This is a genomic window from Streptomyces sp. NPDC079020, from assembly GCF_044542225.1.
In the GTDB taxonomy this organism is placed as follows: Bacteria; Actinomycetota; Actinomycetes; order Streptomycetales; family Streptomycetaceae; genus Streptomyces.
In genome coordinates, this window is record NZ_JBITUB010000026.1 from 1 (window position 1) to 56,079 (window position 56,079).

A 56,079-nucleotide genomic window follows, 5' to 3' on the forward strand; every position below is an offset into this window, starting at 1 on the left:
GCGCCGATGGTACTGCAGGGGGGACCCTGTGGGAGAGTAGGACGCCGCCGAACAATTTTTCCGGGAAAGCCCCGTGCCTTGTGGCACGGGGCTTTTCTGCGTTCTGAACGTCTAGGGTCGAACCATGCGCTACGAACTGGTCATCTTCGACAACGATGGTGTGCTCGTCGACAGTGAGCCGATCTCCAACACCATCCTCGCCGGCTACCTCACCGAACTCGGTCACCCCACCTCGTACGAGGAGTCCCTCCGTGACTACATGGGGGCCGCCGTGCACCGGGTGCACGATCTGGTCACGGAGCGGACGGGCGAGAAGCTGCCCGCCGACTTCGACGAGACACTGCACGCGCGGATCTTCGCCGCGTTCCGGCGGGAGCTGGTGGCGGTGGACGGGGTGCAGGAACTGCTGGGGACGCTCGTCGCCGACGGGGTGGACTACTGCGTCGCCTCCTCCAGCAGCCACGAACGGATCAGGGTCGGGCACCGGGCGGCCGGGCTGGACCAGTGGTTCGAGGAGGAGTGGATCTTCAGCTCGGAGGACGTCGGGCGGGGGAAGCCGGCGCCGGACCTGTTCCTGTACGCCGCCGAGCGCATGGGGGTCGCCCCGGAACGGTGCGTCGTCATCGAGGACAGCCCGCTCGGTGTGGAGGCCGCCAGGGCTGCCGGGATGGATGTGTACGGGTTTACGTCGATGATGCCGGCGGACCGGCTGAACGGCGTGACCGGCTACTTCTCCGACATGGCGCAGCTGCCGGAATTGCTTGCCTGATCCATCTACCCATGGGTAGTTCCTGGCTCTACGCTCCCGCCATGACAGATGCGCGGTTGCGGCACGGTCGGGCTTCCTTGGCGTTGAGCTTCCTTGTGCAAGGGGTGACCTTTGCGCTGCTCGTGACGCGTATCCCCGCCATCCAGGACCAGTACGGGATATCCGACGGGCTGCTGCCCGTCTTCCTCGCCGCTGTGCCGATCCTGGCGGGGGTCGGCAGCGTGGCGACCGAGAAGGTGGTCGCGCGGGTGCGGCCCGGGACCGTACTCAGGTGGGCGCAGCCCGTCGTGCTGCTGGCCCTGCTCGGGGTGGGCGGCGGCGGGCAGGTGTGGCACGTGGCTCTCGCGCTGGGAGTGTTCGGGCTGGCCGTCGGGGCGCTGGACGCCTCGATGAACATGATGGGCGTCAGCCTTCAGCGGGCGTACGGGCGCAGCATCATGCTCGGGTTCCATGCCGTGTACAGCCTCGGCGGGATCGCGGGGGCCTCGATGGCCTGGGCGGGGGCGCACTGGGATCTGTCGTTGCTCGTGTCCTATCTGCCCGCCGTGGTGCTGCTGCTGCCCGCCGCGCTGATCGGCAGCCGGTGGTACACCGAGGGCAAGGGGCCGGAGGCGCAGGGTGCCGGTGGAGCCGGGGCGAACCCCGCGTCCGTCCCGTTCAAGCTGCTGCTGCCGCTGTGTCTCGTGATGAGCTTCGCTTACATCGGGGACTCGACCGTCTCCAACTGGAGTGCCAAGTACCTCCAGGACGTGCTGGGCAGTTCGGAGCAGATGTCGACGGTTCCGTACAACGTCTACATGGTGACGACGCTGCTGGGGCGGGCCGTCGGGGACTTCGGGGTGCGGCGGCTCGGGGCGGTGGCCGTGGTGCGGGGCGGGACCGTGCTGGCGGCGGCCGGCTTCGGGGTGGTGGCCGTGGCGCCGGGGGCCTGGGCGGGGATGCTCGGGTTCACGATGCTCGGGCTCGGGCTCTGTGTGATCGTGCCGCAGACCTTCGCGGCGGCCGGGCGGATGTTCCCCGGGGCCAGCGATGTGGCCATCGCCCGGCTGAACATCTTCAACTACGTGGGATTCCTCGTCGGTTCGCCCCTGGTCGGGGCGCTCGGGGACGCGTGGAGCTACCGGGGCGCGATGCTCGTACCGATGGTGATGGTGCTGGCGACCCTCGTGTATGCCCGGTCGTTCGGTGCGGAGCCTGCCCGATACGGTGGCGGGCATGAGCGGCCGCGCACAGCTGATGTGGGATGACGCAGTAACGGGATACGACTTCGGGGACAGCCATCCGATGGACCCTGTCCGGCTCGCCCTGACGATGGGGCTGGTCCGGGCGTTCGGGCTCGACGGGGCCGTGGACGTACGGGCGGCGAAGGCCACCGGGGACTCCACGCTGCGGCTGGTCCACCGCGCGGACTACGTGGCGGCGGTGCGGGCCGCGTCCGCGGATCCCCGGTCGGCCGACCAGGCGTACGGGCTCGGCACCGTGGACGATCCGGCCTTCTCCGGCATGCACGAGGCGTCCGCGCTCATCGCCGGGCTGTCGGTGGGGGCGGCGGAGGCCGTGTGGCGGGGGGAGACCGCGCACGCGGTGAACTTCACCGGGGGACTGCACCACGCGATGCCCGGCGGCGCCGCGGGGTTCTGTATCTACAACGACCCGGCGCTCGCCATCGCCCGGCTGCTGGAGCTGGGTGCGGAGCGGGTCGCGTACGTCGATGTGGACGTCCACCACGGCGACGGTGTGCAGGCCGCGTTCTGGGAGGACCCGCGGGTGCTGACCGTGTCGGTGCACGAGCACCCGCGCACGCTGTTTCCGCAGACCGGGTGGCCGGAGGAGACCGGTTCGGGGGCGGGCGAGGGCGGTGCGGTCAATGTGGCGCTGCCCGCCGGGACGGGGGACGCGGGGTGGCTGCGGGCCTTCCACGCGGTGGTTCCCGAGCTGATCGCGGACTTCCGGCCGCAGGTGCTGGTGACCCAGCACGGGGCCGACACGCACTTCGAGGATCCGCTGGCGCATCTCGCGGTGTCGCTGGACGCGCAGCGGGCGGTCATGGCGTCCTGCCACGATCTCGCCCATGAGTATGTGGAGGGCGGGCGCTGGGTGGCGCTGGGCGGTGGCGGGTACGCGGTCGTGGATGTGGTGCCGCGGTCCTGGACCCATCTGGTGGGGATCGCCGCACATGCGCCGGTGGACCCGGAGTCGGTGATTCCGGCGTCGTGGCGGGACGAGGTCTACGCCCGGACCCGGCAGTTGGGGCCGGCCCGGATGACGGATGGGCGGACGCCGTCCTGGCAGCCGTGGGACGCGGGGTACGACCCGGCGGACCGGCTGGACCAGGCGGTGCTGGCGACCCGGCGGGCGGCGTTCCCACTGCGGGGTCTGCTGGCCTGAGACCTGGTCGGTGGGTGGCCGGGTCATCGGTGCGTGGCCGGGCTGGGCGCGCGTGCGGAACGGTTACGCCAACTGTGGGGCTTCACGCGGGTTTCCGTCCCCCGGCCGGGCGCCGTGCGGGAGCATCGAGAGAGTGTTGAGCACCGGAGCGCTGCGCGCTCATTTGCTGGCGGCCCGGCTGGCCGGGCCCGTGGCCACCTCGCGGGAGAACAGTCTGCGGAGCTATCGGCTCTTCGCGGCGAGAGATCCGAGGGTGACGCTCGGTCTCGATCCGGAGTGGGCCTGGGGAGAGCGGGATCTGTTACGGCTGATGGCCGACAGGTGCGGGGTCTCGGACGATCCCGCACATGTTTCCGGTCAGGATGTGATCGACCCCGAACGTACGCTGGCAGGGCTGGCCGCGTTCGCCGAGCGGCTCGCGCGTGCGGTGGCCCGGGGGCTACCGGTGCTGTTCGGGACCGGCCATCCGCACCGGCTGCTCGGGTTCTACGCCGAGCTGGCAGACGCCTTGTCGGCGGCCGGGTGCCCCGTCCTCACTCCCGCGCAGGGGCGATGTGTCGACATAACGACCCGGTTCGGCGTACGCACGTACCACCTCGACTACGTACGACGCGTCGCCCTGGTGCGCGAACCCGGAGTGCGGACGCCCGGTGGTGAGACCGGCGTGCACAGCCACTCGCCGCTGCCGGTTCGGGTCGCGCTGGCGGCCGCGGTGGAGCGGCTCGGAGTGCTTCCGGGGCTGGTGATCGGGGACCACGGCTGGGTCTGCGGCGCAGGTCAGCTGGGCATCGAGGCCATCGGGCTGGCCGATACGGACGATCCCGCGCTGTTCGTCGGGGAGGCCGAGGGGCGGGTGTCCGTCGTGGTTCCGGTTGATGACGCGGTGCAGGCGGATTACTACCGCCCGCTTACTCGCTATGTACTCAATCGGGCGTGTCTGTCACAGTAGGCGGCCGATCGCCTCTCCTCTTCCCCACTCGCATCACCCGCCCCTAATCTGGGCAGTGAGCGCACAACGACGAAGAGTCACCGGAGGGGAAGCCGGTGCGCGTCGCGTGCGGAAGGTACAGGTGGGTCATGGCTGCTGGCAGCGAGAGGCCTCTCAACGAGGTCAAGTTTCTGACTGTGGCGGAAGTCGCCTCGGTCATGCGAGTGTCGAAGATGACCGTGTACCGCTTGGTGCACAGCGGTCATCTGCCGGCGATCCGGGTGGGAAGGTCGTTCCGGGTGCCGGAGCAAGCGGTTCACGAGTATCTCCGCGAGTCCTTTGTGGGGGTGGAGTCGGCCTGACATTGCCCTCGGATTACGCCCCTCACCCGGTGGCGGGTAGGCTAGGCCGACGTAGGTCGTGTGGGCCCAGACGCCCCGCACCAGTGAAGAAGAAGTGAGCGAGGGTAGTCGTGGGCTCTGTTATCAAGAAGCGGCGCAAGCGGATGGCCAAGAAGAAGCACCGCAAGCTGCTCAAGCGCACGCGCGTTCAGCGTCGCAACAAGAAGTAAGCGAACGCAGTTCGTGAATCCGCAGCCCTTCCGCCGTCCTGGCGGGAGGGCTGCGGTGCTTTTTCGGCAAGCCCGCGGCAAAGCCCGTCATGGGGTCGTCACGGGGCAACATCCACCGGTTACGGTGACGGCCAGGGGATTCCCCGCTTCGTGGGGTCCCGCGTTCACGACCGACGGAAGGCGCTGATCTTGGGCAAGGTCGTGCTCGTCACAGGAGCGGCCCGGCAGCTGGGGGGCCGCTTCGTGCGGCGCGTCCAGCGGGAGCCCGGGGTGGACCGGGTGATCGCCGTCGACGCGGTCGCACCCGGGCACCGGCTGGGCGACGCGGACTTCGTACGCGCGGACATCCGGCAGCCCGCGATCGCCCGGGTCCTCGCCCAGCACTCCGTCGACACGGTGGTCCATCTGGACGTCTCCGGCAAGTCGCTCGGCGCGGGCGGCCGGACGGCGATCAAGGAGAACAACGTCATCGGCACCATGCAGCTGCTCGGTGCCTGCCAGAAGTCGCCGACCGTCCAACGGCTCGTGATCAAGTCCAGTACGAGTGTCTACGGCTCCGCGCCCCGGGACCCGGCGGTGTTCACCGAGACCACCCCGCCCAAGTCGCTGCCCAGCGGCGGCTTCGCCAAGGACGCGGTGGAGGTCGAGGGGTACGTACGGGGCTTCGCCCGCCGCCGGCCGGACGTCGCCGTGTGCGTACTGCGGTTCGCGAACATCCTGGGACCCGAGCCGGACTCGCCGCTCGCCGACTATCTCTCGCTGCCGGTCCTGCCCACGGTGTTCGGATACGACCCGCGGCTCCAGTTCGTGCACGAGGACGATGTCATCGACGTGCTGGGGATCGCCTCGCGCGAGCCCCGGCGCTCCACGCTGAACAGCGGGACGTTCAACATCGCGGGTGACGGGGTGCTGCTGCTCTCGCAGTGCTCCCGACGGCTGGGGCGGCCGACCGTGCCGGTGCTGCTGCCCGCCGTCACCTGGGTCGGCTCGGCCCTCCGTACGATCGGCATGACCGACTTCTCACCGGAACAGATCCGGCTGCTCACGCATGGCAGGGTGGTCTCCACCGTGCAGATGCGCGAGACGCTGGGTTTCCGGCCGCGGTTCAGCACGGCGGAGACCTTCGCGGAGTTCGTGCGCGGCCGGGGGCCGGGGCTGCTGCCGCCCGAGGTCGTGGGCAGGGTGGTGGACCGGCTGGCGGCGCTGCCGCTCCCGGGCGGGGCCGGTGCCGGACCGTCGGGTGACGGGGCCGGTGCGGTACAGACGACTCATGGCGCCAGGTAGAGGAGCGCACCGACGATGGCGGATGCCAAGGTCATTCCGTTCGAGGACGACCGTTCGCGGTCCGGCGGCGCCTCGCGTCCGGCGCGGCGCCGGACCGGGACGGGCAGCGGTGGACGGGGCGAGGGCCCCGCGGCGCCCGTGAGCGCGCTGCCGGGCGGCCAGGTGCCCCCGGAGGGGCCCGAGCCGCCCCGGGAGTCCCAGGAGTCACAGGGAGCCCAGGGAGCCCAGGGCGGCCTGGAGCGGGGCGGCTGGGACCGGCGGATCGCGGGTGGGCTCGCCTTCCTGCGGCGGCGGGTCACCGGGGACTACGAGGTCGACGAGTTCGGTTACGACAAGGAACTCACCGACCAGGTCCTGATGTCGATGCTCCGGCCGGTCGCGGACAAGTACTTCCGGGTCGAGGTGAAGGGCATCGAGAACATCCCGTCCGAGGGCGGGGCGCTCATCGTGGCCAACCACTCCGGGACGCTGCCGCTGGACGGGCTGATGCTCCAGGTCGCGGTGCACGACAACCATCCGGCCGAACGGCATCTGCGGTTGCTGGCCGCCGATCTGGTGTTCCATCTGCCGGTCGTCAACGAGCTCGCGCGCAAGGCCGGTCACACGCTGGCCTGCGCGGAGGACGCGCAACGGCTGCTGGAGCGCGGCGAGATCGTCGGAGTGATGCCGGAGGGTTTCAAGGGCATCGGCAAGCCGTTCGGCGAGCGGTACAAGCTGCAGCGCTTCGGGCGCGGCGGTTTCGTCTCGACGGCACTGCGGGCGGGGGCCCCGATCGTGCCGTGCTCGATCGTGGGCGCGGAGGAGATCTATCCGATGATCGGCAACGCGAAGACGCTGGCGCGGCTGCTGGGGATTCCGTACTTCCCGATCACGCCGACGTTCCCGTGGCTGGGGCCGTTGGGGGCGGTGCCGTTGCCGACGAAGTGGACGATCCAGTTCGGGGAGCCGATTCCCACGGACGGCTATCCGCCGGATGCGGCGGAGGATCCGATGCTGATGTTCAACCTGACGGACCAGGTGCGGGAGCAGATCCAGCACACGCTGTACAAGCTGCTGGTGCAGCGGCGGTCGGTCTTCTTCTGAGCCCACGGCCGGGAGCGCTTCGGGGAGGGGGCCGGCCGCTCGATCCGAGCGGCCGGCCCCCTCCCGTACCGCCTACGGCTTCAGGTGCTCGCCGTCGATCCCCAGGCCGGGAAGCAGACCGGGGAGCAGGGGCGGGAGGGTGACGTCCGGTGCGGGAGGGGGGCTGACCTGCCCGTCCGGCGACGGGGTGGCATCGTCCGTCGGGAGGCCGTCCAGCAACCCGTCCGCACCGCCGAGCAGCCCTTCGGCCGGGGCGCTGTCGGAGCCGGAGGGCGCGGGTGACGTGCTGTCACCCGCGCTGCCCTCGGAGGCCTCGGGCGACGAGGGCGCGGGCTGCCGGGACCGCGCGGTGTCGCCGGACTGTCCGGGGGAGCCGGAGCGCACGCTGTCGCCGCTCCCGCCCGCCGGGCGGGGGAGCAGGGACTGGAGCGGGGCGACTTCCTGGTCCATGGCTTCGAAGACCGAGTTGACCTTGTCGCCGACATCGGTCAGCTGCACGGGAAGCCGGTCGCGAAGGGTGCTCCAGCTCTCGCGGTGCGAGCGGGAGAAGGAGTCCAGGGTCTGGATCGGGCCGATGGCGCCGTCGCGCTGATACGCGGAGTGGAGAAGCCGGTGGCCCTCCCCGGCGTCGTGCGACATGCCGTTGAGCGCGCGTCTGACCTCCCCGAGCGATTCGTGGTCCATCTCGCCGGCACGGGCCCGCTCCATCAGGCGGCGTGCCTCGCTCAGCCTGGTCGACGCCTGGTCGAGGTAGACCTCGCCGCGGTCCGCGTCGCCGCTGGCCATGCCGCGGTTGATGTCCTCGATGCCGCGCTTGAGCCCGTAGAGCGAATCACCGGGCAGGGCGTCGGAGCTGGCGGCGGCCACTCCGCCGAAGGCGCCCGCGGCCACACCGACGGTGAGCCCACCCGCGGTGAGGCCCTTCGCCCAGCGTGAGCGGGGGCGCAGTTTCCGCAGTGGGGAGGCCCGGTGGGCCCCCTTGCTCCGTTGTTCGGGTACCGGAGGGCCCGTGGACGCGCCCCCCTCGGCGAACATGGTCTCCATGGCGGCGACGAGCTGGGCTCGCTGCACCTCTTTGACCTCGGGATCCAACTGCGGCTTCGGTAGTTCACCGAGGCCGTTCGCCAGGGCCAACAGCTTTCCGTGGTCGGCCTGTTCGGCCGGTTCCTCGGGCTGTACGGCCGCCGCACCCTGGTGCGTCTGCTCCTCCAGGGCCTGGGCGAAGGCGTTCGCCCGCCGGTGTGCCGAAACGTTTGCGATCACTGGCGGCACCTCCTCTCGTCATGCACGGTCGACTCCCCTGGGGGTCCGGAAGGTTGCACACCTTGAACGTTTCCACACGATTGAGTGAGTGGGAACAGACATGGGGTGACGACAGGGGGCCTGCAACCGGCACAACGAGCTGCGCGGCAGTTGGGTTACGCACGAAGGATGATCGGACCAGTGTGTGACGGAATGGTCACCGAAAGCGTTTTCCGCGACCGTTTCTCTTCGGCCGACGGTGGGTTCATCGGCCGAAGGTGGGTTCGTCGGCCGACGTTCATCGGCGGCTGCGCGTCGGCAGGTGTGCGTCGGCGGGTGTGCGTCGGCGGGTGCGTCGGCGGGAGCCGCCGGAGCCGGAGCCCCGGCGGCGGGTCAGCGGGCGTCGTCCGGCAGGAGCCTGGCGAGCGTGCGGACGGCACGGTACTGAAGGGTCTTGATCGCACCTTCGTTCTTGCCCATCACCCGGGCGGTCTCGGCGACCGAGAGGCCCTGCAGGAACCGCAGGGTGACGCACTCCTGCTGTTGTGGGTTGAGTCGGCGCACGGCCTGCAGCAGTGCGGCGTTGGAGAGGGACTCCAGGACGGAGTCCTCGGGGCTGCGCTCGACCTCGTTGGCGTCGAGCATTTCGCCGGTGGTCACTTCCAGTCGGAAACGACTGGATTTGAAGTGGTCGGCGACCAGGTTTCGAGCGATGGTGACCAGCCAGGCGCCGAAGTCTCGCCCCTGCCAGGTGAACGTGGAGATACGGCGCAGCGCGCGGAGGAAGGTCTCACTGGTGAGGTCCTCCGCCGTCGCCTTGCCGCCCACGCGGTAGTAGATGTACCGGTACACGGTGTCGCTGTACTGGTCGTATAGGCGGCCGAAGGCATCCGCCTCACCGGCCTGTGCGCGCTCGACGAGATCCATCATGCGCGCGCTGTCGCTGTCGGCGGTCGGCCGACGAACGGCTGACGTGGTCGTAGCGCCGCGGTTGCTGCGTCTTCCGACCGCCGCACTGCGTTCGGCCAGGGCGTAGCAAGGGCCGGCAGGTGCAGGGGTGGCAAAGGCGGGGACGGCGTACGCGGTGGGGACGAAGCCGCGCAAGCGGTCAATGACCGTTGCACGCAGCGTAGCCAGGCCCGAGGCGTCAACCCCGACGTGTGGGTACACGGGACTCCCAGAGGCAGAGCTTCCATCACGAGCAGTTCGAATACCGTCACCTGTCGTAGCGGGTGACAGCTTCGGTATGCGTCTGAGGAGAATAACGCTTCGTACAGGCGGCGCTACACCGAGTTGCTCAAATCATCGGTTACGTCGTTTCTCTTACCGCTAAGTGACGTATCAAGTAGCACATCGTGACCGTTTATTGATCGGATTACTTCGTGATCTGCCTATGGGCGCGACGGGTTGTGGTCGGTCGCCGGTAATCCGACTGGCCGGAGGGGCGGTTGCGGTGCGTGGCCGGCGGTTTCCGATCGGACCCGCCGCCCCGGGCGTGGCCCCGGCCGGGACCCGGCCCGGGGGTGCGCACAGGTCGGCGGCGGCGGGTCGTCGGCGGGGTCAGCGGCGGCGGCGGTGCAGCGCGACCGCGGCGGCGGTGCCGCCGGCCAGGGCGCCGACACCGGCCGCGGCCGGGATGCCGACCTTGGCGGCCTTGCGGCCTGTGCGGTAGTCGCGCAGCCGCCAGTCCAGGGCGCGGGCGTGCTTGCGGAGCTTGGTGTCCGGGTTGATCGCGTAGGGGTGGCCGACCAGGGAGAGCATCGGGATGTCGTTGTGGGAGTCGCTGTAGGCCGCGCAGCGCGCCAGGTCGAGGCCCTCGGCCGCGGCCAGCGCGCGTACGGCTTCGGCCTTGGCGGGACCGTGCAGCGGTTCGCCGACCAGGCGGCCGGTGTAGACGCCGTCGACGGATTCGGCGACGGTGCCCAGCGCGCCGGTCAGGCCGAGGCGGCGGGCGATGATCGTGGCGGTCTCCACCGGGGCGGCCGTGACGAGCCAGACCTTCTGGCCGGCGTCGAGGTGGGCCTGGGCGAGCGCGCGGGTGCCGGGCCAGATGCGGTCGGCCATGTACTCGTCGTAGATCTCCTCGCCGATGGACATCAGCTCGGAGACGCGGTGGCCCTTGACGATGGACAGGGCGCTGTCGCGGGCGTCCTGCATGTGCTCCGGGTCCTCGACGCCGGCCAGCCGGAACCACGCCTGCTGCCAGGCGAACCGGGTGAGCTCGCGGCGCTGGAAGAACTTCCGTTTGTACAGACCGCGGCCGAAGTGGAAGATCGCGGCGCCCTGCATCACGGTGTTGTCGAGGTCGAAGAAGGCGGCGGCGCGGTCGTCCCCGGCCACCGGGAAGGCGGGTTCCCCGGCTTCGGGAGCCCCGGCTTCGGGCGCTTCCGTAAGAAGAGGGGAGTCGTCGGGCGCGAGCGAGGCCCTGCGTGCGGCTTCGGCTGCTGCTTCGCCTGCCAGCACGCTCCGTGCAGTCGCGGAACGCCTACGGGGTGTGAGCCATCCAAGAGCGGCCATGCCGTGAGCATAACCAGTCCGCCCCTACCTGCCCGACCTGCCGGGATGCGGACGCGTGAACTCTTCGGGGCCGAATCGCCGAACGGGAGATTCCGGGCGTACGGGAATGTGCCGCCACGGGGCGGGGGCGGTCCGGCGCGGGAGCAGAATGTGTGTATGAGTGCCTTGCTGCGTCGTACGAAGAAGAAGCCCGCCGACCGGGTGGTCACCATGGTGGGGAAGCCCGGCTGTCACCTCTGCGAGGACGCGAGGGCGGTGGTGGACGCGGTCTGCGCGGAGACCGGCGCGTCGTGGGTGGAGAAGGACATCACCCAGGACGAAGCGCTGTACAAGGAGTACTGGGAGCAGATCCCGGTGGTGCTGATCGACGGCGAGCAGCACACGTTCTGGCGGGTGGATCCGGAACGGCTGCGCAGCGCGCTGGGCGCCTGAGGCCGACCGGCGCGGCGAAACCGGGCTAACATCATGGGCGTTTTGAGTGGTCTCGGGGGCGTAGACGTGAGGAGTGTGTACCGCTTTGCCCCCTTCGAGCCCGCAACGGGTTGATGCGGTCCATGGTTCCGGGAACGCGCAGGCAATGTGCGTGACCCCGGTCACTTTGACCGGACAAAACGGACACCATCTTTGTGCACGCGTTCACAAAGACATAGCCTGCATTCGACGGGGCGGTCTTGGGACATACGGCCGCCTGCAGCCCCGCTCATCCCGCAGGAGCACCGTGGCAACTGGCCGAACTCACCGACCGGCGACCCGTAGCCGAGGAATTCCCGAGGCCACCGTCGCCCGACTTCCGCTGTACCTGCGCGCACTGACCGCGCTGTCCGAACGATCCGTTCCCACGGTCTCCTCCGAGGAACTCGCCACGGCGGCGGGGGTCAACTCCGCCAAGCTGCGCAAGGACTTCAGCTACCTGGGGTCCTACGGCACCCGCGGTGTCGGGTACGACGTCGAGTATCTCGTCTACCAGATCTCCCGTGAACTCGGGCTCACCCAGGACTGGCCGGTCGCCATCGTCGGCATCGGTAACCTCGGCGCGGCGCTCGCCAATTACGGCGGCTTCGCCTCCCGCGGTTTCCGGGTCGCGGCCCTGATCGACGCCGACCCCGCCATGGCCGGAACGCCGGTCGCGGGCATCGCCGTCCAGCACACGGACGACCTGGACCGGATCATCAGCGACAACGGTGTGTCCATCGGCGTGATCACCACCCCGCCGGGCGCCGCGCAGCAGGTCTGCGACCGGCTCGTGGCCGCGGGTGTGACCTCCATCCTGAACTTCGCGCCGACCGTGCTCTCGGTTCCCGAGGGGGTCGACGTGCGCAAGGTGGACCTGTCCATCGAGCTCCAGATCCTCGCCTTCCACGAGCAGCGCAAGGCCGGTGAGGACATCGCCGCCGCCGAGGGCGACGACGAGTCCGCGCCGCCGATGCGCGCCACCCCTGTGAGCCGGAAGGGACCCGACGGGGACATGCCCGCCGTGATGCCGGCATGAGCCTTCTCGTCGTCGGTCTGAGTCACCGCAGCGCCCCCGTCTCCGTACTGGAGCGGGCCTCGCTCGCTGCCGGGACCCAGGCCAAGCTGCTGCAGGACACCCTCGCCGCGGAGCCCGCGACCGAGGCCACCGTGCTGGCCACCTGCAACCGCATCGAGCTGTACGCCGACGTGGACAAGTTCCACGCGGGCGTCGCCGAGCTGTCCACCCTGCTCGCCCAGCACAGCGGGGTCGGGCTCGACGAGCTCACTCCGTATCTCTATGTGCACTACGAGGACAGGGCCGTCCACCACCTCTTCTCGGTGGCCTGCGGACTGGACTCGATGGTCGTCGGCGAGGGCCAGATCCTCGGCCAGATCAAGGACGCGCTCGCGCTGGGCCAGGAGACCCACACCGCCGGCCGGCTGCTGAACGACCTGTTCCAGCAGGCTCTGCGGGTCGGGAAGCGGGCCCACAGCGAGACCGGGATCGACCGGGCCGGGCAGTCGCTCGTCACCTTCGGGCTCCAGCAGCTCGCGGGCGGCGCCGACCCCGCCGTCTGGGCCGGGGGCAAGCGTGCCCTGGTCATCGGCGCGGGCTCGATGTCCTCGCTGGCCGCCGCCACCCTCGCCCGCACCGGCGTCTCCGAGATCGTCGTCGCCAACCGGACCCGGGCCCGCGCCGACCGCCTCGTCGAGATCCTGCACCAGGCGGAGGGCACCGGAGTGCGCGCCCAGGCCGTCGAGATGACCGCGGTCGCGGACGAATTGACACGTGCAGACGTCGTGGTGTCCTGCACCGGGGCCACCGGGCTCGTCCTGACCGCCGAGGCCGTCGCCGGAGCGCTCGGCATCACCTTCGACGCCGCCGTCGAGGCGCCCGCGGCCACCGTCACCGCCGTGCCGGCCGACCTCGACCAGCACGCCGCGTGGGTGGAGAACGGTTCCGCCACATCGGCCGCCTCCGCCGCCGTGACGACCGTGCGGGCCACCGTGCCCGCCCAGTCCACCGGCCCCGTGCGGCTGGCCCTGCTCGATCTCGCCATGCCGCGCGACATCGACGGTGCGGCCCACCGCATCGACGGGGTGCGCCTCGTGGACATCGAGTCGCTCGCCGAGGCGTCCGCGGACGCCCCGATGGCCGCGGACGTGGACCAGGTGCGCACCATCGTCGCCGACGAGGTCGCCGCGTTCGGCGCCGCTCAGCGCGCCGCCCATGTCGCTCCGACCGTGGTCGCCCTGCGCACCATGGCCGCCGATGTGGTCGCCGGTGAGATCGCCCGCCTGGACGGACGTCTCCCCGACCTGAACGAGAAGCAGCGCGCCGAGATCACGCAGACCGTGCGGCGCGTCGTCGACAAACTCCTGCACGCGCCCACCGTGCGGGTCAAGCAGCTCGCCAGTGAGCCCGGCGGCGCCGGGTACGCCGATGCGCTGCGGGAACTCTTCGACCTCGACCCGCAGACGGTGGCCGCCGTCTCCCGGGCAGACCTGAACGACCCGAATAGAGGGCGGTCATGACCGACAACTCATCCCCGGCCGCGCGGAAGCCCGCGCCCCTGCGCCTGGGCACCCGGCGCAGCAAGCTCGCCATGGCGCAGTCCGGCCTGGTGGCCGACGCGGTCAGCGAGGTGACCGGGCGCGCCGTCGAGCTCGTCGAGATCACCACGTACGGGGACATCTCCCGCGAGCACCTGGCGCAGATCGGCGGGACCGGTGTGTTCGTCGCCGCGCTGCGCGAGGCACTGCTGCGCGGAGAGGTGGACTTCGCGGTCCACTCGCTCAAGGACCTGCCGACCGCGCAGCCCGAGGGCCTCGTGCTGGCCGCCGTACCTCAGCGCGAGGACCCGCGCGACGTCCTGGTGGCGCGCGACGGACTGACCTTGGCGCAACTGCCGTCCGGTGCCCGCATCGGCACCGGTTCGCCGCGCCGCATGGCGCAGCTCAACGCGTACGCCCGGTCCCACGGCCTCGACATCGAGACCGTGCCGATCCGGGGCAACGTCGATACGCGGATCGGATTCGTCCGGAGCGGAGAGCTGGACGCGGTGGTTCTCGCCGCCGCCGGGCTCAGCCGCCTCGGCCGGACCGGTGAGGTGACCGACTTCCTTGCGGTCGGCACCGTTCTGCCCGCTCCCGGCCAGGGAGCACTGGCGATCGAATGCGCTGAGACCAGCGCGGACCTCGCCGCCGCGCTCGCCGAGCTCGACGACCCGTACACCCGGGCCGCCGTGACCGCCGAGCGTGCCCTGCTCGCCGCCCTGGAGGCCGGCTGCTCCGCACCCGTGGGTGCGCTGGCCGACCTCCAGGTCGACGGGCAGACTGTCAACGAACTGCGCCTGCGCGGTGTCGTCGGTACCACCGACGGCTCCTCGATGGTGCAGCTGTCCACCACCGGTCCCGTCCCCACGTCGCACGACGACGCGGCGGCCCTCGGTCGCGAGCTCGCGGCCGAGATGCTTGCCAAGGGTGCGGCCGGTCTTATGGGGGAGCGAGCACTTTGAGCCCCACCGGCCCCGCCGCATCCGACTTTCCGGTCCTGTCCGCACAAGGGCACGTCACCTTCCTCGGCGCCGGTCCCGGCGACCCGGGTCTGCTGACGCTGCGCGCCGTCGAGGCGCTTGCGAGCGCGGACGTCCTTGTCGCAGAACCGGAGGTTCTCGACGTTGTTCGCTGCCATGCGCGGGCAGGCGTAAGCACCCCTGAGCTGACGGTTGTTGACGTGGCGTCAACAACTGCCGTACCCGTTCTCAGGGATGCGGCCAATCTTGTCATGGAGGCCGCGAAGGGTGGCAGGCGGGTCGTCCGTGCTGTCACCGGCGACCCCGGCCTCGACGGCAACGCGGGCACGGAGATGCTCGCGTGCGCCGCCGCGGGGGTGCCTTTCGAGGTCGTTCCCGGTGTCGCGAACGTCGTGGGCGTGCCCGCGTACGCCGGAGTGCCGCTGCGTGATGCGCAGGGCGCCGACGTGCGCTTCGTGGATGCCCGTACCGCCTCGGACCGCTGCTGGAGCGAGGTCGGCGCGAGCGATGCGACGGCCGTCGTGGCGACCACGCTGGACTCGGTCGCGGCCGCCGCCGGTGAGCTGGTGTCCGCGGGCCGCAAGCCCGACACCCCGCTGACCGTCACGGTCGCGGGCACGACCACCCGCCAGCGCACCTGGACGGCGACCCTCGGGACGATCGCCCAGGTCCTGAAGCAGGCCAAGGTCCTCCCGTCGCCGGACGGGCACCAGCCCGTCATAGCCGTGGTCGGGGAGCGGAGCTCCGCCGCCCAGCGCGACCAGCTCGCGTGGTTCGAGTCCAAGCCGCTGTTCGGCTGGAAAGTGCTCGTGCCGCGTACGAAGGAGCAGGCGGCATCCCTCTCCGACCAGCTGCGTTCGTACGGCGCCGTGCCGTACGAGGTCCCGACGATCGCCGTCGAGCCGCCGCGTACGCCCCAGCAGATGGAGCGCGCGGTCAAGGGCCTGGTCACGGGCCGCTACGAGTGGATCGCCTTCACCAGCGTGAACGCCGTGAAGGCCGTCCGGGAGAAGTTCGAGGAGTACGGGCTCGACGCCCGTGCCTTCGCCGGGATCAAGGTCGCGGCAGTCGGCGAGCAGACCGCCGCCGCGCTGATCGACTTCGGTGTGAAGCCCGACCTGGTGCCGTCCGGCGAGCAGTCCGCCGCCGGTCTGCTGGAGGACTGGCCGCCCTACGACCCGGTCTTCGACCCGATCGACCGTGTCTTCCTGCCGCGCGCCGACATCGCCACCGAGACACTGGTGGCCGGTCTCATCGAGCTGGGCTGGGAGGTCGACGACGTCACCGCGTACCGCACGGTCCGCGCCTCGCCGCCGCCCGCCGACACGCGTGAGGCCATCAAGGGCGGCGGCTTCGACGCGGTGCTCTTCACCTCGTCCTCGACGCTGCGCAACCTGGTCGGCATCGCGGGCAAGCCGCACAACCTGACCGTCATCGCGTGCATCGGCCCGGCCACGGCCAAGACCGCCGAGGAGCACGGCCTGCGGGTCGACGTCCTGTCGCCGGAGCCATCGGTGCACAAGCTCGCCGAGGCGCTGGCCGCCTTCGGCGCGCAGCGCCGGGACGCGGCGAAGGAGGCCGGTGACCCGGTGACCCGGCCGAGCGAGCGGCGCCCGGGTGCGCGCCGCCGCCGCTCGACGACCTGACCGGTCCGGACACGGACGACGGGCCCTGCTGCTTCGGCGGCCGGGCCCGTCCGTCGTTCCCCCCGGGCGCGGGCTTTTTCCGGCACGGGTGTCGGTAAGACACTGATGTGTACGGGTCTATCGTCGAAGGATGACTGTGTACGGAAACTTCCCCGGCTCCCGCCCCCGGCGGCTGCGGACGACCCCGGCGATGCGGCGGATGGTCGCCGAGACACGGCTCGACCCGGCGAACCTGATCCTCCCGGCGTTCGTCCGCGAGGGCCTCGACGCCCCGGTCGCCATCTCGGCCATGCCCGGTGTGTACCAGCACACCCTGGACACCCTGCGGAAGGCCGCCGTCGAGGCGGTGTCGGCCGGGGTCTCGGGGATCATGCTCTTCGGCGTCCCGGAGGACAGCCGCAAGGACGCCCGGGGCACGGTGGGCACGGACCCGGAGGGCATCCTCCAGCTCGGTCTGCGCGCCGTACGGGAGGAGGTCGGTGACGATCTCGTCGTCATGTCCGACCTCTGCCTGGACGAGTACACCGACCACGGCCACTGCGGCGTCCTGACCGCCGACGGCCGCGTCGACAACGACGCCACCCTGGAGCGGTACGCCGAGATGGCCCAGGTCCAGGCCGACGCGGGCGCCCATGTGGTGGGCCCCAGCGGCATGATGGACGGCCAGGTCGGTGTCATCCGGGACGCGCTGGACCAGACGGGCCACGAGGACGTCTCGATCCTCGCGTACACCGCGAAGTACTCCTCCGCCTTCTACGGCCCCTTCCGCGAGGCCGTCGGCTCCTCGCTCAAGGGCGACCGCAAGACGTACCAGCAGGACCCGGCGAACGCCCGTGAGTCGCTGCGCGAGCTGGCGCTCGACCTCGAAGAGGGCGCCGACATGGTCATGGTCAAGCCGGCCGGCCCGTACCTGGACATCCTCGCCAAGGTCGCCGACTCGGTGGACGTGCCGGTCGCCGCGTACCAGATCAGCGGTGAGTACGCGATGATCGAGGCGGCGGCGGAGAAGGGCTGGATCGACCGGGACGCGGCCATCCTGGAGAGCCTGACGGGCATCCGGCGGGCCGGGGCGCGGATGATCCTGACGTACTGGGCGACCGAGGTCGCGCAGCGGCTGGGGCGCGGCGGCTCCTGAGGCGTGTACGCGAAGAGTCCCGCCCCGCGCCCGTGACGTACTCCGGGAGCGGGGCGGGACTTTTCACGTACGAGGCGTACGAGGCGTACGTGGCGTACGCCGTGCACTTCGCGTACGGGGACCGGCCGGTGGGGCCTACTTCCCGGCGACGTAGGAGGTCCAGATCCGGAGCGGGAAGACGTTGCCGCGATTCGTCTCGTCTCCGCTCATGCCCTGCATTCCCAGCAGTTGAGGGGTGCCGGGCTTGTTGCGGAACACCGTGACAGCCGTGGTCAGCCCCTCGGTGTGGCCGATGAACCAGGCCGACTTCATCCGGTCGTCCTCGCTGGTCGCGCCCGCCAGCAGGCCGTCGAGAGCCGTGGCACTGGAGAACGCGCCGAAATCCCTCTCCCGCGTCAGCCTCGTCCAGGCCACCGTTCCCAGGACGTTCTTCACGTTGTTCGCCACCGCGGCGTCCATCGCGCGCCGCGGTTCGGGCTTCTCGAAGCCCTCGATCGTCTCGCCGTCCCGGGTCATCCTGGTCACCGAGTAGGGATCGGCCCGCATGCCCTCATTGCTGAAGGCGGTGTACGCGTCCGCCATCCTGACCGCGCTGGGTGTGGACGTGCCGAGGGGGAAGGACTTGTCCAGGCGCGCCAGGCTCTGTTCGCGCAGGCCGGCCGCGATGGCCAGCTCCTTCACCTTCTTGAGCCCGATGTGCTTGCCGAGCTGGACGAAGGTGGCGTTGGCCGAGGTGATCAGCGCCTCGCTCAGCGTCGTCGGCGCCGTAACCGCCACCGACCCGGGGACGGTACCCGCCGGGGGGGCGGTACCCGGCGGGAGGACGGGCACCACGCCCGTGCTGCCCTTGATCAGCCGGCCGTGACTGTCGTAGCCGCTCTCCAGGGTGATGCCGTCGCCGTGCTGAAGGGCCGCGGCCAGCACGAAGGGCTTGAAGGCCGAGCCGACGGGGACGCCCGCGGTGTCGGCGTTGTTGGCGAAGCGGGTGACCGCGTCGGCCCCGCCGTACACCGCGGCCACGGCCCCGTCGGGCCGCACGGATGCCGCGCCGACCTCGACGTACTTGTCCTCGGGGCGCTTCTTGGGGGCGAGGTCGCGCTCGCGCACGCTCCGCACGGCCCGCTCCAGCTGCTGCACCCTGTCCCTCTCGAAGGTGGTGTGCACCTTGTAGCCGCCGCGGGCGAGGTCCTTGTCGGTGAGGCCGGAGCGCTTCTTGATGTACTTGTTGGCGATGTCGACGAGGTAGCCGGTCTGGCCGCCGAGACTGGTCGGCTTGGCAGCCGTCCGCGGTTCGGGGAACATCCGGTACTGCGCGCGCTCGGCCTTCGTCATCATGCCGACCTCCACCTGACGGTCCAGGATCCACTCCCAGCGGTCCACGGCGCGCTCGTGGTTGCCCTTGCCGCCGGCGGGGTCGTACTCCTCCGCCCCCTTGAGCAGTGCGGCGAGCAGTGCCGCCTGGCTGGGGTCGAGGTCCTTCGCGGGGATCCCGTAGTACGCCTGCGCGGCAGCCTGGACGCCGTTGGCGCCGCGGCCGAACCACGAGGTGTTCAGATACCCCTGGAGGATCTCCTCCTTGCTCTTCTCGTTGTTCAGCTTCAGCGAGATGAAGAACTCCTGGAACTTCCGTGAGGCGGACTGCTCCTGGCTGAGGTAGGTGTTCTTCACGTACTGCTGGGTGATGGTGGAGCCGCCCTGGGTCTCGCCGCCCTTGACCATGCTGACGACCGCGCGGGCGATCCCCGTCGCCGAGACCCCCGGGTCGTCGTAGAAGGTCTCGTTCTCGGCGGCGATGACCGCCCGTTCCACCGAGTCGGGTATGTCGGCGAGCGTGACGTTCTGCCGGTTGACCTCACCCACGCTCACCAACTGGCTGCCGTCCGACCAGTAGTAGACGCTGCCCTGCCTGCGCGCCTCGGCGTTCTCGTCCGGGATGTCGACGGACGCGTACACGCCGGTGAACAGCCCGGCCAGCGCGCCGACTCCGAGCAGGAACCCGCCCAGCACCTGCCGCCACGAAGGTACCCAGCGGCGCCAGTTGGTTCTCCCGCGACGGGGGTAGTCGACACGGAGCCCGCGAAGACGTTTCGGGCGGCTGCGGCGTCGGGCCATGCTCCAGCTCCTCGTTCACTGTCCCGCGCCGGTGGCGCGGGCTTGTGAGAGGAGATGTTCCGGATAGCGATCAGGTTGTCTCGGCGCCCTTTCCTGCACATGTCGCGAACACGCGGGAAGGCCCTTCGGGCTCAGGCGCGGCCCGCCTCCTTCAGGGCGGACCTCGCGCAGGCCTGTACGAGAGGGTCCTCGTCCGACCGCGCGGCGGCGGCCAGCGCCTCGGTGATCCCGGGGTCGTGGGTGGCGTAGGGGCCCAGTGCCATGGCCGCGTACTGGCGCACCAGGTCCTCCTCGGGGTCGAGCAGCGCTGCCAGCAGGGCCCTGCCCGCGCGGTGCCGCAGCCCGGGATCGGCCGGGGGCCACAGGCGCAGGACCGTGGCGGACTCGATGCGGGCGAGGTCGTACTCGCCCGCGTCGGCGACCACCGAGACGAGGAACGGCTGCGCGGACGCGTCGCCGTCCAGCGCGGCGATGATCTCGCGCTTCCTGTCGCTGTCGGCCGGCAGGGCGCGGTACTCGGCGATGAGGCGCTGGGCCGGGTCCGAGGTGTCGGGTCGGGTCATGGCACGGGGCACCTTCCGGGAAGTGGGGCGTCGGGTGGGGGTGCGGCGGGCCGCCGGGCGCCGGCGGACGCGGTGGGGGCGAGCGGGGTGGCGCGTCGGCACCACCCCCGGCCTCCGAGGGGTCAGTCCCACCAGAAGGACCACGCCTCCTTGTTGAGCAGCGCCTTCTCCGCGTAGACGTCCAGGTCGTCCGACCGGCCCTGGTCGAGGTTGTCCGGGCAGAACGCGTAGTGCTCCTCGGCCAGTGCGCGTGCCTCCGCCGGGGTCGTGGGCGGCCGTGCGACGGAGACGACCAAGGTGTCGAACCCCAGCTCGACGACCCGGATGTCGAACCGGTCCTCCCAGGAGCGGAGCACCGCGCAGAGCCTGGCCACGTCGTTCTCGTGGTTCATCGGGCCGGTCCAGCCGATGGCCGCCGGTATGTCGGCGCTGCGGCGGGCGGGGACCAGGGCGATGCGCGGCCCGGACGGCCCGTCGTCGCCCGCGTCGATGATCTGGGCCGCGATCTCCTTCGCCAGCACGTCCGGTTCGTCCGGCCCGGCGGTCTCGGGGCGGGGGGTCAGGGTCAGGTGACCGGGGCTGTCCTCGAACTCCTCGGTGTTGTACGTCCGGTAGTCGTTGAGGACCTCCTCGGCGTCGTGGTCACCGGGGTACGACGTCCCGTCCGGGTCGAGGTCCCACTCCTCGGGCCACTGCTCCCGCCGCCCGCCGTCGATCAGTACCGGGAGCAGCCCCAGCGGCTTCCCGGCGGTCCGCATCGCGGCCCATGTGCCGTGGGGCGCCGGGTCGTTCGCGTACCAGAGGAGCGGTTCGGACCAGGTGCCGTCCAGGGTGTCGTCCACCAGGGAGCCGGGCGGGAGGTCCAGGCCGGAGGAGGCCAGGGACGGCAGAGGGTTCGGAAGCGATGCCATGAACGTGACTCTAAGCGGCGCCACTGACAGCGCCCGGGGGCCTTCCGTGCGGGCCCCGGGTACGCGGGAAGACCCGCGACCGGCGGGAGTCCGGGGCCCGTTCAGGCCTTCTCGGCGGGCGCGGCGAACGCGACGGCCTCGCGGACGCTCGCGTGCGGGTCGTCCGACAGGCGGTGGAGAAGGTCCGCGACGCCCGGGGTCGACCAGCCGGCGACCGCGTCGACCAGGGCCGCCCGGACATCGGGGTGCGGGTGGTCGGCCAGGTGGGCCAGTCGGTCCAGCGGGCCGCGTCGGCGCATGTGGAACCAGTAGAGCGCCGGCACGAGTTGCGCCGGATCGCCGGGGTCGCCCGCCGCGGCGATCCGGCGGAGGAGCACCGCGGGGGCGGGGGCCGGGCCGTCCAGGGGGTGCGGGCGGCGCTGTCGCAGGCGTTGGGAGCCGTACTCGCCGCGCACCCGGCAGCCGAAGCAGGTGCAGGGGGCCTTGCCGTTCGAGCCGGGGAAGTAGCGCCAGCCGGTGACCTGTTTGACCGGACGCAGCCGGTGCACCTCGCGGTTGGTGACCGTACGGGGGACGAAGACCTCCCAGCCGCGCGGGTCCTCCAGGGCGGCCGTGCGGCGGACCGCCTCGGCGGCGGTGGTGGTCGCGGGGGCGCGGCCGAAGTGGCCCAGGGTGACGGGTTCGTCGTCCGGCAGGCGGATGTGGACGGCGACGAGACCGCCGGGCCCGCTGCGCCGGGACAGTTCGCGCAGCCACTGGTGGGTGAGGGTGTACGAGGGGAGGACCGGGAAGCAGTAGAGGCCCCGTGATCCGGCGCGGCCGTGGCTGACGGCCCGTATCCCGGAGCGGCGGATGCGTGCCGCGTTCGCCGCAGGTGTCAGGTGCACGAACATTGCCATGCGGCCGATGCTACGGGACAGCCCTCAGGCCCTGTCCGTGACCGCCCCGCCGGGAGCTTCGCCGTCCCGGGTCCTCCGGTAGCTCACCCAACCGGCACCCAGGGCGGCCGCTCCGGCGAGGAAGAGGGCGACCGTGAGCCAGACCTTCGTATGGAGCGGTGAGGTGGACTCGTACGCCCAGCCGTCGCCCGCGAAGATCGTGTTGCCCTCGCCCACTCTTGCGCCGGTGATCCTTCCGGACTCCGTGCGGCCGTCCGCGAACGCCCACCTCCCGTAGCAGTGGGGGGCGGGCAGTTGTGCGCCTCCCTCCACGCACCGCGTGACGCTCCGGACGGTGGCGGACTCGCCGGTCATCAGCTTCCGGGCGCCGTCACCGGCCCACACAACCATGAGGAGGGGCAGAAGGGCGGCCAGGAGAAGCGGGCCGGCGATCGCGGTCGTCGTTCTCACCCGCGACGTCCAGGGGGGCCGGAGATGCTTTTCGGCCGTCCTGCGCATGACCCACCGCCCCTTCCCCCGGTGCCGGTCCCGTTCCGGCCGCGGCCCCCTCCCCGATGGTAAGGCTGCCCAGTCATCGGGGCGTTGCTCTTCGGGGAGGGCCGGCCGGTGTTCCGGCGGTCGGGGTTACCAGCTGAGCGCGTCGGACATCTCGCGCTGCCAGTAGGTGACCTTCAGGGTGCTGTCCACGTACACGCTCTTGCTCAGCGGGACGACGGCCGGGGAGCCGGTGTTGTCGGAGATGCCGCCCTTGCCCGCGAAGCTGACGGACAGGTCCTTGGTCGAGTAGCCGCCGGTGCCGCTGCCGTCGGCGGAGGACGTCGTGACACCGACGTACGCGGACTCGCCCGGGGTGAGGGTGACCACGGCCTGCGGCTTGCTCTCCTCGTAGACCGGCGGGACGGACTGGGCCTCGCCGAAGCGGAGGGCCGGGTAGTAGTACGCGTGGCAGTTCTTGCTGCCGGTGTTGGTGACCGTGAGCAGCATGTGGTTGACGGGGCGGCTCACGGGGGTGAGCGTGAGCTTGGTGTTGGAGTCGTTGCAGGCGGTGTCGGTCGGCCGGGAGTTGCCGGCCGGGGTCTTGGTGCCGGGCACCTTGGCGGCGGCGGGGGCGTCGCCGGTTCCGTTGCCGGTGCTGCCGCCCTTGCTGGTGCTCGTCGCGGTGTCGCCGCCGCTGTCCTCGCTGCCGTCCTTCGCGGGGTCCTGCTGGTCGGTGCCGGTGCCGGTGCCGGTGCCGGTGCCGGCGGAGGCCGCGGAAGGCGTGGAGGCGGTGGATCCGGCCGCGCTGTCCTCGCCGTTGCAGGCGGTGAGCGAGAGGGCCGCCAGGAGGGCGGTGGCGGCGAGGGCGGTGGTGCGGACGCGGTTGCTGCGCATGGTGTTTCTCCCCGTGGAGTAGTGCGGTGCGAAGTGGTGTGAAGGCTGACCCGGCGGGTCAGTGATGGCGGATCAGGAGGGTCACGACCGTCGTGGCCGCGATCACCACACAGATCGCCAGGACATCGATGGGTTCGATGCGGGAACGGAATGACACGGCTGCTTCCCGGTGAGTGCTGGGCTGCTCTGCGGTGTGTCCACAGATTGCGGGGCGAACCATTCCGGCCGCAACGCCGCTCAGCCCATTGGGAATGCTGGAACGCCTGCGCGTACGGTGACCTGGGCAGATTCCACGTCCCTGGAACGGTGTTCCGGGACGGACCAGGAGGGGGAACGCCGAAGTGGCGACGCCGGAGGCTGTGGAGTTCGCGGCTCTGCTGAAGGAACTGAAGGAGCGCTCGGGGCGTAGCTACGGAGTTCTCGCCGGAAGACTTCACGTCAGTACGTCCACGCTCCACCGGTACTGCAACGGGGACGCCGTGCCGAACGAGTACGCCCCGGTGGAGCGGCTCGCACGGCTCTGCGGGGCCACGGGCGACGAACTGGTGGAGCTGCACCGGCGCTGGATCGTGGCCGAGGCGGCGCGGCGGCGGGGCGCGGCGAAGCCGGAGGCCGGGGCCAGGTCCGCGCCGGAGACCTTGGCGCGTGCGGTGGAGGGGGAACAGCAGGCGTCTCCGGGCGGGCCGGTGGCCGTGCCTGAGCCGCCGTCAGCGTCGGACTCGGGGGCGCGGTCCGGCGTGCCCACCGGCGGACCGGCCGATGAACCCACCGATGAACCCGCCGGCGTACCGGCCGCCGCACCCACCGGCGCCGTATCCGACGCCGGACCCGCCGACGTACTCGTCGGTGGACCCGCGGACCGGGCCGCGCCGCGCCGCGCCGGGCGGTTCGCCTCGCGGCGGCTGCGCGTCCTGCTCACCGCGACCGCCGTCGTCGCGCTCGCCGTCTCCGGCGCGCTGGTGGCGACCGCCCTGTCGGGCAGGGAGCCCGACGACGGCCGTGACCACGCCGCGAGCAAGGCCCGCTCCACCGCCGAAGCCGGCCCCTCCACGCCCGTACCCGGACCGAGCGCGTCCGCGACGACCGGTACGCCGACACCTTCGGGCACACCGGACAAGGGCGGCCCCTCGGCCACACCGTCGGCTTCGGCCCGGCGCTCCGCCCCGCCCGGTGTGCCGGGGGGCAGCGGTGTACCCGTGACCGCGACCATCAGCTCGTACAACTGGGAGGCGCCCTGCGGCCAGTACTACCTCCTCGACCAGAAGCCCGACGACGTACCGCCGCCGCCCCCGCCGCAGGACACCCGGGGCTGGGCGCGGGCGCTCGACGGGGTGGACGGCGGCGACATGATGCTCGAACTCACCCTCCAGGGCACCTCGAAGGAGGCGGTCGTCCTTCAGGGGCTGCACGTGCGGGTACTGGCCCGCGACGCGCCGCTGCCCTGGGCCGCCTACTCGATGGGTGACGGGTGCGGGAGCGGCATCACACCGCAGAGCTTCGACATCGACCTGGACGACGGCCGGCCGCGCTCGAAGCCGGTCGCCGGGATGCAGGGCGACACCGTCGTCCCCGCGAAGGACTTCCCATACCGGGTCAGCTCCACCGACGTGGAGGTGTTCAACCTCGACGCGCACGTGGAGGGCCACGATGTGACCTGGTACCTGGAGCTGGAGTGGAGCAGCGGGGGCCGGAGCGGGACGCTGCGCATCGACGACCGGGGCAGGCCGTTCCGTACGAGCAGCATCAAGACCCGGCCCGAGTACCGCTACTGGCACGACAGGGCGCAGTGGGTGCAGCACGAGGACTGACGCCGGAACGCGAGTGGCGCGGCACGTCCCGCGTGCCGCGCCACCCGCGTACCGGATCCGCCGGTGCTCAGAGGCGCTCGGGCGTCCGGATGCCGAGGAGCTTCATGCCCTGGTGCAGCGTGCGGGCGGTCAGCTCGACGAGGAAGAGCCGGTTCTCGACGACCTCCGGCGCGTTGTCCTCACTGAGCACCTGGCACTGGTCGTAGAACGTCGTGAGGTGCGACGCCAGCTGGTACAGATACGCGGCCAGCTTGTGCGGCTCGTACCCGGCGGCGACCTCGGCCAGCACCTCGCCGAACTGGTCCAGATGCAGGCCCAGCGCACGCTCGGCCGGGGCCAGCTCCAGCTCCGGGTGCGCGACCGGCCGCGCGTCCCCGGCCTTGCGCAGGATCGACCGGATACGGGCGTACGCGTACTGGAGGTACACCGACGTGTCGCCGTGCAGCGACACCATCTGGTCCAGGTCGAACTTGTAGTCCCGCACGGCGGACGTGGACAGGTCCGCGTACTTCACGGCGCCGACGCCGACATACCGGCCGTTCTCGACGATCTCCTCCTCGGAGAGGCCCACCTTCCCGGCCTTCTCGCGGACCACCGAGGTCGCCCGCGCGACGGCCTCGTCGAGCAGGTCCTCCAGCCGGACCGTGACGCCCTCACGGGTCTTGAACGGCTTGCCGTCCTTGCCGAGCACCGTGCCGAACGCCAGCTGGTGCGCGGTGACGTCCTCGTTCAGCCAGCCGGCCCGGCGGGCCGTCTCGAAGACCATCTTGAAGTGCAGGGACTGCCGGGCGTCCACGACGTACAGCAGGGTGCTCGCCTTGAGGTTCCGCACCCGGTCGCGGATCGCGGAGAGGTCGGTGGCCGCGTAGCCGTAGCCGCCGTTCGTCTTCTTGACGATGAGCGGGACCTTGTTGCCGTCCGGGCCCTTCACATCGTCGAAGAACACGCACAGGGCACCCTCGGAGCGGACGGCGACGCCCGTCTCCTCCAGGATCCGGCAGGTCTCCTCCAGCATGTCGTTGTAGCCGGACTCGCCGACGATGTCGGGGTCGCGGATCTCCATGTCCAGCTTGTTGAAGACGGAGTAGAAGTAGATCTTCGACTCGTCGACGAACCGCTGCCACATCGCCAGCGTCTCCGGCTCGCCCGCCTGGAGCGCGACGACCCGGTCCCGGGAGCGTGCCTTGAACTCCTCGTCGGAGTCGAAGAGCGCCCGAGAGGCCTTGTAGAGCCGGTTGAGGGAGGACATCGCGGCTTCACCCGCACTGCCGTCGGCGCCCTCGCCCGTCTCGTGGCTCAGCTCGTCCGGGTGCTCGATCAGATACTGGATGAGCATGCCGAACTGGGTGCCCCAGTCGCCGATGTGGTGGCGCCGGACCACGCTCTCGCCGGTGAACTCCAGGATCTGGACCATCGCGTCGCCGATGACCGCCGACCGCAGGTGACCGACGTGCATCTCCTTGGCCACGTTCGGCTGGGCGTAGTCGATGACCGTCGTACCGGCCGTCGGGCTGAAGGGCACTCCGAGGCGGCCCTCGGCGTCCGCGGCCCGTGCGGCGAGCGTCTCGACGATCGCCCGGTCGGTGAGCGTCACGTTCAGGAAGCCGGGGCCCGAGACCTCGATGTCCTTGATCAGACCGCTCTCCGGGAGGGCGGCGGTGACCTGGGAGGCCAGCTCGCGCGGGTTGCCCTTGAGCTTCTTGGCGAGGGCGAGGATGCCGTTGGCCTGGAAGTCCGCCCGGTCGCTTCGGCGCAGCAGCGGGTCCGCGGTGCCTGCCTCCGGCAGAGCTGCCGTCAGGGCGTCCGCCAGCTGCTGCTGGAGCGTGGAAGCGAGGGAAGTGACCGAGGCCATGAGCTGGCTGCCGTTTCCGTAGGGGTACAGGGGATCGCCCAAGTATCCCACGCGGTGCAAAGCCGTTTTCGCGCTGTGGGTGGTACCTGGGAGAATGGACGGTGCCCACCGATGGGACCTATCCGAGAGAAGGACGTGCAGACCGTGGCCGAGAGTCAGAGCAGCACCGAGACCGACTGGGTCTCCCGCTTCGCGGACGATGTCATCGCCGAATCGGAGCGTCGTGCGCCTGGCAAACCGGTCGTCGTCGCCTCCGGCCTCTCCCCGTCCGGCCCGATCCACCTCGGCAACCTCCGCGAGGTCATGACCCCGCACCTGGTCGCGGACGAGGTCCGCCGCCGCGGGTACACCGTCCGGCACCTGATCTCCTGGGACGACTACGACCGCTACCGCAAGGTTCCGGGCGGGGTCCCCGGCGTCGACGAGTCCTGGGCCGAGCACATCGGCAAGCCGCTGACCTCGGTGCCCGCCCCGGCCGGATCGGCGTACGCCAACTGGGCCGAGCACTTCAGGGCCGCGATGACGGACGCGCTGGACGAGCTGGGCGTCGAGTACGACGGAATCAGCCAGACGGAGCAGTACACCGCCGGTACGTACCGTGAGCAGATCCTGCACGCGATGAGGCACCGCGCCGACATCGACGCCGTGCTGGACCGCTACCGGACGAAGAAGGATCCCGCCGCGGGTCCCGCGGGCAAGGGCGGCAAGAAGCCCCAGCAGCAGAAGAAGGTCGACGAGGCCGAGCTGGAGGCCGCCGAGGGCTCCGGCGCCGCCGACGAGGACGACGGCAGCGGCAACACGGCCGGCTACTTCCCGTACAAGCCCTACTGCGGCAACTGCGAGAAGGACCTCACCGTCGTCACCTCGTACGACGACGACAGCACCGAGCTGAACTACACCTGCTCGGCGTGCGGCTTCGCCGAGACGGTCCGCCTCAACGAGTTCAACCGCGGCAAGCTGGTCTGGAAGGTCGACTGGCCGATGCGCTGGGCGTACGAGGGCGTGATCTTCGAGCCCAGCGGCGTGGACCACTCCTCGCCCGGCTCGTCGTTCGTCGTCGGCGGCCAGATCGTGCGCGAGGTCTTCGACGGGGTCCAGCCCATCGGGCCGATGTACGCCTTCGTCGGCATCTCCGGCATGGCGAAGATGTCCTCCAGCAAGGGCGGTGTGCCCACCCCGGCCGACGCCCTGAAGATCATGGAGGCGCCGCTGCTGCGCTGGCTGTACGCCCGCCGCAGGCCCAACCAGTCCTTCAAGATCGCCTTCGACCAGGAGATCCAGCGGCTCTACGACGAGTGGGACTCGCTGGGCCGCAAGGTCGCCGACGGCTCGGTGCTGCCCGCCGACGCCGCCGCGTACGCCCGCGCCATCGGCACAGCCGCCGGTGAGCTGCCGAGCACCCCGCGCCCCCTGCCGTACCGGACCCTCGCCTCGGTCGCCGACATCACCGCCGGTGCCCAGGACCAGACGCTGCGCATCCTCAGCGAGCTGGACCCGGAGAACCCGCTGACCTCCCTGGACGAGGCCCGCCCGCGCCTGGACCGCGCCGAGAACTGGATCACCACCCAGGTCCCGGCCGAGGCCCGCACGATCGTGCGCGACGAGCCGGACAAGGAGCTGCTCGGTTCGCTGGACGAGCAGGGGCGCGAGTCGCTGCGGCTGCTCCTGGAAGGGCTGGACTCGCACTGGTCGCTGGACGGGCTGACGACGCTTGTCTACGGGGTGCCGAAGATGATGGCCGGACTGGAGCCGGACGCCAAGCCGACGCCCGAGCTGAAGGTGGCCCAGCGGTCGTTCTTCGCCCTGCTGTACCAGCTGCTGGTCAGCCGGGACACGGGGCCGCGGCTGCCCACGCTGCTCCTGGCCGTCGGAGCGGACCGGGTGCGCAGGCTGCTGGGCGCGTAGGCCGCCGGGCGCGTGGGGCGTTCCCGTCCCTCCGCGCCGGCTGCCGTAGGACGGCGAAGGGCCGTCACCCCGATTCCTCCGGGGTGACGGCCCTTCGCCGTGTGCGTGCGCCGGTCCGTCCGTGCGCGCGGCCGGTGCGCGCCGGGTCCCGCTACGCGATGTGGTCCGCTTCCATCTCGCTGTCGAACCGCTTCTTGAACTCCGGCATCAGACGGCGGAGCAGCGCCTCGCTGTCCGGATGGTGCACGTTGTGCCCGTCGCTGAGGTGGATATCCAGAATCTCCAGGCTCGGGTAGTTCTGGTTCTGGTGGGTGTACGCCGCGTAGACCTCGTACGCGATGCCGGTGAACTCGGCCTCGGCCGCGGCCAGCTCGGCGGACGGGGGAACCTCGGGCCCGGCCGTGCCGGTCGGGTCCGCGTCGGACTCCTGCGGCCCTTCCTCCGGCCGCTCCCGCTGCTGCTCCCGCTCCCGCTGCCGCGGCGCCGGAAGTCCGGGCTGCTGGTGCTGGGGGTACTGCTGCTGCGGTTCCGCGCGGGTGTGGGGGACCGCGCCGATCGTGCCCACGTTGCCGAGCGGCCGGGTCCGGCCGGGGCCCGACGGGATCTTGACCGGCGTGGGCTCCAGGCCCTCGACGTACGTCGGGTTGTACGCGCTCTCGTGCGCGTTGTCCGGGACCTGCGGGGCGGCGAACCAGGGGCTGTCGTGGGCGCCGGGTCCCTGCTGCGGGAGGTGCTGCTGGTGCTGCGGGTGTTGCTGGGGGTGCTGCTGCTGTTGGGGGTGCTGGACGCCGTACGGCTCCTGCCCGTGGCCCTGCTGCTCCGGGCCGTCGTCGTACCCCTGGTCGTAGCCCTGTTCGTGCTCCTGCTGCGGTGCGTAGGGCAGCTCGGCCTTCGGCTGTGCGGCCCCGACCGGCGGCAGCAGGGCGGGTTCGATGCCCGCGGCGGCGAGCCCGGCGGGGGCGGTCTCGGCGAGCGGGACGCCGTACTTGGCCAGGCGCAGCGGCATCATGGACTCGATGGGGGCCTTGCGGCGCCAGTTGCGGCCGAAGCGGGCCTGGAGCCGGGCCTGGTAGATCAGCCGGTCCTGTTCCAGCTTGATGACCTGCTCGTAGCTGCGCAGCTCCCACAGCTTCATCCGCCGCCACAGCTTGAACGTGGGTACGGGGGAGAGCAGCCAGCGGGTGAGACGCACGCCCTCCATGTGCTTGTCGGCCGTGATGTCCGCGATCCGGCCCACCGCGTGGCGGGCGGCCTCGACGGAGACGACGAACAGGACCGGGATCACCGCGTGCATCCCGGTGCCGAGCGGGTCGGGCCAGGCGGCCGCGCCGTTGAACGCGATCGTCGCGGCCGTCAGCAGCCAGGCGGTCTGGCGCAGCAGCGGGAACGGGATACGCATCCACGTCAGCAGCAGGTCCAGCGCGAGCAGGACACAGATGCCCGCGTCGATGCCGATGGGGAAGACCAGGGAGAAGTCCCCGAAGCCCTTCTGTTCCGCGAGTTCGCGCACGGCGGCGTAGGAGCCCGCGAACCCGATCGCGGCGATGAGCACCGCTCCGGCGACGACGACCCCGATGAGTATCCGGTGCGTGCGTGTCAGCTGCATCGCGGCCACCCGCGATCCCCTCCCCGTTACCTGTCCCCGCGTCGTTCCCGCGCCGGCATTTCGACGTCCGGCGCGGGCACAGCCTGGCACATGTGTGCGGGTCGCGTTGCGCGGGGAGGGGCGAAGCCCGGTCCCCGACGGGGGGCCGGGCTTCGGGCCGGGCTTCGGAAAACCGCCTCCGGACAGGGCGGTTCGGGCTTCCGGCGTGCTGCCTGCCGGGCCGTCGGATCACCTCGCGCCGGGCCGGACCGGGCCCGGGTCAGGACTTGCGGGTGGTCTTCGCGGCCGGCTTGGCGCTCGTCTTGGGGTTGGACTTGTCGCCGGTTTTGCTGCCCGGCCTGGCGCTGTCGGGCTTGTCGTCGGACGTGTCCTCGGTGGGCTTCGCCGGGGACGTGCCGGTGGCGGGGGGCGTGCCGATGCCGTTGGCCTTGGCGATGGCGGCGACGGCCTCCTTCGCCGCCTTCTCGGCGCCCTTCCGGATGTCCGCGGCGGAGGGGGTCTTGGCGCCCGCGTAGCCCGCGCCGTTGTAGGTGAGGGTGACGACGACGTTGCCCGAACGCGCCACGACCGTCGCGTACTCGAAGTCCTCCTTCGTCTTGGCCAGGTCGTACGTGACCGCGGTGGCCAGCTCGCCGATGCCGGTGACGGGGGCTGCCGCGACCTTCTCGGCGCCCTCGGTCGCCTTGGCCTTGGCGATCTGCTTGGTGTACTCCTCCCCGGCGCGCTTCGCGCCGCTGCCCAGGGACTGGTCCGAGTCGAAGCGGGTGAAGGCGACGTCGAGCCAGCGGTACTGCGAACCCTTGACGCCCTTGTCGTCCAGGCCGTTCCAGGAGCAGCTGCCGCGGGCGGTGAGGTCGTTGGACCCGCCCGCCGTGCCGCCCTTCTTCTTGGCCGAGGGCACCAGGTCGCGGATCGTCTTCTTGGCGATCGAGGTGCACGGGTCGGGCAGCTCGTCGAACTTCGCCGGTTCGACGGCCTTCTCCGTCTTCTTCGTGCTCGGGGAGGCGGACGAGGAGGAACCCGAGCCCTTCTTGTCGTCGGAGTCCGACGAGCAGCCTGCGGCGACGAGCATCACCGGAACGGCGGCGCAGGCGAGTATGCGGGACAGTCGCGGGGCTGATCGGTGCATGGTTCCTTCACTCGGATGGCACGAAGGTCTCGGTCGTGCGGTGTGCGGTCGGGCGGTTCGGAAGCTTGGGCGGAGTGGTCGGTTCGGACGAGCGCGGGCTGGGCGGCCGGTCGGGTGGACCGGCAAGGCGGGGCGGCCGGGGTGGTGCTGCCGGAGAGCCACGGTACGACGGACGGCGCCCCGGTGCCGCCTCGGCCGCGTCCACCGCCGGGCCGGTGCCCGCCCTTCCGGCGGCGGTCGCGCCGGGGGTTATTCGCTGAGCCGCTCGGCCAGCTTCCGGGCCAGTGCCTGGGCCTTCTCCTGGAGTTCCCTGCTGTCGGGCGCCTCTGTGACGAGGGCCGGCTGCTCGGTGTACTCGACGGTCACGATGACATTCGATGTGCGGAATACCACGCTGACGGTGCGGGAGTGTGCGGTAGTACCTTCCCGACTGGGGCGATCGTCCAGAAATGCGGCGTCCCCGAGGCCGTCGAGGACACGCGGCCGGAGGTCGTCGCCGCTGCCGCTGCCGGTCTCCGGGGCGGCGTCGGAGGCCTCGGGTCCGGTGGGGGACGCGGTGGCGGTCGCGCCGACGGGGGTGGCCGCCTTCGTGCTCGCTCCCGCGCCCTTCCCGCCGTCCTCGCGAGGGGTGGCGGAGGGCGACAGGCCGGCCGCGGTCTCCTTCCTCGCGTACACGTCGCGGGCCCGGTCGTCGTCGCTCACCGCGCGGTCGTACGACACCACGCGCTCGAAGTCGATGGCCAGGTTCCGGGACGCGTCCGGTGTCTCGGCCTTCCAGGTGCAGCCGACCTTGCGGTCGGTGTCGTACGTGACGGACGCCGTGCCCTCGAAGACCTTCTCCCGCTGGTCCGCGGAGAGTTCGGCGGTGCCGGGCAGCAGGTCCTTCAGCGTGTTGGCCGGCACGGCACGGCAAGGCGCGGGCAGCGTCCGGTACTTGCCGGGTGGCGCGGCCGTGACCGTCGGGCCGCCGGGCTTGCTGTCGGCATCGGATGCGTCGGCGCCCGCATCGGCGCTGCAGCCGACGGCGAGCGCTGCGAGCAGCGCGACGCCGGGTACGTACGCCATGTGTCGCACGGTCCCAGGCTCCCTTCGGAACGGAAAACGGGTTGCCGCGCGAAGGCGGCCGATGGACACAATGTGTATCGCACGCGCCGCTGTGAATGCCGGTCGGCCGACTCATTTGCCGATCTTGGCACCGGTTTTGCGCTTTCAGTCTTTTCGGGGGAATCGAGGAGTTATGTCGTACGTAGAGGTGCCGGGAGCGAAGGTTCCCATCCGCATGTGGGCCGACCCGGCGTCGGTCGAGGACGTCGCGATGCGGCAGCTGCAGAACGTGTCCACGCTGCCCTGGATCAAGGGCCTCGCCGTCATGCCGGACGTCCACTTCGGCAAGGGCGCGACCGTCGGTTCGGTCATCGCGATGCATGGCGCGGTCTGCCCCGCCGCGGTGGGCGTGGACATCGGCTGCGGCATGTCCGCGGTGAAGACGTCCCTGACCGCCAACGACCTGCCGGGCGATCTGTCCCGGCTGCGCTCGAAGATCGAGCAGGCCATTCCGGTGGGCCGGGGGATGCACGACGGCATGGTGGACCCGGGGAAGCTGCACGGGTTCGCGATGTCGGGGTGGGACGACTTCTGGGGGCGGTTCAATGGGATCGCCGATGCGGTCAAATTCCGCCAGGAGCGCGCCACGAAGCAGATGGGAACGCTTGGATCAGGCAATCACTTCATCGAATTCTGCCTCGACGAGTCGGGTTCGGTCTGGCTGATGCTGCACTCCGGGTCCCGGAACATCGGCAAGGAGCTGGCCGACTTCCACATCGGCCAGGCGCAGCGGCTCCCGCACAACCAGGATCTCGTCGACCGTGACCTGGCCGTCTTCATCGCGGACACCCCGCAGATGGCGGCGTACCGCAACGATCTCTTCTGGGCGCAGGAGTACGCGAAGTACAACCGCGCGATCATGATGAAGCTCTTCCAGGACGTCGTGCGCAGGGAGTTCAAGAAGGCGAAGGTCACCTTCGAGCCGGAGATCAGCTGCCACCACAACTACGTCGCCGAGGAGCGGTACGACGGAATGGATCTGCTCGTCACCCGCAAGGGAGCGATCCGCGCGGGCTCGGGCGAGTACGGGATCATCCCCGGCTCGATGGGCACCGGTTCGTACATCGTGAAGGGGCTGGGGAACGAGCGGTCGTTCAACTCGGCCTCGCACGGCGCGGGGCGGCGGATGAGCCGCAACGCGGCGAAGCGGCGCTTCTCCACACAGGACCTGGAGGAGCAGACGCGGGGTGTGGAGTGCCGCAAGGACTCCGGCGTCGTGGACGAGATCCCGGCCGCGTACAAGCCGATCGAGCAGGTCATCGATCAGCAGCGGGACCTCGTCGCGGTCGTCGCGAAGCTGAAGCAGGTCGTCTGCGTCAAGGGGTGAGGGCGCTTCGCCCGCCGCTGCCCCGTCCGGGGGCGTGGCGGTGCGGAGCGTTCACCCGGACGGGTCCGGCGCTCAGAGGGTCCGGTGGACCTTGGAGTTGGAGGCCTGGGCGCGGGGGCGGACCACCAGGAGGTCGATGTTGACGTGGCTGGGGCGGGTGACCGCCCAGGTGATCGTGTCGGCCACGTCGTCGGCGGTGAGCGGGGCGTCGACGCCCGCGTACACCTTGGCCGCCTTCTCGGTGTCGCCGCGGAAGCGGGTGGTGGCGAACTCCTCGGTCCTGACCATGCCGGGGGCGACCTCGATGACCCGGACCGGGGTGCCGACGATCTCCAGGCGGAGGGTCTCGGCCAGGACGTGCTCGCCGTGCTTGGCCGCCACGTAGCCGCCGCCCCCCTCGTACGTGGACAGGCCCGCGGTCGAGGAGAGGATCACGATCGTGCCGTCGCCGCTCGCGGTGAGGGCGGGCAGCAGGGCCTGGGTGACATTGAGGGTGCCGATGACGTTCGTCTCGTACATCCGGCGCCAGTCCGCCGGGTCGCTGGACGCGACCGGGTCGGCGCCGAGCGCTCCGCCCGCGTTGTTGACGAGGACGGCCAGACCGCGGAACGCGGTGGCGAACTCGTCCACGGCCGCGCGGTCGGTGACGTCCAGCGCGTAGGCGGTCGCCTGGTGACCGGCCTCGGTGATCTCGGCGGCGAGCGCCTCGATGCGGTCCCGGCGGCGGGCGGTCAGTACGACGCGGTAGCCGGCGGCGGCCAGCTGCCGGGCGGTCGCGGCGCCGATGCCGCTGCTCGCGCCGGTGATGACGGCGATGGGGGTGGCGGCCATGGCGATCTCCTCGGACAGCTGATCGGTACGGGCCAAGGATAGGCAGGCCGCCCCGGCGGGGTTCCGGCGGCCGAGCGGGAGCCGCGGGGGCCCGGTGGCGGTGGGTTCAGCGGGCGCGCGGGGCGTACATGATCAGCGCCATGCCCGCCAGACAGACCAGTGCGCCGATGACGTCCCAGCGGTCGGGGCGGTAGCCGTCGGCGACCATGCCCCAGGCGATCGAGCCCGCGACGAAGACCCCGCCGTACGCGGCGAGGATGCGGCCGAACTCGCCGTCCGGCTGGAGGGTGGCCACGAATCCGTACGCGCCCAGCGCGATGACTCCGGCGCCGATCCAGATCCATCCCCGGTGCTCCCGTACCCCCTGCCAGACGAGCCAGGCGCCGCCGATCTCGAAGAGCGCGGCGACGGCGAAGAGGGCGACCGAGCGGGCGACGAGCATGCGACCAGCGTTTCATGAGCTGCGCTGTGCGGGTTAGCGCGGGCGCGTCGGACCGGTCATTAAATAGGGGTAGTTCGGTGCTATCGGTATGTTCCGGGCATGGTAGTGACGCGTAGAGCTCTGCTGATGCTGTCCGCCGCGGTCGTGGCGACGGCGGCGAACACCGTGATGCCGGGGACGGGGACGGGGACGGGGACGGGCGGCACGGCCGCCGCCGCACCGGCTGCCCAGGCCCGGGCCCAGGCTCCGGCCCCGGGCACGGTGGTGGGCGCGGGTGCGAGGGTCGGGCCGCTGGCGGATGTGTCCCACCACGGGCATGTCACGCTGTGGGAGGAGCGGATCGGGGTCCGTGTCCGGAGCGGGAACCGGGGGCCGGCCGATCTGACGGGGGTGACCGTACGGCTGCGCTTCTCCGAGCCGTTCGCCGCCCCGCAGGAGCTGCCGCCCGGCTGTCTGTGGGGTGGCGCACGGGTGGTGCTGTGCGGGACGGGGGCGCTGACGGCGGACGGGAAGGCGCGGAGCACCGCCCTGGACCTGCGGCTCGCGGGCCGGCCGGCCGAGGTCGTCGTACGCGTCGACACGGTGTGGAACGGCGGCGCGGGGGACGGGAATCCGCGGAACAACGTCCACGAGGTGCTGGCCCCGTCCACCGGGGACCCGTACGTCTTCTGAGAAGCCCTGCCCGGGGACGGTTGCCCGGCGACGGGACCGGCGACCCGGGGGCGGGACCCGGCGACCCGGGGGCGGGCGCCCGGCGCCCTTACGCCGCCGCGCCGCCGAATTCGCGTACCGCGTCCGCGACGATCGTCTCCAGGTGCCCGTGGTGGGCGCCCCGCCAGTAGACGCGTGCGCACTCCGTGCACTGGGCGAACACGTCGTACGCCTGCTGGGTGCCGTGCTCCAGCCGGGCGCTGACGGACTCCTTGTCGGCCTCGGTCAGCGTCCCGTTGCACGCGGTGCACCGGGTCCACGGCGCGAGGACCGGGGCGAACCGGCCGAGCACGTCGCGGAGCTGGTCCTGGGGCCGGTCGCTGTAGATGTAGGCCCCGGCCCAGATCTCCCGCCGCCGCAGCAGCCCGCGGTCCCGGGAGAGGAGGACCCGCTGTTCCCGCGCGGACAGGGTGGCCAGCGCCGGGTCGCCGATGTCCTCACTCTCGTACGCCGTGTCGACGCCCAGGAGCCGCAGCCGCCGCGCGAGCGTGCCCAGATGGACATCGAGCAGGAAGCGGAGGGGGGCGCCCGGGATCTGCTGGGGGCGCTGGACGGCGCGCACCTCCACGTGTTCGCCCGCTCCCGGGATGTGCGAGGGGTCCACGGGGCTTCCGCCGACGAGCAGTTGTCCGGCCTCGGTGAGCGGGACGCCGAGGGACTCGACGACATGGCCGAGCGTCGAGACGCCGTCCGTGGTGACGGCGGTGCGCCCCTCACGGCGCTCGTGTGCGACGAAGAGCCGTAGCTCAGGGGCCACTTCGAGGGTGATCTCGGGTCCGTTCACGTCGCCAGGATGCCACTGGGCGGCGCGGGCATCCAGGGGTTTGTCGCCGGACGGTGGGGCGCGTGGACGGTCGGGGGAGGCGGACGGTTGTGTGCGCTCCGGTGCGGCCGCCGTACCTCCGGGGTTCGGGAGGAGGATCGGGGAGGGAGATCTTTCTTCGGCCAATGAATGGCTGATTTTGGCCGAATGCGTGTGCATGGACAGGAGGAGAGTGGATCCACCGCACAAACCAGCGGCCGGACCGGAACGAGGGGATCGCCGCATGCGTGGGGCGCCGGGCGAAGGAACCGTATTGACCACCCCGCCGGATCTGGCGGCCGAACCACTGGTCCTGGCGGTCACCCGGGTGGCGGTCGACGTGCTCCGGCCCGTCGCGGAACGGACCGCCGAGGAGGGGGTTCCCCGCTCGCACCTGGACGCTCTGGCCCGGTGCGGTGCCCACGGTCTCGTCAGCTACGAACCCGCACCCGGCAGCGGTGTGTCCAGGAACCGGGTGACCCGTGAGGTCCACGAGATCCTGTCCGCCGTCGACCCTTCCACCTGGTTCGTGTTCGTCCAGCACTACGCCCTGGTGAAAGCCCTGGTCAGGAGCGGCGAAACGGAGTCGGCGGCCCGGTGGCTGCCCGCGCTCCTCAAGGGCGGGAAGCTGGCCACGGCGGGCTTCGCCTATCTGCGGCATCCACGCCCGCCGGTGACCGCCGAACAGGCCGGCGGCGGGTGGCGGCTGCGGGGACGCGTGCCGTGGATGACCGGCTGGGGCCTGGCGGACATGGCGATCATCGGGGCCGTCACCCCGGACGACCGGGCCCTGTTCGTACGGGCCGACTGCGCGCCCGGCGGCGGACTCGTCCGGGTCCCGTCGCAGGAACTCTGGGCGATGCGGGGCACCCATACGGCGGCGGTGGAGCTACGGGATGTCCTCGTGCCCCCGCGGGACGTCATCTCCATCGGGCCCCGGGCCGACTGGTCCCGGGACTACGACCTGGAGAACGCGAACTGCCACCCCGCCGTCCTCGGCCACATCCGGGCGGCCGTCGACCTGCTCCTCGGGGCCGCGCCCCGCGCGGGTGCGACGTTCGAGGCGCTGGCCCACCGTCTCGCCGAGGAGGCCGCCCGGCTGCGCGCCGAGTCGTACGCCCTGCGCGACGAGTACGCCCCCGAGGAGGAGGTGGAGGCCCGGATCGAGAACCGCGCGGCCATCCTGGACCTGGGGGTGCGGGCGGCGACGGCGTGTGTGGCGGCGACGGGGGGCCGGGCCGTCCAGTTCGGCGACACGGCGGGCCGGCTCGCCCGGGAGGCACAGTTCCATCTGATCCAGGCGCAGACGTCGCAGCTGCGGGAGGCCGTGGCCCGGCGCACGCTCAAGAGCCTGTGACCGCCGCTCCGGATCGTCCCCGGCTGCCCGGTGGCCCGCACAAAACCTGTGGAACCGCTGCTCAGGGCCACACCAGGCAGTACGGCTGGTGTCCCGCGTCATGCAGTCGGTGGGAGAAGTCCTGCCACTCGTGGAGCAGCTGGTAGACGTTGAACGCGTCGCGCGGGCCGCCGCGGTCGGGGACCGTGGACCAGATGAAGGCCGCCGCGCCGACCGACTCCTCACCGACGCCGCGCAGCGGGTCGACGACCGTCATGGGGAGCTTGACCACCGCGTAGTCGGGGTGCAGGACGACCAGTTCGAGCGGGGGGACCTTGTACAGGGGTATGCCCTGGATGCCGGTGAGGACCATGGCCGCCACCGTCTCCGGCTTGATCTTGGTGAACATGCCGCCCATGCCCAGCTCGTCGCCGCCCAGCTCCTCCGGGCGCATCGAGATGGGCACGCGTGCGGCGGTGGCCCCGTCGGGCGCACCGAAGTACTTGTAGGTCACCCCCACCCGGCCACTGCTCCTGCTCCCGGGTCCCGAGACGTTCCCCGCCTGCCTGCCCTGTACGCGCTCAGCCTCACGCCGGTGCCGCCCTCGTCGGGCAGGCTCGGGCCCCAGGTCGTCGGTCCCCTCGCCCACTCCGCCACCGCGATGCATATCTCATCCACCCGACTACTTCTTAGGAGACACAGCCCCGCCGCGCAACCCGATCATCGTGTCAGTGACCTCCCCCGCGCGCGTGCGGTGAAACACCTGTCCGCAAGACCGTCCGTGCCTCTGACACCATGGCATGTGTGAGCCTTCCCCATGACGCCCCAGTTTCGCAGACGTGAGAGGGCCGACGCCCTTTCGTGATACGAGGAGAGCGCGCTCCCTGCTCACCGGTGGCCGAGATTTCCGGCCCGGCCCTCCGACACCCGAATCGCAGATCAGGACCAAAGTGGCGTATTCATACGAAGCCCCAGTTTCGCAGTCGCTGTTCGACCGTGCGTCCGTCGTGACGCCCGGCGGCGTGAACTCTCCCGTACGTGCCTTCCGGGCCGTGGGCGGTACGCCCCGGTTCATGGTGTCCGGCCGCGGTCCGTATCTGACCGACGCGGACGGCCGCGAGTATGTCGACCTCGTGTGCTCGTGGGGGCCGATGATCCTCGGCCACTCGCACCCCGAGGTGATCGCCGCGGTCCAGGAAGCGGTCGGCCGGGGAACCTCGTTCGGTACGCCCGGTGAGGGCGAGGTCGCGCTGGCCGAGGAGATCGTCTCCCGTATCGAGCCCGTCGAGCAGGTACGTCTCGTCTCGTCCGGCACCGAGGCGACCATGTCGGCGATCCGGCTGGCCCGCGGTTTCACCGGCCGGGCCAAGGTCGTGAAGTTCGCCGGGTGCTACCACGGACATGTCGACGCGCTGCTTGCCGCCGCCGGGTCCGGGGTCGCGACCTTCGGGCTGCCCGACACCCCCGGTGTCACGGGCGCCCAGGCCGGCGACACGATCGTGCTCCCGTACAACGACCTGGACGCCGTGCGGGCCGCGTTCGCCGCGCGGCCCGGCGAGATCGCCTGTGTGATCACCGAGGCGTCGCCCGGCAACATGGGCGTCGTCCCGCCGCTGGACGGCTTCAACGCCGGGCTCAAGGAGATCTGCGCCGCCAACGGTGCCCTCTACATCTCCGACGAGGTCATGACCGGATTCCGCACCTCCAGGGCGGGCTGGTACGGCATCGACGGCGTCCGGCCCGACCTGATGACGTTCGGCAAGGTCATGGGCGGCGGCTTCCCCGCCGCGGCCTTCGGCGGGCGCGCCGATGTGATGGCGCACCTCGCCCCGGCCGGTCCCGTCTACCAGGCGGGCACCCTCTCGGGGAACCCGATCGCCACCGCCGCCGGTCTCGCCCAGCTGCGCCTGCTCGACGACGCGGCGTACGCGAAGGTCGACGCGGTCTCCGCCGAGCTGCGGGGGCTGGTGAGCGAGGCGTTCACCAAGGAGGGCGTCGCCCACACGGTGTCCGCGGCGAGCAACATGTTCTCGGTGTTCTTCACCGACGAGCCCGTCCGCGACTACGAGGACGCGAAGAAGCAGGAAGCGTTCCGCTTCACCGCCTTCTTCCACTCGATGCTGGCCCAGGGTGTCTATCTGCCGCCGTCCGCCTTCGAGTCCTGGTTCGTCTCCACCGCCCACGACACGCAGGCCGTCGAGCGGATCGCCGCCGCCCTGCCCGCAGCGGCCCGTGCCGCATCGGAGGCCACCGCATGAGTGAGAACGCGAGCAGCGAGAAGGCGGGCCGCGCGGACGAGATCACCGTCGTGCACCTCATGCGCCACGGCGAGGTGCACAACCCGGAGGGCGTCCTGTACGGGCGGCGCCCCGGCTACCACCTCTCCGAGCTCGGCCGGCAGATGGCCGACCGGGTCGCCGAGCACCTGGAGAAGCGCGACATCACCCATGTCGTCGCGTCCCCGCTGGAGCGGGCCCAGGAGACGGCGGCCCCGGTCGCCACGTCGCACGGCCTGGAGACGGCCACGGACGAACGTCTCATCGAGGCCGCCAACGTCTTCGAGGGCAAGACCTTCGGGGTCGGCGACGGGGCCCTGCGCAAGCCGGACAACTGGAAGCACCTGACCAACCCGTTCCGGCCGTCCTGGGGCGAGCCGTACATCGAGCAGGTCGTACGGATGATGGGCGCGCTCGACGCGGCGCGCGACGCGGCCCGGGGGCACGAGGCGGTCTGCGTCAGCCACCAGCTGCCGATCTGGATCGTGCGGTCCTTCGTGGAGCGGCGGCGGCTGTGGCACGACCCGCGCAAGCGCCAGTGCACGCTGGCCTCGCTGACCAGCTTCACCTACCGGGGCGACAAGATCGTGTCGGTCGGGTACTCCGAGCCGGCGCGGGATCTGGTCCCGGCGCATCTCCTCGCGGGCGCGAAGCCGGTGAAGGGGAAGTCGAAGGCCTTCGGGGCGTAGGGGCGGGCCTCCGCCCGTCCGGGGCGTAGGAGGCGAACTCTTTCCGGGCCCGTCCGGTGGCGCTGTCCTCAGCACCGCCGGACGGGCCTTCGGCATGCCCGGGTGCGCCGGTGTGCGCCCGTGTGCCTTGTGCCGGGCCGTTCTCGACCGGCGTACGGGCCCGCGCTGCCCGGCGGGTCCGCTCGGTGTGCAGATTCGGTAAGGGTCTGGTCCCGTCACGAAAATTGTGTTAATCGGGGGAACCCTCGTGTTGCTTCACCCATCTAAGCCTTCGCCAGTTTGTATGGACTTGAGGTAAAACGACCGCAGATGGGGACGGCATGCGCGAGATCAATCGAAGGGGACTGCTCGGAGCCGGACTCGGGGCCGCGGCGGCGATCGGAGTCGCGGGCTGCGGTTCCTTCAGCTCCGGGAGCGACAGCCGGTCGGGCCACGGCAAGGGCGACCAGGGCACCGATGGGAACGGCCGCGGCAGCGGCACCGCGAAGAAGGACGTCCGGCTGATCGGTGACGGTTCCACCGCCGATACCGGTAAGCAGCCGAATCAGCCGGCGGCGCCCGTCCGGCTCGAACCCGGCCAGAAGCCGCCGCAGTTCGTGATCTTTTCCTGGGACGGTGCGGGCGAGGTCGGCAACGGGCTCTTCCCGCGCTTTCTCGAACTGGCCAAGGAACACGACGCGGCGATGACCTTCTTCCTCTCCGGGCTGTACCTCCTGCCCGAGTCGAAGAAGTCCCTCTACCGCCCGCCGAACAACCCCCGGGGCGCCTCCGACATCGGTTATCTCACCGACGGTCACGTCAAGGAGACGCTGAAGTACGTCCGTCAGGCGTGGACCGACGGCCATGAGATCGGCACCCACTTCAACGGGCATTTCTGCGGCGGCTCCGGCTCCGTCGGCAACTGGACCCCCGCGCAGTGGCACAGCGAGATCAATCAGGCGGTGTCCTTCGTCACCGAATGGCGCACCAATACCGGCTGGACCGATCTCGACCCGCTGCCCTTCGACTACCGCAAGGAACTCGTCGGCGGCCGCACTCCCTGCCTGCTCGGCCAGGACAATCTGCTGCCCACGGCGAAGAAGCTGGGCTGGCGCTACGACGCGAGCTCTCCCGGCGGCCGTCAGATGTGGCCCGAGAAGCGCCAGGGCGTCTGGGACCTCCCGCTCCAGGGGATGCCGTTCCCCGGGCACTCCTTCGAGGTCCTCTCGATGGACTACAACATCCTCGCCAATCAGTCGAAGAATTCGACCAAGGGAATGACCTCGCGTTATCCGGGCTGGCGCACCCAGGCCACCGGCGCGTATCTCGCCGGTTTCCAGCGCGCGTACGACACCAATCGCGCGCCCTTCTACATCGGCAACCACTTCGAGGAGTGGAACGGCGGAATCTATATGGACGCCGTCGAAGAAGTGATCAAGAAGGTCGCGGGCAAGCCGGATGTGCGCCTCGTGTCCTTCCGGCAGTTCGTCGACTGGCTCGACGCGCAGGATCCCGCGGTGCTCGCCAAGCTCCGTTCACTGGAGGTCGGCCAGTCGCCCGCGGGTGGCTGGAGCAACTTCTTTAAACAGGCTTGACAAGGGGCTTTACGGGCAGTGAGGGGGGTGCGGGAGATCGCGGAAACTGCCATGCGAAACTTTTCACATGAGCTCTGGCCGCGCATCCCGACGCCGCTTCACCCTGCTCGCCGCCACTGCCGTGGCCGGTGCCCTGACCCTCTCCGCATGCGGGGACGGCAATGAGGTCGGCGGTGGCGGAAGCACCAACTTCGTCACCGGCAGCAGTGGCATCTCCACCGTCCCCAAGGGCGAGCGGACCGCCGCGCCGAAGCTCGAAGGAACGACTCTGGACGGCAAGCCCCTCGACCTGGCCGACTACAAGGGCAAGATCATTGTCCTGAACGCCTGGGGCTCCTGGTGCGGCCCCTGCCGTCTTGAGGCCAAGCACTTCGTGAAGGTGGCGGAGGAGACCGCGGACCAGGGTGTCCAGTTCGTCGGGGTCAACGTCCGGGACCCCCAGAAGGACCTGGCCGTGAACTTCGAGAAGGACTACGGCGTCACGTATCCGAGCTTCCACGACCCGACCGGAAGGCTCATCCTCCGCTTCCCCAAGGGCACCCTGAACCTCCAGGCCATCCCCTCGACGGTCGTCATCGACCGGGACGGGAAGATCGCCTCGCGGACGCTCCAGGCCCTGGACGCGGAGAAGCTGCACAAGATGATCGACCCGCTGATCGCGGAGAAGTGATCCGGTGATCACGCTCGCCGCGTCCAGCGGGACCGTCGAGGGCGGGGCCCTGCTGGTGGCACTGCCGCTCGCCCTCCTCGCCGGGCTGGTCTCGTTCTTCTCGCCCTGTGTCCTGCCCCTGGTCCCCGGCTATCTGAGTTACGTCACCGGGGTCAGCGGCACCGACCTGGCCGAGGCCCGGCGCGGCCGCATCGTCGCGGGCGCCTCGCTCTTCGTGCTCGGTTTCACCGCCGTCTTCGTCTCCAGCGGAGCGCTCTTCGGCTACTTCGGCCAGGAGCTCCAGGAACACTCCGGCGTGTTCAACAAGATCCTCGGTGTGCTGATGATCCTCATGGGGATCTTCTTCATGGGGCTGCTGCCCGGGGTGACGCAGCGCGAGTTCCGCTTCCACAAGCGGCCGGTGGCCGGACTGGCCGGAGCACCGCTGCTGGGCGCGCTGTTCGGGATCGGCTGGACACCCTGCATCGGCCCGACGCTCGCCTCCGTTCTGACCCTCTCGTTCGACCAGGGCACCGCCGGACGCGGGGCGATACTGACCGTCGCGTACTGTCTCGGACTCGGCGTCCCCTTCGTCCTGGCGGCCGTCGCCTTCCGCAAGGCGCTCGGCGCCTTCGGCTGGGTCAAGCGCCACTACGCATGGGTCATGCGGATCGGCGGCGTCATGATGATCGTGACCGGAATCCTTCTGCTGACGGGTGTCTGGGAGACGCTCATGCAGGAGATGCAGGTCTGGTCCAACGGCTTCACTGTGGGGATCTGAGTTCATGAGCAAGACGAACACCACGGACGAGCGCGAGCAGGAGCGTGAACTCGGCGCCGCCGGGGAACAGCTCTCCACCGCACCGCGCGAGGAGCGCTCCGCGCGCGAGTCCGGCAGCACCGTGCCCGCCATGGGGGTCATCGGCTGGGCCCGCTGGTTCTGGCGCCAGCTCACCTCGATGCGGGTCGCGCTGATCCTGCTGTTCCTGCTGTCGCTGGGCGCCATCCCGGGCTCGCTGATCCCGCAGAACAGCGTGGACGAACTGAAGGTGCAGACCTTCAAGGAGGCCCACACCACCGTCACGCCGATCTACGAGAAGCTCCAGTTCTTCGACGTCTACAGCTCGGTGTGGTTCTCCGCGATCTACATCCTGCTGTTCATCTCGCTGATCGGCTGCATCGTCCCGCGCACCGGCCAGTTCATCGGCCAGCTGCGCAGCCGCCCGCCGGGCGCCCCCAAGCGCCTGACCCGGCTGCCCGCGTACACGACGTGGCGCACCGAGACCGACCCCGAGCAGGTCCGCGAGGCGGCCCTCGCCACCCTGCGCAAGCGGCGTTTCCGCTCGCACACGGTGGGCGACGCGGTCGCCGCGGAGAAGGGCTACCTGCGCGAGGCGGGGAACCTGCTGTTCCATGTCTCGCTCATCGTGATGCTGGTGGCCTTCGGCGCCGGGCAGCTGTTCAAGTCCGAGGGCGGCAAGCTGATCGTCGAGGGTGACGGTTTCTCCAACACGCTCACCCAGTACGACGACTTCAAGTCGGGCTCGCTGTACGACACCGACTCGCTCGTCCCGTTCAGCTTCAGCCTCGACGACTTCGTCGGTACGTACGCCAAGAGCGGCCCGCAGCGCGGTACGCCCCGGACGTACGAAGCCCGAGTGACGTACGCCGAAGGCGCGTACGGCAAGCCGAAGAAGACCGTCATCAGGGTCAACGAACCGCTGGTCGTCGACCACACCAAGGTCTATCTCAACGCGCACGGCTACGCCCCCGTCATCACCGTCAGGGACGGCAGGGGCAAGGTCGTCTCGCGGGGCGCCGTGCCGCTGCTGCCGATCGACAACAACGTCACCTCGACCGGTGCGATCAAGGTGATGGACGGCTACCGGGACAAGAACGGCAAGAAGACCCAGCTGGGTTTCCAGGCCTTCTTCGTCCCGACCTTCGCGGGCGACGGCATGGGCACGATGTTCTCCCAGTTCCCCGCCGCCGACTACCCGGTCCTGGCCCTGAACGGCTACCACGGGTCCCTCGGCGTCGACTCCGGACTGCCGCAGAACGTGTACCAGCTGGACAAGTCCAAGATGAAGGAGTTCAAGAACGCCGACGGCGAGCAGCTCAAGGAGCGGCTGCGCCCCGGCGAGACGATGGAGCTGCCCGACGGCGCCGGCTCGATCACCTTCGAGAGCGTCGAGGAGTGGGCCAGCTTCCAGATCTCGCAGCAGCCGGGCACCGGCTGGGCGCTCACCGGAGCCATCGCCGCCATCGCCGGACTCGCCGGTTCGCTGTTCATCCAGCGCCGCCGGGTGTGGGTGCGGGCGGTCCGCGGGGCGGACGGTGTCACCGTCGTCGAGATGGCCGGGCTCGGCCGCAGCGAGTCCGCGAGGCTTCCCGAGGAGCTGGCCGATCTCGCGGTCGAGCTCAACCGCGCGGCGCCCATCGCGGCCGCCGCCACCAACGGCCCCGCCGTCGCAGACGACTCCGGGTCCGATTCCGTATCACCTGCCGAAGAACCTGCCGAAGGGGCTGAGAAGTGAATCTCGCCGCCGCAACCAACGAGAATCTGGCGCACACCAGCAATGTGCTGATCTATTCGTCGATGGCCGTCTACACACTGGCCTTCTTCGCGCACATCGCGGAGTGGGTCTTCGGCAGCCGCAGCAAGGTCGGCCGCACGGCCGCCGCGCTGTCCGGGACCGGCGCCGAGGCCGCGGACTCCACGGTGAAGGTGCGGGTCGCCGGGAAGAACGGCGCCACCGCCGTTCTGGAGCGCCCCACGATCGTCACCCGCGCGGCCGCCGGCACCCGGGATGTCCCCGACGGCCCCGGCGCGGCCGGCGGCACGTTCAAGGGCGACATGTGGGGGCGGATCGCGGTCTCGCTGACCGTCGTCGGCTTCCTCGTCGAGGCGGGCGGCGTCATCGCCCGCGCGATGTCGGTGCAGCGGGCCCCCTGGGCCAACATGTACGAGTTCTCCATCACCTTCTCCACGGTGGCGGTCGGCTCGTACCTGGTGCTGCTCCTGCTGAAGAAGAACGTCCGCTGGATCGGTCTTCCGCTGGTCACCACGGTCCTGCTCGACCTCGGCATCGCCACCACCACGCTCTACACCAACAGCGACCAGCTGGTGCCCGCGCTGCACTCGTACTGGCTGTGGATCCACGTCTCCACCGCCATCCTCTGCGGTGCCGTCTTCTACCTGGGCGCGGTCGGCACGGTGCTCTACCTGTTCCGTGACGGCTACGAGAACCGGATCGCGAGCGGCGGTACGCCGGGGAAGTTCGCCACCTCCGTGCTGGAGCGGCTGCCCGCCGCGGCGACGCTGGACAAGTTCTCGTACCGGATCAACGCCGCCGTCTTCCCGCTGTGGACGTTCACGATCATCGCGGGCGCGATCTGGGCGGGCGACGCCTGGGGCCGCTACTGGGGCTGGGACCCCAAGGAGGTCTGGTCCTTCATCACCTGGGTCGCGTACGCCGCTTACCTGCACGCCCGCGCCACCGCCGGATGGAAGGGCCGCAAGGCCGCCTACCTGGCGCTCATCGCCTTCGGCTGCTGGCTGTTCAACTACTACGGCGTGAACATCTTCGTCACCGGCAAGCACTCGTACGCCGGAGTCTGAGGCCGCGGGACGCGAGTCTCCCCAGTGGTACGCGAAACGGCTGCCCGCCCCCGAGCGAAGGGGGAGGGCAGCCGTTCCACGTACGGGAGGAAGCCGGGAGGTCAGGAGGAAGCCGGCGGGGCGGGGTCCTCGGGGCCGGCGCTGCCCTCGCGGCGCTTGATCTCCTCCTCGCGGCGGCGCAGGTCCGCCTCCCAGTCCTTGAGGAGCGACTCGTCCTTCTTGTTCTCGTCCTTCAGCGCCTTCAGGAACTCCGGATTGTCGTCCGGTGCCACCCACTGCGTGCGGTGGCCGCGGTGCCACTCGGAGGGCGTACGGCCCCCGGTGGGCGCCTGGCGCAGCTTGCCGGCGGCGAGCCACACGATCGGACCGACGATCCAGAACAACAGGATGATGAAGACCCAGGCCACCTTGGGCAGATGCCTGGCCTCGTCCTCCGGAGTGTTCAGGCAGTCGATGAACGCGTAGATCGTCAGCGCCAGCGGGAGGAGATAGATCAAGGCCCTGAGCATGGTGGGAGGTCCCCCTGGAAGCGGCGGCGGGGCCGGCGGGCCCCGGTGACGCGGCCAGGCTACCGGCTGCCGGTGGACTTCCAGGGCCCGGAGTCGGGGGAGCCCCGGCGGACGGCCGGGGCGGGGATGACAAACTGGACGGCATGGCTTACGACGATCTTCGCTCCCTGCTCCGGGCTCTTGAGCGTGAGGGCGATCTCAAGCGCATCAAGGCCGAGGTCGACCCGCACCTGGAGGTCGGTGAGATCGTCGACCGGGTGAACAAGGCGGGCGGTCCCGCGCTGCTCTTCGAGAACGTCAAGGGCGCCTCGATGCCCCTGGCCATGAACGTCTTCGGCACCGACCGGCGGCTGCTCAAGGCGCTCGGGCTGAAGTCGTACGCCGACATCAGCGACAAGATCGGCGGGCTGCTCAAGCCGGAGCTGCCCCAGGGCTTCATCGGGGTGCGGGAGGCCTTCGGGAAGCTCGGCTCGATGGTGCACGTGCCGCCGAAGAAGGTGAAGGGCGACAGCGCTCCGGTCCAGGAGGTCGTCCTCACCGGGGACGACGTGGACCTCGACCGGCTGCCCGCGCTCTTCACCTGGCCCGAGGACGGCGGCTCCTTCTTCAACCTGGGGCTCACGCACACCAAGCACCCCGAGACCGGCGTGCGGAACCTGGGGCTGTACCGGCTCCAGCGCCACGACAAGCGCACCATCGGGATGCACTGGCAGATCCACAAGGACAGCCGCAACCACTACCAGGCCGCCGCGAAGCGCGGGGAGCGGCTGCCGGTCGCCATCGCCTTCGGCGCCCCGCCCGCGGTGACGTACGCCTCGACCGCGCCGCTGCCCGGGGACATCGACGAGTACCTCTTCGCCGGGTTCATCCAGGGCAAGCGGATCGAGATGGTCGACTGCAAGACCGTGCCGCTCCAGGTCCCCGCACAGGCCGAGGTCGTCATCGAGGGGTGGCTGGAGCCGGGCGAGATGCTGCCGGAGGGGCCCTTCGGCGACCACACCGGCTTCTACACCCCGCAGGAACCGTTCCCCGCGCTGACCATCGACTGCGTGACCATGCGCAGGCGGCCGCTGCTCCAGTCCATCGTGGTCGGCCGGCCGCCGACCGAGGACGGGCCGCTGGGGCGGGCCACCGAGCGGTTCTTCCTGCCGCTGCTCAAGATCATCGTGCCGGACATCGTGGACTACCACCTGCCGGAGTCGGGCGGCTTCCACAACTGCGCGATCGTCTCGATCGACAAGAAGTACCCCAAGCACGCCCAGAAGGTGATGAGCGCGGTCTGGGGCGCGCACATGATGTCGCTGACCAAGCTGATCGTGGTCGTGGACGCCGACTGCGATGTCCACGATCTGCACGAGGTCGCCTGGCGGGCGCTGGGCAACACCGACTACGCCCGTGACCTGACCGTCGTCGAGGGGCCGGTCGACCACCTCGACCACGCCTCGTACCAGCAGTTCTGGGGCGGCAAGGCGGGCATCGACGCGACGAGGAAGTGGCCCGAGGAGGGCTACACCCGGGACGGGGGCTGGCCGGAGATGGTCGAGTCCGACCCGGAGACGGCGGCGAAGGTCGACCGCCGCTGGAAGGAATACGGACTGTGAGTGCCGCCGACGCAGCACTGGGCTCCGGCTCCGGCTCCGCAGAGCCGAGCAGCAGGATCAAGGCGTTCCTGCGGCTCGTGATGATCGAGCACTCGGTCTTCGCGCTGCCCTTCGCGTACATCGCCGCGCTGACCGCGATGTTCCGGCTGGACGGGAACATCCACTGGGGCACGCTGCTGCTCGTCACCCTGGCGATGGTCGGGCTGCGTACGTTCGCGATGGCCGCCAACCGGATCATCGACCGGGAGATCGACGCCCGTAATCCGCGTACGGCCAACCGCGAACTGGTCACCGGCGCGGTGTCGGTGAAGTCGGCGTGGACGGGGGCGCTGGTCGCTCTCGCCGTCTTCCTCGGCGCCGCCGCGCTGCTGAACCCGCTGTGCCTGGCGCTCGCGCCGCTCGCCGTCGTGCCGATGGTCGTCTACCCGTACGGCAAGCGGTTCACGAACTACCCGCACGCGATCCTGGGGCTCGCCCAGGCCATCGGGCCGGTCGGCGCCTGGCTCGCGGTGACCGGCAGCTGGTCGTGGGACGCGGTGATCCTGGGGCTCGCCGTCGGTATCTGGATCGGTGGCTTCGACCTGATCTTCGCCTGTCAGGACGTGCAGGCGGACCGGGCCCACGGGGTGCTGTCGGTCCCGGCCCGCTTCGGGATTCCGGCCGCGCTGTGGGGCGCGCGGGTCTGCCATGTGATCACGGCCGGGATGCTGGTCTGGTTCGGGCTGGCCACGGACGCGGAGCACTTCTACTGGATCGGCATGGCGATCGTCGCCGTGGCGTTCGGCTACGAGCACCGCGTGGTGCGGCCGCACGATCTGTCCCGGCTGAACAGGGCCTTCTTCTCCGTCAACGGCTTCATCGGCATCGCCCTCTTCGCGTGCGCGCTGCTGGACCTGGTGGTGCGTGGCCTCACACCGTGAGGGCCCGGGGCGTGCGGCGGAAGGCGAAGGCCGCGCCGACCCCGCCGATCAGCCCGAAGAGGTGACCCTGCCAGCTGATGCCGGAGTCGGTGGGCAGGACGCCCCAGAGCAGTGAGCCGTAGACCGCGGCGACGACGAGTCCGACCACGATGTCGAGCGGCCGACGGTCCACGAAGCCGCGGACCAGCAGATAGCCGAAGAGGCCGAAGACGACCCCGGACGCGCCGAGCGTCACGGTGTCCGGCGGTGCGGTCAGCCAGACGCCGAGGCCGCTGACCACGATGATCGTGAGGACCACGGCGGCGAATCTGCGTATCCCGGCGAGAGCCGCGATGAAGCCGAGGACCAGCAGCGGAACGCTGTTGGAGGCGACATGGTCCCAGCCGCCGTGCAGGAACGCGGACGGCACGATGTCGCGCAGCTCGGCCGGTTCGCGCGGTGTGACGCCGTAGGTGTCCAGGGCGTGTCCGGTCGCCGTGTCGATGCCTTCGAGAACCCACAGCAGGGCGACCCAGCCCGCCATGAGCGCGCCGGCCGTCCGGGCCCGTGCGCCGGCGGTGGTCGTCGTGGTGGTGTTCGTACGCATGTCCCTCATGGCTGGCCCCTGCCCCCGGCTTGCCCGTCACCCTGGGAACGTCCCTCACCTCCGCCCGGTTCCGGGCGGGGTACGCGGACGTGTTCCGGGTGCGGTGTACGCAGAGGCGCCGGATAGGCTCGCGGGTGTGAAATCCGGGACTTCAGTGACTCAGCGGCAGCGACGGCCTTGGATTGTCGGGGTGTCCGGCGCGTCGGGGACTCCGTTCGCGGCCGCGGTCCTGCGCGGCCTGCTGGCCGGCGGCGAGAGTGTGGACCTGGTGGTGAGCCGTGCCTCGCGGCTGACCCTGCTGGACGAGACGGGGATCGCGTTCCGCGACGCGCACTGGCAGCAGGACCTGCGCGGCTGGCTGGCGCGGGGGGCGGACGGGAGGCCGGACACCTTCGAGGTGGGCGCGGCGGAGCTGGACCGGGTGCGGTACTGGGCGGCCGGTGACCTGGCGGCCGGGCCGTCCTCGGGCTCGTACCCGGCCAAGGGGATGCTGATCGTTCCGGCGTCGACGGCCTGTGTGGCCGGGGTGGCGCTCGGTCTGTCGAAGGATCTGCTCCAGCGGGCCGCGAGCGTGACGCTCAAGGAGCGGCGCCCGCTCGTCGTCGCGGTGCGCGAGACGCCGCTGAGCGGTCGGACGCTGAAGCAGATGGTGGCCCTGGACGAGGCGGGCGCCGTGGTGCTGCCCGCCTCCCCGGCGTTCTACGCGGGGGCGACGCACATCCAGGATCTGGTGGACTTCGTCGCCGGGCGGGTGCTGGACGCGGCAGGGGTGCCGCATCAGCTGTACCGCCGCTGGAAGGGAGAGCTCGGTGGTGGCTCCCGCGGCTCGGAGGGGTGAGCGCGGGGCCGGCCGGGGAACCGGCCGGGCGGGTGCGCCCGGGGCTGATCCGGTGGGGTCAGCGCTTCTTGGCGGCGCGCGGGTTGCGCGTCTTGTCGACGCGGTGCGCGGCGGTGGGCTGGTGGGCACGCGAGCGGTTGGCCAGGTCCTGCAGCTCGCGCATCCGGGCGTAGGCCATCTCGATCGTGTACACGGTGACTTCACTCCTGAAGATTCGAAAGCGATTCTTGGATGTTCTGAAAGATTTGCAGGGCGTCGACCCTGCATGCCTTAGATTCTACACGTAAACTCGCGGTACTGCTGAACAATGGAAGGTTCCAGTCATATGGACGCGGTGGACAGGCAGCTCATCCAGGCCCTCAGGGAGAACGGCAGGGCCTCGTACGCCGAGCTCGGGCGGCTCGTCGGGCTCTCCGGGCCCAGCGTCACCGACCGCATCAACCGGCTGGAGACCGCCGGGGTCATCACCGGATACCGCGCCACCGTCGACTCCGCCTCGCTCGGCCTCGGGGTCACCGCGCTGATCGGCATCTCGCTGTCGGACGCCGCCGACCACGAGGACGTCGCGCGCCGGCTGAAGGACCTCGCGGAGATCGAGGACTGCTGGTTCATCGCGGGCGACGACTCGTACATGCTCAAGGTGCGGGTCGGTGACGTGGACGGCCTGGAGAAGACGATCCGCAGGCTCAGCGGCACGAAGGGCGTCTCCCGGACCCGTACCACCATCGTGCTGTCCACCAAGTGGGAGAACCGGGTCGGGGAACTTCCGGAAGAGCCGTAGGCGTACGGTGGGCGGAGTCTGTTACGTAGAGATATGGGAGGCGCCCTAGTGGACGCGGGACTCAAGCGCGAGCTGGAGGAGAAGGTCCGGGCCGGCGAGCGGCTGACCCGCGAGGACGGGATCGCCCTCTACGAGTCCGACGATCTGGCGTGGCTCGGCGGGCTGGCCCATGAGGTGCGCACGCGCAAGAACGGCGACGTCGTGCACTTCAACGTCAACCGTCACCTCAACATGACGAACGTGTGCACCGCGTCGTGCGCGTACTGCTCCTTCCAGCGCAAGCCGGGGGAGAAGGACGCGTACACGATGCGGATCGAGGAGGCCGTCCGCCTCGCCAAGGCGATGGAGAACGAGAACCTCACCGAGCTCCACATCGTCAACGGGCTCCACCCCACCCTTCCCTGGCGCTACTACCCGCGCTCGCTCAGCGCGCTGAAGGAGGCCCTGCCGAACGTAGGGCTCAAGGCGTTCACGGCGACGGAGATCCACCACTTCGAGACGATCTCCGGGCTCTCGGCCTCCGAGATCCTCGACGAGCTGATCGAGGCCGGTCTGGAGTCGCTGACCGGCGGCGGCGCGGAGATCTTCGACTGGGAGGTCCGCCAGCACATCGTCGACCACGACACCCACTGGGAGGACTGGTCGCGCATCCACCGTCTCGCGCACGAGAAGGGGCTCAAGACCCCGGCGACGATGCTGTACGGGCACATCGAGGAGCCCCGTCACCGTGTCGACCACGTGCTGCGGCTGCGGGAGATGCAGGACGAGACCGGCGGGTTCCAGGTCTTCATCCCGCTGCGCTACCAGCACGACTTCGTGGACATGAAGGACGGCAAGGTCCGCAACAAGCTCCAGGCGCGTACGACGATGGCGACCGGCGCCGAGGCGCTGAAGACCTTCGCGGTCTCCCGGCTGCTGTTCGACAACGTCCCGCACGTCAAGGTGTTCTGGGTGATGCACGGTGTGCAGACGGCCCAGCTCGCGCTGCAGCACGGCGCGGACGACATGGACGGCTCCGTCGTCGAGTACAAGATCACGCACGACGCGGACAACTACGGCACGCCGAACAAGCTCGGCCGTGACGACCTGCTGGACCTGATCCGCGACGCGGGCTTCCGGCCCGTCGAGCGCAACACCCGCTACGAGATCCTGCGCGAGTACCCGGGCCCGGACGCCGGCCGGCGCGAGGAGCCGCAGCCGATGCGGGTCTGAACCGTGTCCGTGTGAGGTGATTCCGCCGTACGGGATCCCCCGGCACGAAAGCCCCGGCCGCCGTCCCGGCCGGGGCTTTCTCGCGTTCCGGACAGGGTTGAGCGTTAACCGCAGTAATGGTTACTCTCGCCCAATGGCACTTACATTTGAGCTTGACCCCGCGTTCGACCGGTCCCTGCGTGACGGCATCACCGCGCTGTGGGCCGATGTCACCGACGCGGGCGGCGCCGTCGGCTTCGTACCGCCCGCCAGTGCCGAGGAGATCCGGCCGGAACTGCTCAAGCACCTCGTCTCGATCGTCGAGGGCCGCACTCGGCTGCTCGTCGGCTACGACGGGAACGGCGCCGTCGCCGCCACGGCCTTCCTCGCCCACAACGCGCACCGGCTGATGAGCCACTGGATGTGGCTCTACACGGTCATGGTCCACCCCCGCCACCAGGGGCGGGGCTTCGGCCGGGAGCTGATGGCCGCGGCGGCCGACGCGGCCCGCGGGATCGACGGCATCGAGGCCATCCGCCTCACCTGCCGGGGCGGCACCGGGGCCGACCGCTTCTACGCCTCCTGCGGATACAAGGAGGTGGGGCGGGTACCGGGCGCGATCCGGGTCGCCGACGGGGACGACCGCGACGACATCATCATGCTGCTCCCGCTCCACGGCTGAACCACCGCGCGCCCGCCCGTCCGGCCACCCGGTAACCCTGTGAACCCAGTGAATTCGGGGCATGCTTCACTGGACGGGCAGGAATGTGCCGCGAGGCACGCACCACGAATGCAGAGAGAGGGTCAGCCGTGTCCGCTGCCAAGCCGAGCGCAACGATCCGGTACACGGCGTTGCGCCTGTTGATCTTCGTCGGCTGCTTCTTCGTCTCCGGTGTGGCCGTCCACTTCGGTGTGCTGCCCTCCGGGCTCGCGGGGTCCAACTTCGTGTGGGTCATCCTGCTGGGCCTGGTCCTCTCCGCCCCGCTCAGCTATGTGCTGCTGCGCAAGCAGCGCGACGAGATGTCCGAGCAGCTGATCACCACGGTCGACCGGACCAAGGCCCGTCTTGAGGCCAACCGGACCCGCGAGGACGCCGTTCAGTAGCCGCGGCCCGGCGGGCGCGGGTCCGCCGAGCGTGCCGCTCGGCGGACCCGCGCAGGCGTGGCCCGGCAGGCGCCCCGGCGCGAGCCGGGCGGACGCCCCCCGTGCTGCATAAGCGCCGCGTAAGCTTCCTCACACTCACGCCCCGCACGCCTCCCGCGCGTGCCCCGCGCAGGAAACCCCGGACCGGAGCAGACCGCTCCAGTGCTGGGGTTTTCCGTTTCTCCGGGTGTGCGGGACCGGACCGCGCCGCGTTCCCGGATCAAAGAAGGCCTTTGAGGTTCTCAAAGTTCAAGTGTTAACGTATTCGACATGAAGACAGCAGCGCGCCCCTGCCACGCCGCGAGCGTCCCGCTCGTGGCGCGCCTGCATGTCGACCTCTGCCGCTGTATGTCCGCGGTCTGTTGCCGCAACGTCTGAATCGGCATCATGCAGCGGCGCCGCCCCTGACGCGGGCGCCGCACCCCGTCCCCGTTCGACCGCACGACCGTACGTCCGCACCCGTACGTCCCCGCTGCGTCCATCAGGAGTGTGTCCGTGTCCGCGAATTCCGCGTCCGCCGCCCCCGAGACCGGTAAGTCCGCCGGTTCCGGGTCCCGCATACCGAAGGTCCCGTTCTGGGCCCAGATCGTCGCCGGTCTGGTGCTCGGTGTCCTGCTCGGCTGGCTCGCCCGCAGCCAGGACATCAGCTGGCTCTACACCACCCTCGACAAGATCGGCCACATCTTCGTCCAGCTGCTGAAGCTGGCCGTCGCGCCCCTGGTCTTCTTCGCGATCCTGGTGTCGATCACCAACCTGCGCAAGGTCAACAACGCCGCCAGGCTGGCCACCCGCACCCTGCTCTGGTTCATGATCACCTCGCTGATCGCCGTCGCCATCGGCCTCGCGATCGGACTGATCACCAACCCGGGCTCCGGCACCGGCCTCACGCCGAAGGACGGCAAGCTCCCCGAGGGCAAGGGCTCCTGGCTCGACTTCCTGACCGGCATCATCCCGGACAACGTGATCACACCGTTCACCGAGCTGAACGTCCTCCAGATCGTCTTCATGGCCGCCGTCGCCGGTATCGCCGCGCTCCAGCTCGGCGACAGGGCCAAGCCGATCCTCACCCTCAGCGAGGCCGTTCTGGAGCTGCTCCAGAAGGCCCTGTGGTGGGTCATCCGCCTCGCCCCGATCGGCACCGTCGGCCTCATCGGCTATGCGATCGCGGACTACGGCTGGGACCTCATCGGCAAGTACGCGACGTTCACCGCCGATGTCTACATCGGCTGCGCCCTGGTGATGTTCGGCGTCTACCCGCTGCTGCTCGCCACCGTCGCCAAGGTCAGCCCGCTCCAGTTCTTCAAGGGCGCCTGGCCCGCGATCCAGCTCGCGTTCGTCTCCCGCTCCTCGGTCGGCACGATGCCGGTCACCCAGAAGGTCACCGAGCGCCTCGGTGTGCCGAAGGAGTACGCGTCCTTCGCCGTCCCGTTCGGCGCGAC

54 protein-coding genes (1 of these 54 only partly in view) are annotated in these 56,079 nt (G+C 70.6%); 34 read left to right on the forward strand and 20 right to left on the reverse strand.

Annotated features, from left to right (window positions below; genetic code table 11):
- Positions 1–124: 124 nt before the first annotated feature.
- The 8 genes from ACIGJO_RS33530 (at position 125) to ACIGJO_RS33565 (ending at position 7,023) form a co-directional block, all read left to right on the forward strand.
- Positions 125–769, forward strand: coding sequence for an HAD family hydrolase (locus ACIGJO_RS33530; RefSeq protein WP_399964782.1), 645 nt, complete (start codon positions 125–127; stop codon positions 767–769).
- Between the two features lie 41 nt (positions 770–810).
- Complete coding sequence (locus tag ACIGJO_RS33535; protein WP_399964784.1) at positions 811–2,016, forward strand: MFS transporter; 1,206 nt, start codon at positions 811–813, stop codon at positions 2,014–2,016.
- The gene (locus tag ACIGJO_RS33540) at positions 1,985–3,157 is read left to right on the forward strand and encodes an acetoin utilization protein AcuC (protein WP_399964786.1); all 1,173 of its coding nucleotides are present in this window, start codon (positions 1,985–1,987) and stop codon (positions 3,155–3,157) included. Before ACIGJO_RS33535 ends, ACIGJO_RS33540 begins: the two co-directional genes overlap by 32 nt.
- 133 nt (positions 3,158–3,290) lie before the next feature.
- Positions 3,291–4,106: a phosphatase gene (locus ACIGJO_RS33545; RefSeq protein ID WP_399964788.1), complete on the forward strand. Its 816-nt coding sequence runs from the start codon at positions 3,291–3,293 to the stop codon at positions 4,104–4,106.
- A gap of 128 nt (positions 4,107–4,234) precedes the next feature.
- A complete protein-coding gene (locus tag ACIGJO_RS33550) occupies positions 4,235–4,447 on the forward strand; it encodes a helix-turn-helix domain-containing protein (RefSeq protein ID WP_014046653.1) in 213 nt (70 codons plus the stop codon).
- 110 nt (positions 4,448–4,557) lie between these two features.
- On the forward strand, positions 4,558–4,656 hold the full coding sequence (locus ACIGJO_RS33555) for a 30S ribosomal protein bS22 (RefSeq protein WP_003948845.1): 99 nt from the start codon (positions 4,558–4,560) through the stop codon (positions 4,654–4,656).
- A 189-nt stretch (positions 4,657–4,845) separates the two neighbouring features.
- The gene (locus ACIGJO_RS33560; protein WP_399964790.1) at positions 4,846–5,940 is read left to right on the forward strand and encodes an NAD-dependent epimerase/dehydratase family protein; all 1,095 of its coding nucleotides are present in this window, start codon (positions 4,846–4,848) and stop codon (positions 5,938–5,940) included.
- A 15-nt stretch (positions 5,941–5,955) separates the two neighbouring features.
- On the forward strand, positions 5,956–7,023 hold the full coding sequence (locus ACIGJO_RS33565; RefSeq protein WP_399964792.1) for a lysophospholipid acyltransferase family protein: 1,068 nt from the start codon (positions 5,956–5,958) through the stop codon (positions 7,021–7,023).
- A gap of 72 nt (positions 7,024–7,095) precedes the next feature.
- On the opposite strand, the gene ACIGJO_RS33570 is transcribed toward ACIGJO_RS33565, so the two are convergent.
- From ACIGJO_RS33570 to ACIGJO_RS33580, 3 genes are all read right to left on the reverse strand, one after another.
- On the reverse strand, positions 7,096–8,286 hold the full coding sequence (locus ACIGJO_RS33570) for a DUF5667 domain-containing protein (protein WP_399964794.1): 1,191 nt from the start codon (positions 8,284–8,286) through the stop codon (positions 7,096–7,098).
- Between the two features lie 372 nt (positions 8,287–8,658).
- On the reverse strand, positions 8,659–9,435 hold the full coding sequence (locus ACIGJO_RS33575) for an ECF subfamily RNA polymerase sigma factor, BldN family (RefSeq protein ID WP_266922678.1): 777 nt from the start codon (positions 9,433–9,435) through the stop codon (positions 8,659–8,661).
- Positions 9,436–9,825: 390 nt separating this feature from the next.
- On the reverse strand, positions 9,826–10,782 hold the full coding sequence (locus ACIGJO_RS33580) for an HAD family hydrolase (protein WP_399964796.1): 957 nt from the start codon (positions 10,780–10,782) through the stop codon (positions 9,826–9,828).
- A 156-nt stretch (positions 10,783–10,938) separates the two neighbouring features.
- Between ACIGJO_RS33580 and ACIGJO_RS33585 the strand changes: the two genes are divergently transcribed.
- The 6 genes from ACIGJO_RS33585 to hemB all read left to right on the forward strand — a co-directional run bounded on the left by ACIGJO_RS33585 (position 10,939) and on the right by hemB (position 17,552).
- Positions 10,939–11,214 (forward strand): glutaredoxin family protein, encoded by a 276-nt coding sequence (locus ACIGJO_RS33585; RefSeq protein ID WP_399964798.1) that lies wholly within the window; start codon positions 10,939–10,941, stop codon positions 11,212–11,214.
- 286 nt (positions 11,215–11,500) lie between these two features.
- Positions 11,501–12,271 (forward strand): redox-sensing transcriptional repressor Rex, encoded by a 771-nt coding sequence (locus ACIGJO_RS33590; RefSeq protein WP_329941348.1) that lies wholly within the window; start codon positions 11,501–11,503, stop codon positions 12,269–12,271.
- The gene (locus ACIGJO_RS33595; protein ID WP_399964800.1) at positions 12,268–13,770 is read left to right on the forward strand and encodes a glutamyl-tRNA reductase; all 1,503 of its coding nucleotides are present in this window, start codon (positions 12,268–12,270) and stop codon (positions 13,768–13,770) included. The genes ACIGJO_RS33590 and ACIGJO_RS33595 overlap by 4 nt, the downstream gene beginning before the upstream one ends.
- Positions 13,767–14,753, forward strand: coding sequence for a hydroxymethylbilane synthase (gene hemC / locus ACIGJO_RS33600; RefSeq protein ID WP_399964802.1), 987 nt, complete (start codon positions 13,767–13,769; stop codon positions 14,751–14,753). The genes ACIGJO_RS33595 and hemC overlap by 4 nt, the downstream gene beginning before the upstream one ends.
- Positions 14,750–16,417, forward strand: coding sequence for a uroporphyrinogen-III synthase (locus tag ACIGJO_RS33605; RefSeq protein WP_399964804.1), 1,668 nt, complete (start codon positions 14,750–14,752; stop codon positions 16,415–16,417). Before hemC ends, ACIGJO_RS33605 begins: the two co-directional genes overlap by 4 nt.
- A 130-nt stretch (positions 16,418–16,547) precedes the next feature.
- The gene (gene hemB / locus ACIGJO_RS33610) at positions 16,548–17,552 is read left to right on the forward strand and encodes a porphobilinogen synthase (RefSeq protein ID WP_399964806.1); all 1,005 of its coding nucleotides are present in this window, start codon (positions 16,548–16,550) and stop codon (positions 17,550–17,552) included.
- A gap of 135 nt (positions 17,553–17,687) precedes the next feature.
- Here hemB and ACIGJO_RS33615 read toward each other — a convergent pair whose 3' ends face one another.
- The 6 genes from ACIGJO_RS33615 to ACIGJO_RS33640 form a co-directional block, all read right to left on the reverse strand.
- Complete coding sequence (locus tag ACIGJO_RS33615; protein ID WP_399964808.1) at positions 17,688–19,664, reverse strand: transglycosylase domain-containing protein; 1,977 nt, start codon at positions 19,662–19,664, stop codon at positions 17,688–17,690.
- A 131-nt stretch (positions 19,665–19,795) separates the two neighbouring features.
- Positions 19,796–20,227, reverse strand: a complete 432-nt coding sequence (locus tag ACIGJO_RS33620; RefSeq protein ID WP_399964810.1) for a HEAT repeat domain-containing protein — start codon at positions 20,225–20,227, stop codon at positions 19,796–19,798.
- A gap of 122 nt (positions 20,228–20,349) precedes the next feature.
- A complete protein-coding gene (locus ACIGJO_RS33625) occupies positions 20,350–21,138 on the reverse strand; it encodes a DUF4253 domain-containing protein (protein WP_399964812.1) in 789 nt (262 codons plus the stop codon).
- A 101-nt stretch (positions 21,139–21,239) separates the two neighbouring features.
- Positions 21,240–22,037: a HEAT repeat domain-containing protein gene (locus tag ACIGJO_RS33630; RefSeq protein ID WP_399964814.1), complete on the reverse strand. Its 798-nt coding sequence runs from the start codon at positions 22,035–22,037 to the stop codon at positions 21,240–21,242.
- A 24-nt stretch (positions 22,038–22,061) separates the two neighbouring features.
- Positions 22,062–22,487: a hypothetical protein gene (locus tag ACIGJO_RS33635; protein ID WP_399964816.1), complete on the reverse strand. Its 426-nt coding sequence runs from the start codon at positions 22,485–22,487 to the stop codon at positions 22,062–22,064.
- 174 nt (positions 22,488–22,661) lie between these two features.
- Entirely contained in the window at positions 22,662–23,408 is a 747-nt protein-coding gene (locus tag ACIGJO_RS33640; RefSeq protein WP_399964818.1) for a DUF4232 domain-containing protein, read from the reverse strand.
- A 341-nt stretch (positions 23,409–23,749) separates the two neighbouring features.
- Here ACIGJO_RS33640 and ACIGJO_RS33645 point away from each other — a divergent pair, with 341 nt between their 5' ends.
- Complete coding sequence (locus ACIGJO_RS33645; protein ID WP_399964820.1) at positions 23,750–25,216, forward strand: helix-turn-helix domain-containing protein; 1,467 nt, start codon at positions 23,750–23,752, stop codon at positions 25,214–25,216.
- Between the two features lie 67 nt (positions 25,217–25,283).
- On the opposite strand, the gene argS is transcribed toward ACIGJO_RS33645, so the two are convergent.
- Positions 25,284–27,068, reverse strand: coding sequence for an arginine--tRNA ligase (argS, locus tag ACIGJO_RS33650; RefSeq protein WP_399964897.1), 1,785 nt, complete (start codon positions 27,066–27,068; stop codon positions 25,284–25,286).
- 135 nt (positions 27,069–27,203) lie between these two features.
- On the opposite strand from argS, the gene lysS reads away from it, so the two are divergent.
- Entirely contained in the window at positions 27,204–28,973 is a 1,770-nt protein-coding gene (lysS, locus tag ACIGJO_RS33655) for a lysine--tRNA ligase (protein ID WP_399964899.1), read from the forward strand.
- A 151-nt stretch (positions 28,974–29,124) separates the two neighbouring features.
- Here the strand turns inward: lysS and ACIGJO_RS33660 are convergent, their stop codons facing one another.
- The 3 genes from ACIGJO_RS33660 to ACIGJO_RS33670 all read right to left on the reverse strand — a co-directional run bounded on the left by ACIGJO_RS33660 (position 29,125) and on the right by ACIGJO_RS33670 (position 32,773).
- Positions 29,125–30,588, reverse strand: a complete 1,464-nt coding sequence (locus ACIGJO_RS33660) for a DUF2637 domain-containing protein (RefSeq protein ID WP_399964821.1) — start codon at positions 30,586–30,588, stop codon at positions 29,125–29,127.
- Positions 30,589–30,838: 250 nt separating this feature from the next.
- Entirely contained in the window at positions 30,839–31,708 is an 870-nt protein-coding gene (locus ACIGJO_RS33665; RefSeq protein ID WP_399964823.1) for a DUF3558 domain-containing protein, read from the reverse strand.
- Between the two features lie 249 nt (positions 31,709–31,957).
- Positions 31,958–32,773 carry a DUF3558 domain-containing protein gene (locus tag ACIGJO_RS33670; RefSeq protein ID WP_399964825.1) on the reverse strand — a complete coding sequence of 272 codons (816 nt, stop codon included), beginning with the start codon at positions 32,771–32,773 and terminating at the stop codon, positions 31,958–31,960.
- Positions 32,774–32,945: 172 nt separating this feature from the next.
- Between ACIGJO_RS33670 and ACIGJO_RS33675 the strand changes: the two genes are divergently transcribed.
- The gene (locus ACIGJO_RS33675; protein WP_399964827.1) at positions 32,946–34,139 is read left to right on the forward strand and encodes an RtcB family protein; all 1,194 of its coding nucleotides are present in this window, start codon (positions 32,946–32,948) and stop codon (positions 34,137–34,139) included.
- Between the two features lie 72 nt (positions 34,140–34,211).
- Here ACIGJO_RS33675 and ACIGJO_RS33680 read toward each other — a convergent pair whose 3' ends face one another.
- Both ACIGJO_RS33680 and ACIGJO_RS33685 read right to left on the reverse strand, forming a co-directional pair.
- On the reverse strand, positions 34,212–34,970 hold the full coding sequence (locus ACIGJO_RS33680) for an SDR family NAD(P)-dependent oxidoreductase (RefSeq protein WP_399964829.1): 759 nt from the start codon (positions 34,968–34,970) through the stop codon (positions 34,212–34,214).
- Positions 34,971–35,076: 106 nt separating this feature from the next.
- On the reverse strand, positions 35,077–35,412 hold the full coding sequence (locus tag ACIGJO_RS33685; RefSeq protein WP_399964831.1) for a YnfA family protein: 336 nt from the start codon (positions 35,410–35,412) through the stop codon (positions 35,077–35,079).
- A 99-nt stretch (positions 35,413–35,511) separates the two neighbouring features.
- Here ACIGJO_RS33685 and ACIGJO_RS33690 point away from each other — a divergent pair, with 99 nt between their 5' ends.
- A complete protein-coding gene (locus ACIGJO_RS33690) occupies positions 35,512–36,084 on the forward strand; it encodes a hypothetical protein (protein ID WP_399964833.1) in 573 nt (190 codons plus the stop codon).
- An 88-nt stretch (positions 36,085–36,172) separates the two neighbouring features.
- Here ACIGJO_RS33690 and ACIGJO_RS33695 read toward each other — a convergent pair whose 3' ends face one another.
- Positions 36,173–36,907 carry a Mut7-C RNAse domain-containing protein gene (locus tag ACIGJO_RS33695; protein WP_399964835.1) on the reverse strand — a complete coding sequence of 245 codons (735 nt, stop codon included), beginning with the start codon at positions 36,905–36,907 and terminating at the stop codon, positions 36,173–36,175.
- 292 nt (positions 36,908–37,199) lie between these two features.
- Between ACIGJO_RS33695 and ACIGJO_RS33700 the strand changes: the two genes are divergently transcribed.
- Positions 37,200–38,282, forward strand: coding sequence for an acyl-CoA dehydrogenase family protein (locus ACIGJO_RS33700; RefSeq protein ID WP_399964837.1), 1,083 nt, complete (start codon positions 37,200–37,202; stop codon positions 38,280–38,282).
- Positions 38,283–38,343: 61 nt separating this feature from the next.
- Here ACIGJO_RS33700 and ACIGJO_RS33705 read toward each other — a convergent pair whose 3' ends face one another.
- Complete coding sequence (locus tag ACIGJO_RS33705) at positions 38,344–38,928, reverse strand: hypothetical protein (protein ID WP_266922702.1); 585 nt, start codon at positions 38,926–38,928, stop codon at positions 38,344–38,346.
- A 283-nt stretch (positions 38,929–39,211) separates the two neighbouring features.
- Between ACIGJO_RS33705 and hemL the strand changes: the two genes are divergently transcribed.
- From hemL to ccsB, 7 genes are all read left to right on the forward strand, one after another.
- Positions 39,212–40,519: a glutamate-1-semialdehyde 2,1-aminomutase gene (gene hemL, locus ACIGJO_RS33710; RefSeq protein ID WP_399964839.1), complete on the forward strand. Its 1,308-nt coding sequence runs from the start codon at positions 39,212–39,214 to the stop codon at positions 40,517–40,519.
- The gene (locus ACIGJO_RS33715; protein WP_399964841.1) at positions 40,516–41,226 is read left to right on the forward strand and encodes a histidine phosphatase family protein; all 711 of its coding nucleotides are present in this window, start codon (positions 40,516–40,518) and stop codon (positions 41,224–41,226) included. Before hemL ends, ACIGJO_RS33715 begins: the two co-directional genes overlap by 4 nt.
- 320 nt (positions 41,227–41,546) lie before the next feature.
- Entirely contained in the window at positions 41,547–42,800 is a 1,254-nt protein-coding gene (locus tag ACIGJO_RS33720) for a hypothetical protein (RefSeq protein WP_399964843.1), read from the forward strand.
- A gap of 67 nt (positions 42,801–42,867) precedes the next feature.
- A complete protein-coding gene (locus tag ACIGJO_RS33725; RefSeq protein WP_399964845.1) occupies positions 42,868–43,470 on the forward strand; it encodes a TlpA family protein disulfide reductase in 603 nt (200 codons plus the stop codon).
- A 4-nt stretch (positions 43,471–43,474) separates the two neighbouring features.
- Complete coding sequence (locus tag ACIGJO_RS33730) at positions 43,475–44,230, forward strand: cytochrome c biogenesis CcdA family protein (protein ID WP_399964848.1); 756 nt, start codon at positions 43,475–43,477, stop codon at positions 44,228–44,230.
- Positions 44,231–44,234: 4 nt separating this feature from the next.
- On the forward strand, positions 44,235–45,986 hold the full coding sequence (locus tag ACIGJO_RS33735) for a cytochrome c biogenesis protein ResB (RefSeq protein WP_399964850.1): 1,752 nt from the start codon (positions 44,235–44,237) through the stop codon (positions 45,984–45,986).
- Positions 45,983–47,071 (forward strand): c-type cytochrome biogenesis protein CcsB, encoded by a 1,089-nt coding sequence (gene ccsB, locus ACIGJO_RS33740; RefSeq protein WP_399964852.1) that lies wholly within the window; start codon positions 45,983–45,985, stop codon positions 47,069–47,071. The genes ACIGJO_RS33735 and ccsB overlap by 4 nt, the downstream gene beginning before the upstream one ends.
- A 101-nt stretch (positions 47,072–47,172) precedes the next feature.
- Here the strand turns inward: ccsB and ACIGJO_RS33745 are convergent, their stop codons facing one another.
- Positions 47,173–47,580 carry a PLD nuclease N-terminal domain-containing protein gene (locus ACIGJO_RS33745; protein ID WP_399964854.1) on the reverse strand — a complete coding sequence of 136 codons (408 nt, stop codon included), beginning with the start codon at positions 47,578–47,580 and terminating at the stop codon, positions 47,173–47,175.
- Between the two features lie 143 nt (positions 47,581–47,723).
- Here ACIGJO_RS33745 and ACIGJO_RS33750 point away from each other — a divergent pair, with 143 nt between their 5' ends.
- Complete coding sequence (locus ACIGJO_RS33750) at positions 47,724–49,181, forward strand: menaquinone biosynthesis decarboxylase (protein WP_399964857.1); 1,458 nt, start codon at positions 47,724–47,726, stop codon at positions 49,179–49,181.
- Entirely contained in the window at positions 49,178–50,101 is a 924-nt protein-coding gene (gene mqnP, locus ACIGJO_RS33755; RefSeq protein WP_399964859.1) for a menaquinone biosynthesis prenyltransferase MqnP, read from the forward strand. The genes ACIGJO_RS33750 and mqnP overlap by 4 nt, the downstream gene beginning before the upstream one ends.
- On the opposite strand, the gene ACIGJO_RS33760 is transcribed toward mqnP, so the two are convergent.
- The gene (locus tag ACIGJO_RS33760) at positions 50,091–50,687 is read right to left on the reverse strand and encodes a rhomboid family intramembrane serine protease (RefSeq protein ID WP_399964861.1); all 597 of its coding nucleotides are present in this window, start codon (positions 50,685–50,687) and stop codon (positions 50,091–50,093) included. The genes mqnP and ACIGJO_RS33760 overlap by 11 nt on opposite strands.
- 154 nt (positions 50,688–50,841) lie before the next feature.
- Here ACIGJO_RS33760 and ACIGJO_RS33765 point away from each other — a divergent pair, with 154 nt between their 5' ends.
- Positions 50,842–51,525 carry a UbiX family flavin prenyltransferase gene (locus tag ACIGJO_RS33765; protein ID WP_399964863.1) on the forward strand — a complete coding sequence of 228 codons (684 nt, stop codon included), beginning with the start codon at positions 50,842–50,844 and terminating at the stop codon, positions 51,523–51,525.
- 58 nt (positions 51,526–51,583) lie between these two features.
- Here the strand turns inward: ACIGJO_RS33765 and ACIGJO_RS33770 are convergent, their stop codons facing one another.
- Entirely contained in the window at positions 51,584–51,718 is a 135-nt protein-coding gene (locus ACIGJO_RS33770; RefSeq protein ID WP_266922714.1) for a hypothetical protein, read from the reverse strand.
- Positions 51,719–51,850: 132 nt separating this feature from the next.
- Between ACIGJO_RS33770 and ACIGJO_RS33775 the strand changes: the two genes are divergently transcribed.
- The 5 genes from ACIGJO_RS33775 to ACIGJO_RS33795 all read left to right on the forward strand — a co-directional run.
- On the forward strand, positions 51,851–52,306 hold the full coding sequence (locus tag ACIGJO_RS33775; protein ID WP_030588629.1) for an Lrp/AsnC family transcriptional regulator: 456 nt from the start codon (positions 51,851–51,853) through the stop codon (positions 52,304–52,306).
- Positions 52,307–52,354: 48 nt separating this feature from the next.
- Positions 52,355–53,518, forward strand: a complete 1,164-nt coding sequence (gene mqnE / locus ACIGJO_RS33780; protein WP_266927701.1) for an aminofutalosine synthase MqnE — start codon at positions 52,355–52,357, stop codon at positions 53,516–53,518.
- 133 nt (positions 53,519–53,651) lie between these two features.
- Positions 53,652–54,179, forward strand: a complete 528-nt coding sequence (locus ACIGJO_RS33785) for a GNAT family N-acetyltransferase (protein ID WP_399964866.1) — start codon at positions 53,652–53,654, stop codon at positions 54,177–54,179.
- A gap of 128 nt (positions 54,180–54,307) precedes the next feature.
- The gene (locus tag ACIGJO_RS33790) at positions 54,308–54,601 is read left to right on the forward strand and encodes a DUF4229 domain-containing protein (protein ID WP_399964868.1); all 294 of its coding nucleotides are present in this window, start codon (positions 54,308–54,310) and stop codon (positions 54,599–54,601) included.
- A 534-nt stretch (positions 54,602–55,135) separates the two neighbouring features.
- Positions 55,136–56,079 carry the 5' portion of a dicarboxylate/amino acid:cation symporter gene (locus ACIGJO_RS33795; protein WP_399964870.1) on the forward strand. Its footprint extends 421 nt past the window's final position, so the window shows 944 of its 1,365 coding nt (coding positions 1–944); its start codon is at positions 55,136–55,138; its stop codon lies beyond the right edge, outside the window.

Bases quoted from the DNA above. Each gene is read 5' to 3' on its own strand.
- ACIGJO_RS33530 (WP_399964782.1), top strand. From the start codon at position 125: ATGCGCTACGAACTGGTCATCTTCGACAACGATGGTGTGCTCGTCGAC.
- ACIGJO_RS33535 (WP_399964784.1), top strand. From the start codon at position 811: ATGACAGATGCGCGGTTGCGGCACGGTCGGGCTTCCTTGGCGTTGAGC.
- ACIGJO_RS33540 (WP_399964786.1), top strand. From the start codon at position 1,985: ATGAGCGGCCGCGCACAGCTGATGTGGGATGACGCAGTAACGGGATAC.
- ACIGJO_RS33550 (WP_014046653.1), top strand. From the start codon at position 4,235: ATGGCTGCTGGCAGCGAGAGGCCTCTCAACGAGGTCAAGTTTCTGACT.
- ACIGJO_RS33565 (WP_399964792.1), top strand. From the start codon at position 5,956: ATGGCGGATGCCAAGGTCATTCCGTTCGAGGACGACCGTTCGCGGTCC.
- ACIGJO_RS33580 (WP_399964796.1), bottom strand. From the start codon at position 10,782: ATGGCCGCTCTTGGATGGCTCACACCCCGTAGGCGTTCCGCGACTGCA.
- ACIGJO_RS33585 (WP_399964798.1), top strand. From the start codon at position 10,939: ATGAGTGCCTTGCTGCGTCGTACGAAGAAGAAGCCCGCCGACCGGGTG.
- ACIGJO_RS33595 (WP_399964800.1), top strand. From the start codon at position 12,268: ATGAGCCTTCTCGTCGTCGGTCTGAGTCACCGCAGCGCCCCCGTCTCC.
- hemC (WP_399964802.1), top strand. From the start codon at position 13,767: ATGACCGACAACTCATCCCCGGCCGCGCGGAAGCCCGCGCCCCTGCGC.
- hemB (WP_399964806.1), top strand. From the start codon at position 16,548: ATGACTGTGTACGGAAACTTCCCCGGCTCCCGCCCCCGGCGGCTGCGG.
- ACIGJO_RS33615 (WP_399964808.1), bottom strand. From the start codon at position 19,664: ATGGCCCGACGCCGCAGCCGCCCGAAACGTCTTCGCGGGCTCCGTGTC.
- ACIGJO_RS33620 (WP_399964810.1), bottom strand. From the start codon at position 20,227: ATGACCCGACCCGACACCTCGGACCCGGCCCAGCGCCTCATCGCCGAG.
- ACIGJO_RS33625 (WP_399964812.1), bottom strand. From the start codon at position 21,138: ATGGCATCGCTTCCGAACCCTCTGCCGTCCCTGGCCTCCTCCGGCCTG.
- ACIGJO_RS33630 (WP_399964814.1), bottom strand. From the start codon at position 22,037: ATGGCAATGTTCGTGCACCTGACACCTGCGGCGAACGCGGCACGCATC.
- ACIGJO_RS33640 (WP_399964818.1), bottom strand. From the start codon at position 23,408: ATGCGCAGCAACCGCGTCCGCACCACCGCCCTCGCCGCCACCGCCCTC.
- argS (WP_399964897.1), bottom strand. From the start codon at position 27,068: ATGGCCTCGGTCACTTCCCTCGCTTCCACGCTCCAGCAGCAGCTGGCG.
- ACIGJO_RS33665 (WP_399964823.1), bottom strand. From the start codon at position 31,708: ATGCACCGATCAGCCCCGCGACTGTCCCGCATACTCGCCTGCGCCGCC.
- ACIGJO_RS33670 (WP_399964825.1), bottom strand. From the start codon at position 32,773: ATGGCGTACGTACCCGGCGTCGCGCTGCTCGCAGCGCTCGCCGTCGGC.
- ACIGJO_RS33675 (WP_399964827.1), top strand. From the start codon at position 32,946: ATGTCGTACGTAGAGGTGCCGGGAGCGAAGGTTCCCATCCGCATGTGG.
- ACIGJO_RS33680 (WP_399964829.1), bottom strand. From the start codon at position 34,970: ATGGCCGCCACCCCCATCGCCGTCATCACCGGCGCGAGCAGCGGCATC.
- ACIGJO_RS33685 (WP_399964831.1), bottom strand. From the start codon at position 35,412: ATGCTCGTCGCCCGCTCGGTCGCCCTCTTCGCCGTCGCCGCGCTCTTC.
- ACIGJO_RS33690 (WP_399964833.1), top strand. From the start codon at position 35,512: ATGGTAGTGACGCGTAGAGCTCTGCTGATGCTGTCCGCCGCGGTCGTG.
- ACIGJO_RS33705 (WP_266922702.1), bottom strand. From the start codon at position 38,928: ATGCATCGCGGTGGCGGAGTGGGCGAGGGGACCGACGACCTGGGGCCC.
- ACIGJO_RS33715 (WP_399964841.1), top strand. From the start codon at position 40,516: ATGAGTGAGAACGCGAGCAGCGAGAAGGCGGGCCGCGCGGACGAGATC.
- ACIGJO_RS33720 (WP_399964843.1), top strand. From the start codon at position 41,547: ATGCGCGAGATCAATCGAAGGGGACTGCTCGGAGCCGGACTCGGGGCC.
- ACIGJO_RS33725 (WP_399964845.1), top strand. From the start codon at position 42,868: ATGAGCTCTGGCCGCGCATCCCGACGCCGCTTCACCCTGCTCGCCGCC.
- ACIGJO_RS33735 (WP_399964850.1), top strand. From the start codon at position 44,235: ATGAGCAAGACGAACACCACGGACGAGCGCGAGCAGGAGCGTGAACTC.
- ACIGJO_RS33745 (WP_399964854.1), bottom strand. From the start codon at position 47,580: ATGCTCAGGGCCTTGATCTATCTCCTCCCGCTGGCGCTGACGATCTAC.
- ACIGJO_RS33750 (WP_399964857.1), top strand. From the start codon at position 47,724: ATGGCTTACGACGATCTTCGCTCCCTGCTCCGGGCTCTTGAGCGTGAG.
- ACIGJO_RS33760 (WP_399964861.1), bottom strand. From the start codon at position 50,687: ATGCGTACGAACACCACCACGACGACCACCGCCGGCGCACGGGCCCGG.
- ACIGJO_RS33775 (WP_030588629.1), top strand. From the start codon at position 51,851: ATGGACGCGGTGGACAGGCAGCTCATCCAGGCCCTCAGGGAGAACGGC.
- ACIGJO_RS33785 (WP_399964866.1), top strand. From the start codon at position 53,652: ATGGCACTTACATTTGAGCTTGACCCCGCGTTCGACCGGTCCCTGCGT.